Below are 57,671 nucleotides of genomic sequence, written 5' to 3' on the forward strand. Positions count from 1 at the left end.
TCGATCGGATCGCCCAGCACCGTGCCGGTCCCGTGCCCCTCGACCACCCCCACACGGCCGGGATCCACCCGCGCATCAGCCAGCGCCGCCCGGATCACCGCCTCCTGCGCCGCCCCGCTGGGCGCCGACAACCCGTTGCTCGCCCCGTCCGAACCCACCGCCGAACCCCGGACCACGCCCCACACCCGGTGCCCCCGCTCCAGGGCGTCGGAGAGCCGCTCCAGCACCACCACCCCGGCACCCTCGCCGAACCCGGTCCCATCGGCCTTCGCGCCGAAGGACCGGCACCGCCCGTCGCGCGAGAGACCGCCCTGGCGCGAGAACTCCACGAACACGCCGGGCGAGCCCAGCACCGTGACTCCGCCGGCCAGGGCCAGGCCGCACTCGCCGCGCCGCAGCGCCTGCACCGCCTGGTGCAGCGCCACCAGCGACGACGAACACGCCGTGTCCACGGTGACCGCCGGCCCGCGCAACCCCAGGGTGTAGGCGACCCGGCCCGAGACCACGCTGGACATGGACCCGGTCAGGGCGTAGCCGGCCGTCTCCTCGGCGGCCTGGTACATCCGCGGCCCGTACTCTTGGGCGATCGCGCCGATGAACGTGCCGGTGGCGCTGCCCCGCAGGGACTCCGCATCGATCCCCGCCCGCTCCAGCGCCTCCCACACCGTCTCCAGCAGCACCCGCTGCTGCGGATCCATCGCCAGCGCCTCCCGCGGCGAAATCCCGAAAAACCCCGCATCGAACCCCGCCGCATCCGCCAGAAACCCGCCCCGGCGCACATACGACGTCCCCGCACGCCGCAACGTGGGGTCATACAGCGCCTCCACATCCCACCCCCGGTCGGCCGGGAACTCCGACGTCGCGTCGCCGCCCGACTCCACCAGCTCGCAGTGCGGTGACGACGCGGTCGGACTCGGGCTGCTGCGAGCGCGAGCCGGTGCTGGACGCGGTCATGGCGGCCTTTCGTGTGCGGGGGGATCAGCGGGAGTCGGGGGATTCGTCGTCGGTCAGCGCCAGGTCGACCAGGGCGTCCAGGCTCATCCCGTCGATGGCCGGTCCGCCCTGCGGCGCGGCCGTGCCGGCGGGGAGCGGATCGTCGGCGAGGCCGCGCAGGGCCTCCAGCAGCCCGCTTTGGCGCAGCCGGGCGAGCGGGGCCTCGCGCACCGCGCGCAGCAGTTCCTCGCGCACGCCGTCCTGCCCGTCCTCTCGGCCTCCGGACGGCGCCCCGCCGGACTCGGGCTCCAGTCGGGCGGCCAGCATCGCCGCGAGCGCGTCGGGGGTGGGATGGTCGAACAGCACGGTCGCGGGCAGCCGCAGGCCCGTGGCGGCGTTGAGCCGGTTGCGCAGTTCGACGGCGGTGAGGGAGTCGATGCCGGCCTCGGTGAGCTGGCGGCCGGGCCGCAGAGCGGTGGGCGAGGAGAGGCCGAGGACGGCGGCGGCGTGCTCGCGGACGAGCTCCAGCAGGGCGGCGCGCCGGTCGTCGGGGTCGGCGGGCAGGCCGGCGGCCGCCGGCGCGGCTCCGGCCCGGGACGGAGCGGCGGCGCGGGCGGCCGGCGGAAGAGGGGCCGCGATGCGCGGGTCCTGGTCCGCCCCGCCGCGCCGCGCGCTCAGCCGGGCCGGGATCAGGTGCGGGCGGTCCAGGGCCAGTGCGGTGTCGAGCAGGCCGAGGGCCTGCCGGGTGCCCATCGGCTCCAGCCCCGCGCGGCGCATCCGGGCCAGGTCGGTCTCGCTCAGCCGGCCGGTCATGCCGCTGCGCTGCGCCCACAACCCCCACGACAGCGACGCGGCGGGCAGGCCGCGGGCCGTGCGGTACTGGGCGAGGCCGTCCAGGAAGGCGTTGGCGGCGGCGTAGTTGGCCTGCCCGGCTCCGCCGAGGACGCCCACCGCCGAGGAGAACAGCAGGAACGCCGACAGGTCGTGCCCGGCGGTCAGTTCGTGCAGGTGCCAGGCGCCGTCGACCTTGGCCGCCATGACGCGGTCCAGCTGCTCGGGCGTCAGCGCGACGAGGGTGGCGTCCTCCAGCACGCCCGCCGCGTGCACCACGGCCGTCAGCGGGCGGTCCGGGGGGATCGCCGCCAGCAGCGCGGCCACGGCGGCGCGGTCGGCGGCGTCGCACGCCCGCACCTCCACGTCGGCGCCCAGGGCGGTCAGCTCGGCCATCGCCTCGGCCGTGCCGGCCGCCATGGGCCCGCTGCGCCCGGTCAGCAGGAGCCGGCGCGCGCCGTGCTCGGCGACCAGGTGGCGGGCGACGGCGGCGCCCAGGGTTCCGGTTCCCCCGGTGATCAGGACGGTGCCGTCGGGATCCAGAGGGCGCGGCGGGACGAGGACCGTCTTGCCGACGGTGGCTCCCTGCTGCAGGTCGCGCAGTGCCGCCGGCGCGTCGCGCAGCGGGCGGCGGCGCACGGGAGGGGGCTCGCCCAGGGCGCCGCGCTCCAGCAGCGCCACGACGTCGCCGAGCATCCGCCCGATCCGCTCGGCGGGCACGTCGGGTAGGTTGAACGGCAGGTAGGAGACGCCGGGGTGCTCGGCGGCCACCCGCGCCGGGTCGCGCAGGTCGGTCTTGCCCATCTCCAGGAAGCGGCCGCCCGGGGCCAGCAGCTCCAGCGATGCGTCGACGAGGTCGCCGGCCAGCGCGTTGAGGACGACGTCCACCCCGCCCCGCTCGGCCGAGAGCCGGCCGAACGCGGCGGCGAACCCGGTGGTGCGCGAGGACGCCAGGCGGGAGCCGTCCACACCCATCGCGCGCAGCAGCGGCCACTTGCCGGGGGAGGCGGTGGCGTAGACCTCGGCGCCCAGGTGCCGGGCGAGTGCGACGGCGGCCGTGCCGACCCCGCCGGCGGCCGCGTGCACCAGCACCGACTCGCCGGGGCGCAGCCCGGCCAGGTCGACCAGGCCGTGGTAGGCCGTCAGGTAGGCCACGGGAACGGCGGCGGCGCGCTCGAAGGTCCAACCGCGCGGGACGGGGGCGATCCGGCGGTGGTCGGCGACGGCGACAGGGCCCAGCGCCGCGTCGAACAGGCCCATGACCCGGTCGCCCACCGCGACGCCGGTGACCTCGGGACCGACCTCGGTCACCACGCCCGCGCCCTCGATGCCCATCCCGCGCTCGCCGTCGAGCAGCCCGAGCGCCACGACCGCGTCGCGGAAGTTCAGCCCGGCGGCGCGCACGGCGATGCGCACGCGGCCCGGCTCCAGCGGTGCGGCGGCGTGCGGCGCCGGGTGCGGCACGACGTTGTCCAGGGAGCCGGGCGCGGAGACGCCGAGGTGCCAGCGCTCCCCGGGCGGGTCGGGGGTGTGCGGGGGCGGCGCCTGCGCGAGGCGCAGCGTGTGCACGCGCCCGCCGCGCAGGGCGGCCTGCGGTTCACCGGTGGCGGCCACGCGGCGCAGCAGCGGCGCGAGCGGTGCGGCGCCGTCGTCGTCGACCAGGACGAACCGGCCGGGATGCTCGGCCTGCGCGGAGCGCAGCAGGCCCCACGCCGGTGCCTGCGCGAGCCCGTCGAGCCGGTCCTGCGGCACGACCGCGGCGGCGTGCCGGGTGACCACGAACAGCCGGCTGTCAGCGAAGCGCTCATCGGCGATCCACCGCTGGAGGGCCGCCAGCACCCGCCGGGCGGTCGTCCGAGCCGCCTGACGGGGGTCCCCGCCGCCGTCCGGGCAGGCCCACACGACCGCGTCGGGCACGGCGGCACCGGAGTCGACGTCGCGCACCAGCGCGTCGAGGTCGGGGTAGCCGACGTCCTCCGCGCACGAGCCGGCACCGTCGTCCGCCTCGCGGCCGAGGGCGTCTTCGGACGCACGCGAAGCGCCGGCGTCCACTGCCCCGGCCCGGCCGGCGCGCTCGGCCGGCTCCGCTCCGCCCTGCGCCTGCGGACGGCCGGCAGCACCGCCGCCCCCGTCGCCGCCGGCGTCGGCGCGCTGGGCCGCCGCCGGCACGCGCCCTGCCGAGCTCGACCGACCGCCCCGCACGGAACGGCGCTCCTCCCCGGCCGAGGGCCCGCTCTCCCCCGTCCCGGCCGCGGCCGCCGCCTCGCTGCGCTCGGGCGGCACCAGTGTCGATCGCGCACCTCGGTCGGCTCCATCGGGTGCGGAACGGCCGGCGGCACCGCCGTCGTTCTCCGCCGGCCTCGGGAGGGCCGGGGAGCCGGCGGCTCCGATGAACGCCCACCGGCCGCGGCACGGCTCGGGGAGGTCGTCCGCCTCCGGCCAGTCGAGCGTGTGCAGGTCGGCGCGGGCGGAGGCGGGCGTGTCCGGTATCGGGCGCAGCACCAGCCGGTCGGCATCTGCCACCGGAGCGCCGGCGGGGTCGGTGAGGGTGAGCGACACGCCCCCGCTGCCGTCGGGGCGCAGGTGCACTCGCAGGTCGGCGGCGCCGGAGGCGTGCGTGCGAAGCCCGGCGAAGGTGTGCGGCAGCAGCGGGCCCTCGTCGGGGGCGGCGGCGAGCCAGGCGTGCAGGGCCGCGTCCAGCAGAACGGGGTGCAGCCCGAAGGAGTCGGCCGCCGCGCGCTGCCGCTCGGGCAGCGACACCTCGGCGAAGACATCGGTGCCGCGCCGCCACAGCGCGGTCAGGCCCTGGAACGCGGGCCCGTACTCGTAGCCGCGCTCGGCAAGGCGCGCGTAGGCACCGGCGGGATCGGCGGGGCGGGCACCGGGCGGCGGCCACTCCCCCGCTGCAACGGGTGCTGCGCCGGCGCGGGTGTCCTGAGCGGACGGTCCGGCGAGTATGCCGCTCGCGTGCCGCAGCCACGGCTGCCCGCTGCGGGCGGGCCGGGAGTAGACCGCGCAGCCGCGGTGGTCCTCGCCATCGGGTTCCTCCAGCACGACCTGGATGTCGACCGCCCCGCCCGCTGCGGCCTCCGGCAGCACGAGCGGCTCGGTCAGCACCAGCTCCTCCACCGCGCGGCACCCGGCGCGGCGGCCCGCGGCCAGGACCAGCTCGGCCAGCGCCGCCCCGGCCAGCAGGACCCGGCCGGCCACGGCGTGGTCGGCCAGCCAGGGCTGGTCGCCAAGCGAGAGGCGTCCGGTGCACACCGCCCGGCCGTCGGGCAGGTCCACCGCCGCACCCAGCAGCGGATGGCCGGCCTCCGCCTGCCCCAGCCGGGCCGGGTCGGCGCCGGCGCGCGGCGCCTCCAGCCAGTAGCGGCGCCGCTGGAAGGGATAGGTCGGCAGCGCGACCCGCCGGATGCGCTGCCGGGGCAGCAGTCTGCTCCAGTCGACGGGCGCGCCGCGCACGAACGCCTCGGCGATGGACGTCAGCAGCCGGTCGGCGCTCCCGTCGTCGCGGCGCAGCGTTCCCAGCGCGGCGCCGTCGGCACCGGCCTGGGCGAGCGTGTCCTCGATGGCGGCGGTGAGTACGGGATGCGGCCCGCCCTCGATGAACAGGCCGTGCCCGGACCGGGCCAGGGCCCGCACCGCGGGGCCGAACCGCACGGGTTCGCGCAGGTTGGCGTACCAGTAGTCGGCGCCGAGGGCGGTGCCGTCGAGTTCGCCGCCGGTGACCGCGGAGAAGAAGGGGACGTCGGCGCGGCGGGGGGTGATGCCGGCGAGCTCCTCGGCGATGCGCGCGCGGGCGGCCTCCACATGCGGCGTGTGCGAAGCGTAGTCGACGTCGATCGTGCGGGCGCGCACACCTTCGGAGGCGGCCTCGGCGACGACCTCGGCCACGGCGCCGGGGTCGCCGGCCACGACGGTGGCCTCGGGGCCGTTGAGGGCGGCGATGTGGGCGCGGCCGTCTCGCACGGCCGGACGGAGTGCCGCGCGCTCGGCGGACTCCCCCACAGAGGCCATCGCGCCGCCGCCCACCAGCTCGGCCACGGCGCGGCTGCGCAGGGCGACCACCGCGGCCGCGTCCTCCAGGCCGAGTGCGCCCGCGACACACGCCGCGGCGACCTCGCCCTGGGAGTGGCCCACGACGGCGGCGGGTTCCACGCCGACCGAGCGCCACACCGCGGCCAGTGACACCATCACGGCCCACAGCACCGGTTGGACGACGTCGACCCGCTCCAGGCCGGGGGCCGCCGCCTCACCGCGCAGCACGGCCTCGGGCGAGTAGTTGACGTGTCGCGCCAGCGCCTGTGCGCACTCGCCGAAGCGCCGGCGGAACACCGGCGAGGACTCCAGCAGCTCGGCGCCCATGCCCGGCCACTGCGAGCCCTGGCCGCCGAAGACCAGGACCGGCCCGCCCTGCAGGTCGGCGCTCCCGCGCACCAGGTGCGCATCGGCGGCGTGCGCCCGCCCGCGCGCCACGGCCGCCAGTCCCTCCAGCAGCCCGTCGTGCTCGCGGGCGAGCACGACGGCGCGGTACTCGAAGTGGGTGCGCTCGGCCGCCAGGGCGACGGCGACGTCCCGCGGGCGCCCGGGGCCGGAGGCGGACTGCAGCGCGGAACGCAACCGCGCCGCCTGGCCGCGCAGGGCCTCCTCCACGGCGCCGGAGACGATCCAGGGCACCGGACCGGTCCGCAGGGGCGGTCCCGCCGGATCGGCGGCCTCGTCCGCCCGGCCGCCCGCCTCCACCGCCGGCGACGGAGCCGTCCCGGCGGCGGAACCGCCGCACACGTCGGCCGTGCTCCCGGCTCCGGCCGGTCCCCTCTCCGGAAACGCTTCCAGCGCCGGCAGCGGCGACACCCGCCCGGGTCCCGCCGCCGAGGCGGCGCGACCCGGTTCGGACGGTGATTCGGGTGCGCCTTGCGGCAGTGCGGTGTCCGAAAAGCAGTCTGCCGCCGCAGCTGCCGCTTCCGCCGGGACATCGGGCGCTGCGTCCGCACCCGCTCGACCGCTCCGAGCAGCGCCGCCGGACGCGGGCTCCGGCCGAACCGGTGAATCGCCGTCCCGGTCCTTTCGGCCCACGGAACCGCCGGCCGGCCATTCGGGCACCTCACCGCCGCGTCCGCCCGGCACCGGCGAAGCTCCCGGCGCGGTCGCGTGTGTCTGGCCGATTCCGGTTGGGGTTTCGGCTCCCGTTCCGCCACCCGGCTCCGCCGGGGCACCCGCTCGCGCGCTGTGATCGGCGCCGCTGCCCGCCGGTGTTCCGGACGCTGCCGAATCGGCCCCGCCAGCGGTTCCGGACTGCGACCGCGCCGGAGAATCCCCGTCCCGATCAGCGCGCGCCGCACGATGACCGGCGAACGCCGCCGGACCGGCACCGCCGACCACGCCGCGCGGACGGCCGAGCGAAGCGCCGACCGCTGCCGGCCCTTCCGCTGCCGCGGTTCCCGTCGTGGCTCCCGGCTCGGCGCCGCCCCCGCCGCCCGGTGCGGGTTGCGGTCCCTTCGGCCGGGTTTCGGGCTGGATGCTTCCTCCGTTGGCACGGGCGGCGGAGGACTCGGGTCGGCGGGCGGCCGCCCGTGCGGATTCGGGCGGGGCGGTGAGGCCGCCGAGGAGGCGGCTCCGGGACGTCGCGGAGGGATTCGGAAGGGCGGTGAAGTCGTAGGCGTGCTCGCGGGGCGGCTCCTCGACGATGGCGTGGGCGTTGGTGCCGCTGATCCCGAACGAGGACACCCCGCCGATCCGGCGGCCGTCCACGCCCTTCCAGGAACACGGCCCGTCGGCGACCGCACCCAGGCCCAGCCCCTCCCAGTCGACCAGCTCGGAGAGCCCGCCGGCGGCGCCCAGCAGCGGCGGGACCACACCGCGGCCCAGGACCCCTACCAGCGCCACCAGCCCGGCCACCCCCGCGGCCGCCTGCACATGGGCGATGTTGGCCTTCACCGACCCCACGACCACCCCGCCGGCACCGCCCGCACGCCCGTAGACCGCGCCCAGCGCCCCCGCCTCGATCGGATCGCCCAGCACCGTGCCGGTCCCGTGCCCCTCGACCACCCCCACACGGCCGGCCGCGATCCCCGCATCGGCCAATGCCGCCCGGATCACCGCCTCCTGCGCCGCCCCGCTGGGCGCCGACAACCCGTTGCTCGCCCCGTCCGAACCCACCGCCGAACCGCGAACCACCCCCCACACGCAGCGCCCGCGCGCGACCGCGTCGGAGAGCCGCTCCAGCACCACCACCCCGGCCCCCTCGCCCCAGGCGGTGCCGTCGGCCGCGGCCGCGTAGGGCTTGCACCGGCCGTCGGGGGCGAGCCCCTGCTGCGCGCTGAACTCGGTGAACATGCCCGGTGTGGCCATCACCGCGACCCCGCCGGCCAGCGCGGCGTCGCACTCGCCGCGCCGCAGCGCCTGCACCGCCTGGTGCAGCGCCACCAGCGACGACGAACACGCCGTGTCAACGGTGACCGCCGGCCCGCGCAACCCCAGGGTGTAGGCGACCCGGCCCGAGACCACGCCGCCCGTCTGCCCCGTCAGCAGATGGCCCTCGGTGCCGGCGGCGGGCTCGTGCATGCGCGGCCCGTAGTCCTGCGCCGTGGCGCCCGCGAACACGCCGACCCGGGCGCCGCGCAGATCGGCGGGGCGCAGCCCGGCCCGCTCCAGCGCCTCCCACACCGTCTCCAGCAGCACCCGCTGCTGCGGATCCATCGCCAGCGCCTCGCGCGGCGAAATCCCGAAGAACCCCGCGTCGAACCCCGCCGCATCCGCCAGGAACCCGCCGCGGCGCACGTAGCTGCGCCCCGGCACGCCCGGCCGCGGGTCGAACAATTCCTCGAGGTCCCATCCCCGGTCGGCGGGGAACTCCGAGGTGGCGTCGCCGCCCGACTCCACCAGCYSCCACARCSCCTCCGGCGAGTCCACSCCRCCCGGCAGCCGGCACCCGATCCCCACGATCGCSAYCGGCTCGCGGGCGTCGGCGCCGGCGTCCGCGCGCGGGACCGCGGCGCCGGGCGCGGTCGCCCCAGCGGAGCCGCCGCGCTCCGCGTGCAGCCGCCGCACCAGCGACTCGGGCGTGGGGGCGTCGAACAGCAGGGTCGCGGGCAGCGGGAGGCCGGTGGCCTCGCTGAGCCGGTCGCGCAGCTCGACGGCCAGGATCGAGTCGAACCCCAGATCGCGGAAGGCGGCCGCGGTGTCGACGTCGGCAGGCGAGCCGTGGCCGAGCACGTCGGCGGTGTGGGAGAGCACCAGCTCGCGCAGCCTGCGGCGGTCGGCCGCGCCGCCCGCCACCGCCTCGGCGGCCCGGTCCCCGGCGCCGCGCGCCGCGCCGCCGCTCTCCTCGGTTGCGGCTCCAGCGGCGGCGCGCCCCCGGCCGGCGCCGCCATCGGCCTCCGCGCCCGCCGCCTCCTGCGGTTCCGGGGCGAAGGACCTGCGCTGGAACGCGTAGGTGGGCAGGTCCACCGGCGCGGTGCCGGGTCCGAAGACCGCGCCCCAGTCGATGCCGACCCCGTTGACGTGCAGCGCCGCCGGATACTCGGCCGCCGCGCGCTCCTCCTCGCCGCGGCGCAGGCCGGTGACGAAGGCCGCCGCGGCCGCGCCGTCGCCGCGCGCCTCGGCCGCCTCGCGCGCCAGCGCGGACAGCGTCCCGCCCGGTCCCAGTTCGCAGTAGACGCCGGTTCCGCGCGCGTGCAGCACGGCCAGGCAGTCGGCGAAGCGCACCGCCTGCCGGGCCTGGCACACCCAGTGCTCGGGGTCTGCCAGGTCCTCGGCCCCGACCGTATCCCCGGTCACCCCCGACACCAGCGCCGGCCCGTCGCCGGAGCGCACCCGCAGGCCGCGCGCCGCCTCCCGCAGCGCCGGCAGCGCCGGGTCGACCAGCGGCGAGTGGAAGGCGTGGCTGACCCGCAGCCGCCGGGTGCTGCGGCCGCGCTCGCCGAGCAGCGCGGCGATCCGGGAGGCGGCGGACTCCGCACCGGAGAGGACGACCGAATCCGGGCCGTTCACGGCCGCGACCGCCACCTCGTGGGCGGCCCCCTCCTCCTCGATCAGCGCGGCGGCCTCGGCGGCGCCGGCGCGGGCGGCGAACATGGCCCCGCCCCCCGGCAGCGCGTCCAGCCCGCGGGCGCGCGCGGCCACGAGCGCGCAGGCGTCGGCGAGCGTGAGCATGCCGCTGACGTGGGCGGCCGCCACCTCGCCGATGGAGTGCCCGGCCACCAGCGCCGGCCGCACTCCCCACGACTCGATGAGCCGGTACAGCGCCACGCCCACCGCGAACAGCGCGGGCTGGGTCCAGCCGGTGCGGTCCAGCAGCGCTGCCTCCTCGGTGCGCTCGCGGGCCCACATCACCGTGCGCAGCGGGCCCGGCAGCAGCGGGTCCAGTTCGGCGCAGACCTCCTCCAGCGCCGAGGCGAACACCGGCTCCCGCGCATACAGCCGCTGCCCCATGCCCGGGTACTGGCTGCCCTGCCCGGGGAAGAGCACGGCGAGCGCGCCGCCGCGCGGTGCGCCGCGCAGCAGGCCGGCGCGGCGCGCACCGGACTCTGCGGCCGCCAGCCCGGCGAGCAGGTCCGCGCGGTCGGCGGCGACCACCGCCGCACGCCTGCCCAGCGCCGCCCTGGTGGTGGCAAGCGACGCGCCGAGATCGGCCAGGTCGAGATCGGGGTCGGCGGCCACGCGCTCGCGCAGCCGGCCGGCCTGGGCGCGCAGCGCGCCGTCGCCGGCGGCCGAGAGCACGAAGGGCAGGTGCGCACCTGCTTTCCCGCGGGTGGGCGGGGCGCTTCGACGCGCCGTCTTCCCTCCTCGCTCGGTCGCTCGTTCCTCGCTCCCTCGCTCGTCAGTCCAGACGGCGCCGCACCCCGCCCACCCACTCGCCGTGTTCCCGCGGGCGTGCGGGGCGGCCCCGCGCCCCCTCCGCGCCGGCGCCTCCTCGCCACCGCGGCCCTGCGGCTCCGGGGGTCCGGCCACCAGCAGGTGGCAGTTGGTGCCGCCCATGCCGAAGGAGGAGACCCCCGCGATGCGCCGGCCGGCGTCCGCGGGCCAGTCGGCGGTGGTGCGCTGCACAGCCAGCCCGAGCCGGGCCAGCGGGATCCGGGGGTGTTCGCGCTCGAAGCCGAGGCTGGGCACCAGTTCGCCCGTGCTCACCGCCAGGACGGCCTTGATCAGGCCGGCGACGCCGGCGGCGGCGCCGAGGTGGCCGATGTTGGTTTTGGCCGATCCCACCGGCAGGGGGGCGCCCGGGGGCCGCCGTGCGCCGAGCACCTCGCCCAGGGCCGCGGCCTCCACGGGGTCGCCGGCGGGCGTTCCGGTGCCGTGCAGCTCCACGTACCCGACCTCGGCGGGGTCGACTCCGGCGTCGCGGCAGGCCTGCCGGAGCACGTCGGCCTGCCCCCCGGCTCCGGGGGCCGTCAGTCCCGCGGTGGCGCCGTCGTTGTTGACCGCACCGCCCAGCAGCACGGCGTGGACGCGGTCGCCGTCGGCCAGCGCGTCGGCCAGCCGCTTGAGCAGCACGACGCCGCCGCCCTCGCCGCGCGCGTATCCGTCGGCGCGGGCGTCGAAGGTGCGGCAGCGGCCGCCGGGCGAGAGGGCGCCGAAACCCTGCTCGCCGGCCGCGCCGACGGCGGAGACGTTGAGGTGCGCGCCGCCGGCGGCGGCCAGGTCGGACTCGCCGCGGCGCAGGCTCTCCACAGCCAGGTGGACCGCCGCCAGTGATGAGGACTGCCCGGTGTCCACCGCCATGCTGGGGCCGGTCAGGCCCAGCGCGTAGGAGACGCGGTTGGCGATGACCGCCCGGCTGGTGGCGGTCAGGGTGTGGTGGCCGGCGGGGGTGCCGGCGGCGCGGGTGCGGGCCGCGTGGTCGTCGCCCATGGCGCCGGCGAACACGCCGGTGCGGGTACCGCGCAGGCGCTCGGCGGGCAGGCGGGCGTCCTCGGCGGCCTCCCACACGAGTTCCAGCATGAGCCGCTGGCGGGGGTCCATGGCGGCGGCCTCGCGCGGGGAGATGCCGAAGGGCTCGGGGTCGAAGGCGTCGGCGTCGACGAATCCGCCGGGGAGCACGGCCCCGTTGAGGCGGGGCGCCGCGGCGGCACGCCCGGGCGGGGGCGGGGTGAGGGCGCTGCGCCCGTCGCGCAGCAGGCGCCGGTAGGCGCGGGGATCGTCGGCGCCGGGGAAACGGCAGGACATCCCGATCACGGCGATGCGGCGATCGGAGTGCGGTCGGCCCGCGGCGCGGTCGTCCTGGGTCACGTCGGCTCACCCCTGCTCGTTCACCGGTTGGATGTCCTGGCCGCATGCGCGCCGGGCGGACTGCCGCGGGACAGGCGCGTCGGCGGTGGCATGCGGCCGCCGGAGCAGCGGCGCACCGCGGATTCCGGTGATCATTTCCACGAAAACGATCATTGCGCGGATAATGATCTTTCCGGCGGCCCCGCTGTTCGGTCGGAGGCGCCCGCCGTCAGCGGCGGCGCGTTCCTGCCGTCCGCATTCCGGGCGCACCGCGGGTGCGCCCCCGTGGGCAGGCGGAATTCCCCCCGGGGCGGATTCGGCGAGCGGGGTGCGGACGGTCGGCGAATGACGTGCCCTGTGCCATGTCGAAAGCCCCGAAGTTCGGCGAGGGGGGATGGAAATCGGCAAACCGCCCACTGGAGACATCTACCCCAGAAAGCACATGATTCCACTTAGGCGGCAACACAGAGAGATCGTAACGTCAACCTATATGCGGGGCAACAGCACCTCAATTTCGGACATCAGCGACGACTGAGCACGATGTTAATGGTGAAATCCGTGGTGGGAATGGCGCGGATGTGGCACACGAACAGCCCGATCCGGGAGCCTCGCTGCTGAGGCTCCCGGATCGGGTATCTGTCTGGGGATTCGGGCGGCGCGCTAACCCTCGCCGTGGGCGGCCGCTACCTCCTGCAGGTAGGCGCGGGCCAACTCGGGGTCGTAGAGCCAGTTCTCGAAGTCCGGCGGATAGTCCCACCCCTGGATCCAGCGGTCGCCGATCTGCGGGTAGGCCGCCGAGGCGCCGAGCAGCTCCTGGAAGTGCGGGGGCAGCTCCTGGTCCCACAGCGTGGAGTTGAGCTCGGCGAAGCGCTGCACCGGCAGCCCGTACTCCCAGAAGCGCTCGAAGGCTCCGGCGAGGAACTCCGCGTCGAACGGGCGGTCGCCGTGCTCGATGATGCTCTGCAGGTAGCTGCGCGCGCACCGGGTGGAGTGGTTCCAGCCCTGGCCCACGAACGGGTCCATGGTGATCACCACGTCGGCGATGCCCAGCACCAGCCCGCCCGAGGGCAGCACGCCCACGGGGTTGCGCACCTGCGGGGTCAGGTATTCCACCAGCGTGCTGCTGCCGTCGATCAGCGCGGCGTCCTTCACCCGCTCGAAGTACTCCGGCGCGTACTTGCGCAGCAGCTCCTGCATCCGCCGCCACTGCTCGTCGGGACGGGGCCGGTCGGGCCAGGCGTCCATGGGACCGCCGCGCTTGTCGCCGAGGAACAGCGAGTGGCACGGGCCGTCGGCGGTCAGGAACGGCACGAAGATCATGTTGCCGGCGTCGGCCGTGGACGCCGCCCAGCCGATGTTCTCGCTCTCGCCGGGCGGGGGCGCCACGTCGTAGACGTGGGCCTGGGCCACCACCCGCGGCCGGGCGCCGCTGAAGCGGCTGGAGTCGGCGTCGAACAGGGCGCCCAGCTCACCGTGGCCCACGGCGACCACGATCAGGTCGAACATCCGCGAGAAGTAGTCGAGGTCGGTGAGCGTGACGCCGTGGATGACGACCTTGCCGCCGGAGTCCTCGAAGTACTCCAGCCAGTCGGCCATCTTGACCCGCCGGTCGATGGAGACGGTGTAGCGGTTGCCCTTTCCGGTCCTGCCCTTGAGCGTCGCCGGCTGCGACGGCGTCGGATAGAGGTGGATCTTGAACTCCTCTATCCGCGGCGCCTGGCCGCTCCAGAAGTCCAGGTGCAACTCGCGTTCGTACTCCAGGGCGGTCGGGAACGTCATCTGGGTGATGGCCGGGCGGCCGGTGCGGATCTCCAGCGAGCTCTGCCCGGTGATCACGGTGACGTCGTAGCCGTGGCTGAGCAGCCCGTGGGCCAGGTGGAGGCCCGAGTGCCCTGCGCCGACGATGAGGATCTTGCGCATCTGAGTTGTCCTTCTCGGGGAGTCTGCGGTGTGCGCATGCCGCGGCGGGCCGCGCGGCGGTCACCCGACCGGCGCGGCGACCGGGCTGTTCGACAGCGCGTACCTGAGCAGCGTCTTGAGCACGGTGCCGCCCGAGGAGCGGTCGCGCGCGTCGAAGTCGACAATGGGCACGCTGGCGCTCACCTCCAGCGCCTCGCGGATCTGGTCGGCCGTGTACTCCAGTCGGCCGTCGAACCTGTTCATCGCCACGATGTAGGGGATGCGCCGGTTGGTCTCGAAGTAGTCGACGGCCTCGAAGCTGTCGGCCAGCCGGCGGCAGTCCACGACCACCACCGCGCCCACGGCGCCGCGCACGAGGTCGTCCCACATGAACCAGAAGCGGGTCTGGCCCGGGGTGCCGAACATGTACAGGATCAGCTGCTGGTCCACGGTGATGCGGCCGAAGTCCATGGCCACGGTGGTGGTGACCTTCTGCGGCGTGGCCGAGGTGTCGTCGTGGCCGACGCTCGCCTCGGTCATGACCGCCTCGGTGGTCACCGCGGGGATCTCGGAGACCGAGCCGACCAGGGTCGTCTTCCCCGCTCCGAAACCGCCGGCGATGACGATCTTGGTCGACATCTTGGTGGGGATGTCACTGGAAAAGTCGTTCGAGACCACGAAGCGCCCTCTCGAGAACCTGGTTTTCGGACGGGCTGTTGCCCGTGATGGTGGGGTGGATGTAGACGAGTCCCAGCTCGGCGAGATCGCTCAGCAGCACCTGGGTGACACCCAGCGGGATCTTCAGCTCCGCCGAGACCTCGGCGACCGAACGCGTCTCCCGGCACAGCCGGTAGATCCGCTGCGACTCGGGCATGAGTTTCGCGGGAGCGTCGGTGCTGGGGTCGGCGGTGGAGACGAGCGTCTGCACCATGAGGGGATGGCGTGATCTGGTCCGCCCGCCCGTGAACGTGTAGGGGCGGATGCGTGAGCCCCTTCGCTTGCGGTAGCTCATGACTGTGGCAACCTCTTCATTCGCTCCCGGCCTGCCCGGCCGTGGGCCTGTCAGTTCCCGATCACGTCGCGCAGCTCTGAGCGCAGCTGCGGCGTGAGGGCGTGGCCGACGTTCTCCACCAGCCGGGTCATCTGGTAGGCGACGATCTTCATGTCCGCCGTGGGCGCGGTGAGCACCGCCAGGCAGGAGCCGTCGCTGATGGACATGACGAACAGGTGGCCGTGCTGCATGCGCACGATCAGCTGCTCGCACTCGCCTTTGGCGAAGAGCTTGGCCCCGCCGACCGCCAGGCTGTGCATGCCGCTGGCGATGGCGGCGAGCTGCTCGGCGTGCTCCTCGGGGAAGTCCCGGGAGGAGGTCAGGACGAGGCCGTCGGAGGAGACGACGACGGCATGGTCGACGCCGGGTACGTCGGAGACGAAGTTGGAGATCAGCCAGGTGAAGTTCTCTGCGGTGACGCTCAGCTGGTCGCTCATGGGTTGTTCTGCCTCTCGCTAGGCGTGCGGGGGGAGATTCGGTGCCTGGGCGCATGCGGCGCGGCGCGGCGGCGGCTCACGGGGCCTCCTCGCCGCCGCCCTCGCGGGTGGCGGCGCGCTCCCCCTCCATGAACCCGTCCAGCTCGTCGCGGATCCGCTCGGCCCGGTCGCCGGGGGTCTCGGCGGGTGCGGGAGCGGCGGCGGGCTGCTGGGCGGCCATCATGCGCAGCGGCGACCCGTGCGCGGCGCTGCGGCGGGGCAGGCCGGCGGCGGTGTAGGAGGAGGAGTCGGCGGCGCCGTCCTGATCCGCGGCGCCGCCGGTCGGGGCGCGATGGGCTCCGGCGTGGTGCGCGCCCGCCGACTGCCGGCCCGCGGCGGCAGCCGCCTCCGCCATCGCCGGCGCGGCCTGGGCCGGCACGGCCGCCGGCACACCCGACTGGGGAACCGGCCCGGTGGCGCTGAGCAGCGACGCGGGGACGACCGTGTAGGCGTTGACGCCGCGGAACGCCCGCGCCTCCAACTGCACCCGCAGGCCGTGGCGGTGGGCGATCCGGCTGGCGACGTAGAGCCCCATGTGCCGCATCACGCGCTTGTCCAGGACGGGCGTGCCCGCCAGGCGGGTGTTGATGTCGGCCAACTGGTCCTGGGGGATGCCGATCCCCTCGTCCTCGACCACCACCAGCAGCCCGCCCTCCGACATGAGCTGGCCGCTGATGACCACCTGGGCGTGATCGGGCGAGTGGTTGGTGGCGTTGTCGAGCAGTTCGGCCAGCAGGTGGCTGAGGTCGTCGGCGACCTCGCCGGCGATGAACCTGTCGGGCAGGCGGCCGATCTGCACGCGGCTGTAGTTCTTGATCTCGGAGGTGGCGGCGCGGGCCACGTCGAGCAGGGCCACCGGCTCCACGCCGGAGTCGTCGCTCTCCTGGTCGGCCAGCACGAGCAGGTTCTCGCCGTTGCGCCGCATGCGGGTGGCCAGGTTGTCGATCTCGAACAGCTTGGCCAGCAGGTCGGGGTCTTCGGTGGAGTCCTCCAGGCTGCCGACGATGTCCAGCAGCGACTCCACCATGGTCAGGTCGCGCACCGCCAGGCCGGCCAGCGCCTCGGTGAGCAGCCCGGGGTCCGGGGAGGGATCGGGCGGCGGGGCCGGCGGCCCCCACGCGGGCTGCTGCCACGACCGGGCTGGGTGGGCGCCGTTGCCGGCGAACGACGCGGCATAGGCGCCGGGTCGGGAGTGGCCGCCCGCGTCCGGCCACCGGGGGTCGGGCGCGCCGGAGGCGGCCGGGAAGTGCGGGGGCGCCGGAAGGGCCCGGGGGGCGGGGGGCGCCGCTCTGCGGCGCAGCCCAAGGCGGCGCAGCAGCCGCCGGAAGGGGCCTTCGCGGGCGGGGCCGCTGCCGTCTGCGGTCATGGCCGGCGGTCGGCCGTCGGAGCCTGGCGGTGAGGGCGGCTGCACCACAACACGCCTCCTCGAATCGTATTGGGGGGACGGAGTTGCCGACCAGCGGGAACGGACCGAAAGAAGCGGCGGACCGCGCTGTTCGCACCAAGGCGTGGTCGCCTGCCGCAGCACCTTTCGGTGCGCCCCGACCGGGGAATTCACCGTGGAACTCGCACCGGCGGCGGGGAAACCGCGGCGGCACTCGGACCCTGGACAGGGAATCCCTTGATCGGACGGAAAATTCGCGTGAATCAGGTTTTACGCAGGTCTCATTTTCGGAGATCAGCCAATGATCGACCGAATCAACGGCGAGCCTAGCAAAGGGCGTCTACGGAAACAGGGAATCCCGGAAAACGCCGTGAAGATACGCCCGGAGACCATTCTGCGTCGAATGGGCGCACGGATGCGCGATGACCGCTTCCTGTCGGCTTCGCCGGAATAAAGCGCTATCACCGAATGAAGAGGTTCGCTCTCGCGGGGGCACGGAGTCCCACTGGGGACCTTGGGCCGTGCGCGGTGAGTCGCCGCCGTACAGCGCGGGGCCCGGCACCGCTCTCGCCGCGCCCTCGCCGGTGCGGCCCGCTCGGGCTTCCGGGCAGGCCTCCGCCAGCGGGCTACGTCCTGTTCAAGAACCCGGTCACCACAGGAGGTTGCGGCAATGGGGCCGAGATGCGCGGAGCGCTGTGCGCCGGCTTGCCGCCGAGCGCACGACGCACCTTCACGCCGGAGGCCCGCCACCCGTGGTGCGGCTCCAGCTGGGAAGGACTGCGTGCGCTCGGCGGCCAGGAAACAGGTGACGCGCAGCGTCTCCGCTGGGGTGGCGGCGGGCTGACGGGCGGGCACGTGACGCGCAGCGTCTCCGTTGGGGTGGTGGCGGGCTGACGGGCGGGCGGATCGCGCTACGCGAGACGCACCCATTGCCGCAACCCCGATGGCGGCCGCCCCAGGTGGTATCCGGTGGGTTCCTGGAAGCGGCGCCCCCGCCGTTCTTAAACAGGACCTAGGGCCGGTAGGCGGCCGTGGAGCCGCGGACGACCAGCTCCGGGGCGAAGCGCAGCCGCTCGTGGTGGTGTTCCTGGTCGTTGAGCTCCGACAGCAGCAGCTCCATCGCCGCGCGGCCCAGCTCGTACTTGGGCTGGGCGACGGTGGTCAGGCCCGGATGCACCAGCGCGGCCAGGTTGACGTCGTCGTAGCCCACCACCGACAGGTCTCCCGGCGCGCTGAGGCCGCGTTCCCCCAGGCCCTTGAGGACGCCCACGGCCAGCTGGTCGTTGGTGCAGAACACCGCCTGCGGGCGGCGCCGGGGTCCTCCCGCCAGCACCTCCTCGACCGCCTTCTCCCCCGACTCGGCGTTGAGCTGGGCGGTGCGGATGACGCGCACCGCCCGGTCGGGGTCGCCCCCGGACTCGGCGACCGCGGCGCGCAGGCCCTCCAGCCGGGTGCGGCACTGCTCCAGCTCGGCCGGGCCGCTGAGGTAGGTGATCCGCTCGTGGCCGAGGTTGATCAGATGCCGGCCCGCCGCCATGCCGCCTGCGTGGTTGTCCACCGACACGCTGCACGCGGTTTCGGCCGAGACGTCGCCGCGGTCCAGCAGTACACCCGGAACCCCCTGCTTGCGCAGCCACAGCAGGTCGGTGGTGTCGCCGTCGACGGGCATGATGACGGCCCCGGCGGCGCGCTGCTCGGCCAGCAGCCGGATGGAGCGGCGCTGGCGCGCGGCCTGTTCGGCGGAGTTGAGCAGCACCACGGCCAGGCCCTCCTCGCCGGCGGTGTCCTCCACCCCGCGTGCGACCTCGGCGAAGAAGGGGTTGGTGACGTCGAGGACGAGCAGGCCCACCGAGTCGCTGCGCCCGGATCGCAGGCTCCGGCCCGAGGAGTTGCGTACGTAGTCGAGCTCCTGGACCGCGCGCTCGACGCGGCGCCGGGTGGACTCGGCGACGCGCTCGGGGCGGTTCAGGACGTTGGAGACGGTGCCGGGCGACACCCCGGCGCGGGCGGCCACGTCGTTGATGCCGACGGGGCGCCTGGGGCCTTCGGACGAGGACAACGCTGCTTCTCCGCGGTGCTCGGGCGGCTCGTAGGCCGCTCATGATCACAGACCGATTAAAACGTGTCAATGGCCATGTTGACATCTGACCACATCCGGCACGCGACCGCACTCGATTGCCCGATCGGGACGTTTCCGGGACACCCCCTTGACACGCCTCCTGTGACCCACCTAACGTCCGGCTTCATTGAAACGTTTTTTACGTGCGCCGCACCCCCGCGGCGCTCGATGAGTACGGAGGCCGCCGTGGACCATCACCCACCACCGGCTCCTCCGCTCCTGTCGCTGGTCGGCGTGTCGAAGTCCTTCGGGACGGTGCACGCCCTCCAGGACGTCTCCCTGGAGCTGCGTGGGGGCGAGATCCACGGGCTCTGCGGTGAGAACGGGGCGGGAAAGTCGACCCTGGTCAAGACCATCGCCGGGGTGCACCGCCCGGACGCCGGGCATGTCGAGGCCGAGGGCCGGGCGACCGCGTTCTCCGCCCCGGCCGACGCCCAGCGCGCCGGCGTCGCCGTCATCTACCAGGAGCCCACCCTGTTCCCCGATCTCTCGGTCGCGGAGAACATCTTCATGGGCCGCCAGCCGCTGGCACGCGGACGGCGCATCGACCGGCGGGCCATGCGCGAGGCCGCCGAGGGCCTCTTCGCCCGCCTGGGAGTGCGCATCGACCCCGACCGCCCCGCCCGCGGGCTGTCCATCGCCGATCAGCAGCTGGTCGAGATCGCCAAGGCGATGTCCTTCGACGCGCGCGTACTGGTGATGGACGAGCCGACCGCGGCGCTCTCCGGCGTCGAGGTCGAGCGGCTGTTCGCCGTGGCGCGCTCGCTGCGCGGCGACGGCGCGGCCGTGCTGTTCATCTCCCACCGCTTCGACGAGATCTTCGCGCTGTGCGACCGCATCACCGTGATGCGCGACGGCCGCCACATCTCCACCGACCCCGTGGCCGAACTGACGGCCGGCGACCTCGTGCGCCGCATGGTGGGCCGCGAGGTCGCCACCCTCTTCCCCAAGCAGGACGTCGCCCCCGGCGAGACCGTGCTGGAGGTCGAGGGGCTCCACCGCGCCGGGGTCTTCGCCGACGTGGGCCTCTCGGTGCGCGCCGGCGAGATCGTGGCGCTGGCCGGGCTGGTCGGGGCCGGGCGCAGCGAAGTGGTGCGCGCCGTCTTCGGCGTCGACCGCTACGACTCCGGAACCGTGCGGGTGTCGGGCCGGCGGCTGCCTCCCGGCCGCCCCTCGGCCGCCATGGCCGCCGGAGTCGCCCTGGTGCCCGAGGACCGCCGCCAGCAGGGCCTGGTCATGGAGATGTCCATCGAGCGCAACGCCACGCTGACGCGGCGCTGGTCGCTGAGCCGGCTGGGCCTGCTGCGCCGGCGCGACGAGGAGCGCGCGGCGGCCGAGTGGGCGCGGCGCCTGCAGCTGAAGGCCGGCCGGCTCTCCGACGCGGTGACCACCCTCTCCGGCGGCAACCAGCAGAAGGTCGTGCTGGCCAAGTGGCTGGCCACCGAACCGCGCCTGCTCATCGTGGACGAGCCCACCCGCGGCATCGACGTGGGCACCAAGGCGGAGGTGCACCGGCTGCTCTCGGAGCTGGCCGGGCAGGGCATCGCCGTGCTGATGGTGTCCAGCGAGCTGCCCGAGGTGCTCGGGATGGCCGACCGCGTGCTGGTCATGCACGAAGGGCGCATCAGCGCCGAGCTCTCCCGCGACGAGGCCACCGAGGAGTCGGTGATGTACGCGGCGACGGGCCAGGAGGGCAGGGCGGCGTGAGCGGAACCGACGACACCGGCGCCCCCGCGGCCCCGGCCCCCGCCCCCGCCCCCGCCCCCGCGGGCACCGCGCCGCGGACCCGCACGCGACCCCCGAACGGGGCGGGCCCTCCCCCGGAGCGGGTGGAGGAGCACGGCGGCGGCGACGTCCGCACCGGCCGGCGCATCCGCCAGGTGCGCGAGCTGGGCATCCTGCTCGCCCTGGTGCTGCTGGTGGCCGTGACGGCCCTGGCCAGCCCCGGCTTCCTCTCCGGGCAGAGCGTGCGCGACCTGCTGCTGGGCGCCACGCTGCTGACCATCCTGGCGGTGGGCCAGTCGATGGTGCTGATCACCCGCAACGTCGACCTGTCGGTGGGCTCGGTGATGGGCCTGTCGGCCTTCGCCGTCGGCCTCCTCTTCGTGTCCTTCCCCGGGCTGCCCACACCTGTGGTGATGCTGGCCGGCGTGCTCGTGGGCACCGCCTGCGGCGTGGTCAACGGCGTGCTGGTGGCCGCCGCGCGTGTGCCCGCGCTGGTGGTGACCCTGGGCACGCTCTACATGTTCCGCGGGATCGACTTCTGGTGGGCCTCCGGGCGCCAGGTCAACGCCGCCGACATGCCCGAGGGCTTCCTGGGCCTGGCCCGGATCAGCCTGCTCGGGATTCCGCTGCCCGCCGCGATCGCCGCAGCGGTCGTGCTGGCCGCCGGCTGGTACCTGCGCAACTACCGCAGCGGGCGCGAACTCTACGCCGTGGGCTCGGAGCCGGCGGCGGCGCGCCTGGTGGGCATCCCGGTGGACCGCCGCGTGTTCGCGCCGTTCGTGGTCAACGGGTCGCTGGCGGGCCTGGCCGGTGTCCTCTACGCCGCGCGCTTCGGGACCCTGGACGCCACCGTGGGCACCGGCCTGGAACTGGAGGTGGTGGCGGCCGCCGTGGTCGGCGGGGTGGCCATCTTCGGCGGCAGCGGCACGGTCTACGGCGCGGCACTGGGCGCACTGCTGCTGTCGGCCATCGACGCGGCGCTGCCGATGCTGCGCGTGGACTCCTTCTGGCAGCAGGCGGTCGTGGGCCTGCTGATCCTCATCTCGATCGGCCTGGACCGGCTGCTGGCGCTGCGCACCGCACGCCGGCTCAGAGGAGGTGGTTCCCGTGGGGCCTGAGGTCGACACCCCGGGCACGAGCGCCGCGCCGGCCCCGCCCGCGCGGCCCCGGACCGGCGCACGCACCGGCGCGGCGCTGCGGTCGCTGCTGCACACCCGTGAGGCGTCGATCATCGGCGCCCTGATCGCGTCGGTGCTGGCGGCCTCGCTGCTGGTCGAGGGGTTCGCCAGCGGCCGCAACGCCGGGTTCCTGGTTCTCGACGTCGCCGCCATCGCGCTGATCGCGCTGCCGATGACCCTGGTGATCATCACCGGCGAGATCGACCTGAGCGTGGCCAGCACGCTCGGGCTGACCAGCGCGGTCATGGGGCAGCTGTGGGTGCTGGGCGTGCCCTTGGAGACGATCGTGCCGCTGTGCGTCCTGCTGGGCGCGGTGCTGGGCGCCGTCAACGGGCTGCTGGTGACGGTGGCCGGGCTGCCCTCCCTGGCGGTGACGATCGGGACGATGGCGCTGTACCGGGGCCTGGCCTATGTGGTGCTGGGCGACCGGGCGGTGGCCGACTTCCCGTTCTCCTGGACGGGCGGGGCGACCGCGCGGCTGCCCGGCACCGACCTGCCCTGGGTCGCTCTGCTGATCGCGGTGCTGGCGGCGGTGTTCGCCCTGGTGCTGCACGCCACCCCGGTGGGGCGCTCGCTGTATGCGATCGGCAGCAACGCCGAGGCGACGCGGTTCTCCGGTGTCTCGGTGCGCTGGACCAAGCTGTGGCTGTTCGTGGCCTCGGGCACGGTCGCCGGCGGCGCCGGCGTCTTCTGGACGCTGCAGTACGGCAGCGCCCGCGCCGACAACGCCTTCGGGCTGGAGCTGTCGGTGGTGGCCGCGGTGCTGCTGGGCGGCGTGTCGATCTTCGGCGGCCGCGGCGCCCTGCCCGGGGTGCTGGCCGGCGTGCTGCTGCTGGGCACGATCCGCAACGCCCTGCGGCTGGCCGACGTCTCCTCCGACGTCCTGTCCATCGTCACCGGCCTGCTGCTGGTGGTCTCGGTGGTGCTGCCCACCACCCTGGCCCGCGTGCGCGCGCGCCGGCCCCGCCCGGCGCCGCCCTCATGAGGCCGTCCCGACCGGCCCCGTCCGACTCCCCCGCGCAAGCCAAGGAAAGTGAACCGATCATGAGAGAGCGCATCCGCTTCGGCGTCACCGCCGCGGCCCTGGCTGGCGTCATGCTGGCCGCCTCGGCCTGCGGCGGCACCACCCGCGGCGACGACGGCGGCTCCGGCGCCGGCTCGGGCGGCTCCACCGCCGAGGCCGACCCCGACGCCGAGATCCCCGAGGGCCTGGCGATCAGCTTCCTGCCCAAGCAGCTGAACAACCCCTACTTCACCGTGGCCGACGCCGGCGGCAAGGAGGCCGTCGAGGAGCTGGGCGGGGAGTTCAAGGAGGTCGGCCCCTCCGAGGCGACCGCTTCCTCCCAGGTCAGCTACATCAACACGCTCAGCCAGCAGGGCAGCGACGTGATCGTGCTCGCCGCCAACGACCCCAACGCTGTCTGCGGCGCGCTGAACCAGGCCCGCCAGGCCGGCAGCGTGGTGGTCACCTTCGACTCCGACACCGCCCCCGACTGCCGCGACCTGTTCGTCAACCAGGCCACGGCAAAGGACATCGCCCGCACCCAGGTCGAGATGATCGCCGAGCAGATCGGCGGCGAGGGCGAGATCGCCTTCCTCTCGGCCACGCCCAACGCCACCAACCAGAACGCCTGGCTGGAGCTGATGGAAAAGGAGCTGGCCAAGGAGGAGTACTCGGGGATCGAGGTCGTCGACACCGTCTACGGCAACGACGACGACCAGAAGTCCTTCAACGAGATGCAGGGCCTGCTGCAGACCCACCCCGACCTGGCGGGCGTCGTCTCGCCCACGACCGTGGGCCTGGCCGCGGCCGCACGCTACCTGAGCTCCTCGGACTACAAGGGCGAGGTGGCCCTGACCGGGCTGGGCACGCCCAACCAGATGCGGGAGTACGTCGAGAACGGCACGGTCGAGGAGTTCGCCCTGTGGGACCCCGCGAACCTGGGCTACCTGGCGGCCTACTCCGGCGCGTCGATGTCGGCGGGCCGCATCACCGGTGAGCAGGGCCAGACCTTCGAGGCCGGCCGCCTCGGGGAGTACACCGTCCGCGCCGACGGCGAGATCGTCCTGGGGCCGCCCACGGTCTTCAACAAGGGAAACATCGACGACTACGACTTCTGACCGGGCCCCGGCCGGGGGCGGGTGCGGGGCGGCGCCCCGCACCCGCCCCCGGCCCGGCCCGCGACCCGGGAAGGACGACGATGCAGCGGGTCTGCTTCCTGCTCAAGGTCAAACCCGACCGCCTGGAGGAGTACCGGCGGCGCCACGCCGAGGTGTGGCCGGAGATGAAGGCCGCGCTCAGCCGGGCGGGCTGGCGCAACTACTCCATCTTCTGCCGCGATGACGGCCTGCTGGTGGGCTACCTGGAGACCGAGGACTTCGCGGCCGCCCAGGCCGCGATGGCCGCCACCGACGTCAACGCCCGCTGGCAGGCGGAGATGGCGCCGTTCTTCGAAGGGCTGGACGGCCGCCCGGACGAGGGCATGGTGCCCCTGACGGAGGTGTTCCACCTGGACTGACGTCCCGCCCCCCACGCGATAGGCATCCCCTCCGCATCCCTTCGGGCCACGGGACGCTCCTGGGAACCGCCTGCCCTCTCCCCGGCAGCGGGCCGATCCGCTCGCCGGTGAATCGTTTGAACCCTAAGGAGCCCTCCGACATGACCGACCTCAGCTCCGCCAAGGCCGCGCTGCGCAGGCAGGCCATCGAGCTGCCGTCCTGGGCGTTCGGCAACAGCGGCACCCGTTTCAAGGTGTTCGGCCAGCCCGGCGTGCCGCGCACCCCCGAGGAGAAGATCGCCGACGCCGCGCAGGTGCACCGCTACACCGGAATCGCCCCCAGCGTCGCTCTGCACATCCCCTGGGACGCCGTCGACGACTACGCGGCCCTGGCCGAATACGCCCGCGAGCAGGGTGTGCGCATCGGCACCGTCAACGCCAACGTCTTCCAGGACGACGACTTCAAGCTGGGCAGCGTCACCAACCCCGACCCCGGGATCCGCGCCAAGGCCCTGGACCACCTGCTGGCCTGCGTCGACGTCATGGACGCCACCGGCTCGGCCGACCTGAAGCTGTGGTTCGCCGACGGCACCAACTACCCGGGCCAGGACGACATGCGCGCCCGGCAGGACCGGCTGGCCGAGGCGCTGGAGGCGGTGCGCGACCGGCTGGGCCCCGACCAGCGCATGCTGCTGGAGTACAAGCTCTTCGAGCCGGCGTTCTACACCACCGACGTGCCCGACTGGGGCACCGCCTACGCCCACTGCCTCAAGCTCGGCGACAAGGCCCGGGTGGTGGTGGACACCGGCCACCACGCGCCCGGTACCAACATCGAGTTCATCGTCGCCTTCCTGCTGCGCGAGCACAAGCTCGGCGGCTTCGACTTCAACTCCCGCTTCTACGCCGACGACGACCTGATGGTGGGCGCGGCCGACCCCTTCCAGCTCTTCCGCATCATGCACGAGGTGGTGCGCGGCGGCGGCCTGGAGCCGGCCGAGGGCATCGCGTTCATGCTCGATCAGTGCCACAACATCGAGCCGAAGATCCCCGGCCAGATCCGCTCGGTCCTCAACGCCCAGGAGGCCACCGCCAAGGCGCTGCTGGTCGACACCGCAGCCCTGTCGGCCGCCCAGCGCGACGGCGACGTGCTGGGCGCCAACGCGGTGCTGATGGACGCCTACAACACCGACGTCCGCCCGCTGCTGGCCGAGCTGCGCGAGGCGGACGGGCTGGACCCCGACCCCATGGCCGCTTTCGCCCGCTCCGGCTACCAGGAGGCCATCGCCGCCGAGCGCGTCGGCGGGCAGCAGGCCGGATGGGGGGCCTGAGCATGGCGACCGCCACCCGCTTCCGGCGCACCGCGCCCGCCCGCCTGCGCCTGGCCGCGGCCGGCCTGGCCGCGCTGGCCCCGCTCGCCCTGGCCTCCCCCGCTCCCGCCTCCGCCGGCACCGGCGCCGAGCTGCTGCGCGACCGGGTGCTGGACGAGCATGCGCTGTACTTCGTCTCCTACGACGGCATCGTCAACAACAACTCCTTCCAGCAGGAGGGCATCCTCACCCACGGGCGCTACCAGTACGCCGCCTGGTACACCGCCGACCGCACCGCGGTGGTCGCCCGCCGCCCGGCCGGCTCCGCCGCCGCCTGGCAGAAGATCCGGCTGCCGCACCGGCTGAGTGCGAACGACTCCCACAACGTCATCGTGCTGGGGGTCTCCGCCGACGACGGGCGGCTGCACGTCGCGATGGACACCCACAACTCCACCGTGTACTACCTGCGCTCGGCGCCGGGCCTGGCCGAGGGGCGCGGCCCGTGGGCGGCGGGCTCCTTCGGCGACGTGCAGCGCAGCCTGGAGGGGCTCGACCTCGGCGGCATCACCTACCCGCGCTTCATCCCCACCCCCGGCGGCGGGCTGCAGCTGACCTACCGCACCGGCGGCTCGGGCGACGGCGTGCTGAACCTGGCCGAGTACACCGGGCGGGGCTGGCGCCACGTGGGCGCCTGGTCCTCGGCCGAAGGCGACTACACCGCCAACGGCACCACCAGCACCACCCGCAACATGTACCTGCACGGAATCGGCTACGACGCCGACGGGCGGCTGCACGCCTCCTTCACCTGGCGCGAGACCGCCGCCGGCGGCGACATCCTGTGCGACCCGGGCGGGCTGGCCAACCACGACACCGGCTACGTCTACAGCGACGACCGCGGCCGCACCTGGCGCACCGACGACGGCCGCCTCGCCGCCGAGACCGGCACCGGGAACCGCGTCTCGATCGACACCCCCGGACACGTCGTCGACCCGCTCGGCGTCGACCACGCGCTGATGAACCAGGAGTCCCAGGCCGTGGACTCCGACGGCGACCCCCACATCATGGTCAGCTACGTGCCCGGGCGCTTCACCCGGTGCGTCACCGACTTCGTCGCCCAGCGCGAGCGGTGGGCCCGGCCCTTCCACGTCTTCCGCGACGACTCCGGCGAGTGGCACAAGACCGAGCTGCCCGAACCGGTGTCGGCCTTCGGACGCTCCCGGCTGGTGCTGGGGCCCGGCGACGACGCCTACGCCGTGCTGCCGGGCGGGCGCATCCTCGCCGCCACGGCCGGCTCCGGCTACACCGACTGGCGCACCGTCTACGACGGCTCGGGCGTCGACGCGTTCGGCGAGGTGCTGGTCGACGACTCGCGCCTGGGCGAGGGCCGGCTCTCGGTCTTCTACCAGGAGCCCGGCACCGGCACCCGGCCCTCGCCCATCCACGTGGCCGACTTCGCGATCGGCTGAGCCGCCACCAGCACACCGACATCAGGGGATGAGATGACCGAGCAGACCACCCACCCTCAGGTCGCGGCGCTGCTGGAGCGCTCGCACCGGCTGGGGGCCGATCCGCGCAACACCAACTACGCCGGAGGCAACGCCTCGGCCAAGGGCACCGCCACCGACCCGGTCACCGGGGCCGACACCGAGCTGATGTGGGTGAAGGGCTCCGGCGGCGACCTGGGCACCCTCACCGAGGCCGGGCTGTCGGTGCTGCGGCTGGACCGGCTGCGCGCCCTGCCGGAGGTCTATCCGGGGGTCGAGCGCGAGGACGAGATGGTCGCCGCGTTCGACTACTGCGCCCACGGCAAGGGCGGCGCAGCGCCGTCCATCGACACCGCGATGCACGGCCTGGTCGAGGCCGCCCACGTCGACCACCTGCACCCCGACTCCGGGATCGCGCTGGCGTGTGCGGCCGACGGCGAGAAGCTGACCGCCGAGTGCTTCGGCGAGAGGGTGGCGTGGGTGCCCTGGCGCCGCCCGGGCTTCCAGCTGGGGCTGGACATCGCCGCGATCAAGCGGGACAACCCGCAGGCCATCGGGGTGGTGCTGGGCGGCCACGGCACCACCGCCTGGGGTGAGACCTCGAAGGAGTGCGAGGCCAACTCGCTGGAGATCATCCGCACCGCCGAACGCTTCATCGCCGAGCGCGGCGCGGAGGGGCCCCACCCGTTCGGGCCGGTGGTGCCGGGCCGCGAGCCGCTGCCAAAGGCCGAGCGGCGCGAGCGCGCCGCGGCGCTGCTGCCGGCGGTGCGCGGGCTCGCCTCGACCGACCGTCCGCAGGTGGGCCACTACACCGACAGCGACGCGGTGCTGGACTTCCTCTCCCGCGCGGAGCTGGAGCGGCTGGCGGCGCTGGGCACCTCGTGCCCGGACCACTTCCTGCGCACCAAGGTGCGGCCGCTGGTGCTCGACGCCGCCCCCGACGCGCCGGTCGAGGAGGCGCTGGAGCGGCTGCGCGAGCTGCACGCCGCCTACCGCGAGGACTACCGGTCCTACTACGAGCGCCACGCCGGCCCCGACTCCCCCGCCATGCGCGGCGCCGACCCGGCGATCGTGCTGGTTCCGGGGGTGGGGATGTTCTCCTTCGGCGCCGACAAGCAGACGGCGCGGGTGGCCGGGGAGTTCTACGTCAACGCGATCAACGTGATGCGCGGCGCCGAGACCCTCTCCGGCTACGCGCCCATCCCCGAGTCGGAGAAGTTCCGCATCGAGTACTGGGAGTTGGAGGAGGCCAAGCTGCGCCGCAAGCCGGCGCCCAAACCCTTGGCGACCCGGATCGCGCTGGTGACCGGCGGGGGGTCGGGGATCGGGCGGGCCACCGCGCGCCGGCTGGCGGCCGAGGGCGCCTGCGTGGTGGTGGCCGACCGCGACGCCGACGCGGCGGCGGAGGTGGCCGGCGAGTTGGGCGGCGCCGACACCGCCGTGGCGGTGGCGGCGGATGTCACCGATTCCGAGCAGATCGCCGCGGCGCTGCGGGAGGGCGTGCTGGCGTTCGGCGGTGTGGACCTGGTGGTCAACAACGCGGGGCTGTCGATCTCCAAGCCGCTGCTGGAGACCACCGAGGAGGACTGGGACGTGCAGCACCGGGTGATGGCGCGCGGGTCCTTCCTGGTGGCGCGCGAGGCCGCCCGGGTGCTGACCCGGCAGGGCATGGGCGGTGACATCGTCTACGTCTGCAGCAAGAACGGGGTGTTCGCCGGCCCCAACAACATCGCCTACGGGGCCGCCAAGGCCGACCAGGCCCACCAGGTGCGGCTGCTGGCCGCGGAGCTGGGCGGCGAGGGGATCCGCGTCAACGGGATCAACCCCGACGGGGTGGTGCGCGGCTCGGGCATCTTCGCCGGCGGCTGGGGCGCCCAGCGCGCCGCGGTCTACGGGGTGCCCGAGGAGGAGCTGGGCGCGTTCTACGCTCAGCGCACCCTGCTCAAACGGGAGGTGCTGCCCGAGCACGTGGCCAACGCGGTCTACGCGCTGACCTGCGGAGAACTCAGCCACACCACCGGCCTGCACATCCCGGTCGACGCCGGGGTGGCCGCGGCGTTCCTGCGCTGAGCGTCGCGGGCGGAGCGGCGCCCCGCCCGCGGCCCGCGGCGGGCCGGGGGCGGGCCGACGGAGGGCCGGGACCCGCGTCGGGGTCCGGGACCGGGCGGGGCCCAGATTTCGCGCAGGCCGATGGGCCGCACCGCGGAATCGGCGGGGCGGTGCGGTGATCAGGGGGACCCCCTGATTCCAGTCAACCCCGCCTGCCCGCACCGCCGCCACACCGATTCCGCCGCTGTGGACAGCCCTCCCCCGCCCGCACCGGGCCCTGCCGCCGGCCGGAGGGAGGCGCCACCGCGCCCCCGGCACCCGCTCCCGCCCCGGATCCGACCGACCCGCGGCCCGCGCCGGCCGCTCCCCCACCGGAAAGGCCCAGCCGTGTCCCACTCAGACGTCTTCGCCGCCGTGGACCTCGGCGCCTCCAGCGGGCGCGTCGTCGTCGGCCGCCTCGGCCGCGACGAGCTCGCGCTGACCGAGGTGCACCGCTTCCCCAACCGGCCGCTGCGCCTGCCCAGCGGGCTGCACTGGGACATCGGCGGCCTCTACCACGGAGTCCTCGACGGACTGCGGGCGGCCGCCGCGCATGCGCCGCGCTCGGTGGGCATCGACTCCTGGGCGGTCGACTACGGCCTGCTCGACGCCTCCGGCGCCCTGCTGGGGCTGCCCTACCACTACCGCGACTCGCGGACCGACACCGCGGCTCCGGCGCTGGTCGAGCGCGTCGGGGCCGCCGAGCTGTACGCCCGCAACGGGTTGCAGTACCTCCCCTTCAACACGGTCTTTCAGCTCGCCGCCGCCTGCGGCACCCCGCAGCTGCGCGAGGCGCACTCGCTGCTGCTCATCCCCGACCTGCTGGGCTACTGGCTGACCGGCGAGCGCGGAGCCGAGGTCACCAACGCCTCCACCACCGGTCTGCTCGACGTCGCCACCCGGCGCTGGTCGCCCGAGCTGGCCGAGGCCGCCGGCATCGACCCCGCGCTGCTGGGCGAGCTGCGCGCACCCGGTGAGCGCATCGGCACCCTGCTGGCGGCGCCGGGTGAGCAGACCGGCCTGGACGCGGGCACCGAGGTCACCGCCGTCGCCTCCCACGACACCGCCTCGGCCGTGGCCGCGGTGCCCGCGCGCACCGAGCGCTTCGGCTACGTCTCGTGCGGCACCTGGTCGCTGGCCGGGTTGGAACTGGGCGCGCCGGTGACCACCGAGGCGGCGCGAGCCGCCAACTTCACCAACGAGCTCGGCGTCGAGGGCACCACCCGGTTCCTGCGCAACATCATGGGGCTGTGGCTGGTCCAGGAGTGCCTGCGCGACTGGCGCCTGGACGACTCCGCGCTTCCGGGGCTGCTGGAGGAGGCCGCCGCCGCGCCGGCGTTCGCCGGCCTCGTCGACGCCGGCGACCCGCGCTACCTGCCGCCGGGCGGCATGCCCGCGCGAATCGCCGACCATCTGCGCGAGACCGGGCAGCCGGTGCCGGCGGACCGCGGGAGCCTGCTGCGCTGCGTGCTGGAGAGCCTCGCGCTGGCGCACCGCGACACCCTGCGGCGGGCGTGCGCGCTGTCCGGACGCGACATCGAGGTCGTGCACCTGGTGGGCGGGGGCGCACGCAACGAACTGCTGTGCCAGTGGACCGCCGACGCCCTCGGCCTGCCGGTGGAGGCGGGGCCGGTGGAGGCGACGGCGATCGGCAACCTGGTGGTGCAGGGGCGCGCGGCGGTGCCCGGCGCCTCGCACGCCGACCTGCGGCGCCTGGTGCACGCCTCCCAGCGGCCCTCCCGCTACGAGCCCGCGGCCGGCGCCGCCGCGTGGGACGCCGCCGCGGCCCGCCTGGGGCTGGAGTAGGGCCCCTCAGTCTCCGCCGGCGTGCTGCGCGCCGGGCTCGTGCCCGAGCGCGGCGAACGTGCGGTCGAGCCCGTCGAGGAAGGCCGACAGGGCCAGTTCGAAGCTGTCGTTGTCGATCTCGGCGGCGTGCTCGGAGAGCCGGTGGGCCTGGGAGAGGTTGGGGTAGCGGTCGCGGTAGACCTGCACGTCGGCGTCGAAGCCGCGGGCGAAGGAGTTGATGGCGGCCCCCACCACCAGGTACTTGGTCGAGGCGCCGATCATGGTGGCGTGGCGGGCGGGCCAGCCGGCCGCGACCAGGCCGCCGTGGACGGCGTCGGCGCGGCGCAGCGCGGCCTCGCGCCGGCCCGGGCCGGCGGCGATGACCGGCACCAGGTTGGGGTGGGCGGCCAGGGCGGCGCGGTAGGAGCGCGCCCAGACGGTCAGCCCGTGCCGCCAGTCGCCGGATTCGAAGCCTGAGACGTCGACCTCGGCCATGATCTCGTTGGCGATGTCGGCGAGCAGGTCCTCCTTGGTGCGGTAGTGGCTGTAGAGGGAGGCCGCCTGCACGTCCAGTTCCTGGGCCAGCCTGCGCATCGACAGGTTCTCCAGGCCGTCGCGGTCGATGAGCCGCAGCGCGGCGGTGCGGATGCCGCGCACGCTCAGCATCGGCGTCCTGGGTCGGGCCACCTGTCCTCCCAACGTCGACGTGGCCGCGCGGTCGCGGCCGGAAGCTGCTGCGATCCTGCCACGTCCGGCGGCCCGGCGCAGGTGCGGCCGAACCCCGGCCGCGGGGGCGGCGCGAGAGCGGTTGCGTGCGGGCGGGGCAGCGCCTACGCTCAAAACCGAACAGCGTTAGGTAAGCGAGAGCGGGGACACATGGTCGACTTCGGACTGAGCGAGGAGCAGCGGGAGATCCGGGCGTGGGTGCGCACCTTCGTCGAGCGCGAGATCATGCCCCTGGAGAACGAGGTGCTGCGCCGCGAGCGGGAGGGCGCCGCCCCCGGGCTGAACGCCGAGGAGGTGCGCGGCCTGCGGGAGCTGGCCCGCAAGTCCGACTTCTGGGGCGTGCAGACCCCGGTCGAGTACGGCGGCATGGGCCTGGACGCCGTCACCGCCGCCATCATCGAGACCGAGCTGGGCCGCACGTTTGTGACCTTCAAGTTCGGCGGCGAGGCCGACAACATCCTCTTCCACGCCAACGAGGAGCAGAAGCAGCGCTACCTGCTGCCCACCATCGCCGGCGAGCGCCGCTCCTGCTTCGCCATCACCGAGCCCGGCGCCGGCTCCGACGCCAAGGCGATCCGCACCCGCGCCGCCAAGGACGGCTCTCAGTGGGTGATCAACGGCGAGAAGACCTTCATCACCGGCGGCTGCGAAGCCGACTTCGCGATGGTCTTCGCCGTGACCGACCCCGAGCTGGGCGCCGACGGCGGTGTCACCTGCTTCCTGGTCGACCGCGAGGCCGGCTGGACCTCCGAGCCCATCGACACCATGGGCGAGCGCCGCCCCGCCTCGCTGGTGTTCGACGACGTCCGGGTGCCCGAGGCCAACGTGCTGGGCGAGGTCGGCAAGGGCTTCCAACTGGCCATGCAGTGGATCGGCAAGGGCCGCTACCTGCTGCCGGCCCGCGCGCTGGGCGGCTGCGAGCGGATGCTGGAGATGAGCATCGACTACGCCAAGACCCGCCAGACCTTCGGCGCGCCCATCGCCGAGCGCCAGGCGATCCAGTGGATGATCGCCGACTCCCAGACCGAGATCGAGGCGCTGCGGCTGCTCGTGCTCAACGCCGCCTGGCAGGTCGACCAGGGCCGCGACTCCCGCCACGCCCAGTCGATCGCCAAGCTCTTCGGCGGCGTCAAGGCCAACGAGATCGTCGACCGGATGATGCAGATCCACGGCGGCATGGGCTACACCCGCGAACTGCCCATCGAGCGCTGGTACCGCGATCTGCGCCTGCTGCGCATCTTCGAGGGCACCGACGAGATCCAGCGCCGCACCATCGCCCGCGACCTGCTCAAGGGCCGCGTCAAGGTCGGCGAGACCCTGCGCTGACGCCGGCCCCCGTCCGCCCCCGCCGGCCGGCGGAGAGGCGCTCGCCGCCACCCGGGCGGGCGGGCGCGTCCCCGGGGCCGTTCTCGGCTCCGAGGCCGGCCCCGGGCCGAGTCCGGCGGAGCGAGACGGAAGGTGTCGGCGTCACGTCGGATCGACCTCGCGGGGGCCGCTCCGTTCGGGCAGCGGGAGGGGGTCCCCGCGCAGCTCCTCGGCCGCCTCAAGCCAGGCCTCGACGAAGTTCTGCTCAGCGCCGCCGCGACACGACCGGTCGGATCCGGTGCCCGCTTCGCCGCTCACCGCACGCCGACCAGGTCCACCACGAAGACCAGGGTTTCGCCCGGCTTGATGACGCCGCCGGCTCCCCGGTCGCCGTAGGCCAGGTGGGGCGGGATGACCAGCCGGCGGCGGCCGCCCACGCGCATACCCAGGACGCCCTGCTCCCAGCCCTCGATGACCTGGCGCCCGCCCAGCACGAAGCTCAGCGGCTCGCCGCGGTTCCAGGAGGCGTCGAACTCCTTGCCCGTGGAGTGGGAGACGCCGACGTAGTGCACGTCGACCGTGGCCCCGTGCCCGGCCTGCGCGCCCTCGCCGACGGCAAGGTCGGCGACCTCCAGATCGGCCGGGGGCGGACCGGGGGCGACGTCGACTCGGGGACGTTCGAGCGGCATGGGCACTCCTCGCCAGATCGGTAAGCCCCTCAGCGTATCCGGTGCCCGTCTGCGGGCGCACGGCGGCACGGCGCCCCGGCGCGGGCGGCGCGCGGCCGCCGTCAATCCCCGACCGTGGCCGCCACCAGGTACCCGTGGCCGGTCACGCTGACCCGTCCGCAGCAGGCCGGGACGAATACCGACTCGCCGCGGCGCAGCGCCAGCACCTCGCCGGACTCGGCGACGAGGTCGGCCTCCCCCTCCAGCGCGAGCACCACCGAGGGCGCGCCGCCCTCCAGCCGGGTGCCGATGGGCCCCGGGCCGGCGGTGGCCAGCGCGAAGTCGGGGACACCGGGGCGGAACTCGGTGCGCCCGCCCGCCTGCACGGGGCCGGTGAAGGGGATGGGCAGCACGGAGAAGTCGACCACCGCCAGCACCTCCGCGGTGTCCACGTGCTTGCCGGTCAGCCCGGCGCGCAGCACGTTGTCCGAGCCGGCCATCACCTCAACGGCCGTGCCCCGCAGGTAGGCGTGGACGTTTCCCGCGGGCAGGAACAGCGCGTCGCCCGGGCGCAGGCTGACGCGGTTGAGCAGCAGCGCCGCCACCGCCCCGGGATCGCCCGGGTAGCGCTCCGCCAGCTCCACGACGGTCTCGTGGTGGGCGCCCGAGCCCAGGCGCCGCCACTCCGCCACGAACGACCCCACCAGTTGCGCGCGCTCGTCCTCGGGCAGGGTGAGCAGCCGGGTCAGCGCGCCGCGCAGGGCGGTGTGCTCGGCGGGGGCGGCCAGGTCCGAGCGCAGCACCTCGGCCAGCGGGCAGGACAGCCCGTCCAGGTCGGCGCGCGCCGCCGCCGGGTCGCGGAAGCCGCACAGCGCCTCGAACGGCTCCAGCGCGAGCACCAGCTCGGGCTTGTGGAAGGGGTCGCGGTAGTTGCGGTGGGGGGCGGTGACGGGGATGCCGGCCGCCTCCTCGGCGGCGAAGCCGGCCTGGGCCCGGGCGGCGTCGGGGTGCACCTGCAGCGACAGCGGCTCCTCGGCGGCCAGGACCTTCAGCAGGAACGGCAGGCGCTCGCCGAAGCGCTCGACGGTGCGCACGCCCAGCGTCTCCTTGGGCGCGGCCGCGATGACGTCGTCGAAGGAGGCGGGGCCTTCGGGGGTGATGACGGTACTGGGTGCCCCCGGGTGCGCGCCCAGCCACAGCTCGGCCTGGGGGCGCCCGTCGGGCTCGGCCCCCAGCAGCCGCGGGATGGCGGTCCTCGCGCCCCACGGGTAGGGCCGTACCTGGTTGATGAGCCTGTGCATCCGCCCCGCTCTTCCCGTTCCGCTGTGCCGGTGGCGCCGTCGGTGCCAGTCTGATCGACGGGGCGCCGCCGCGTCAGCCCGGCCGCCCCCTCATCCGGCGGTGGTGCTGGCACCACCCCGCGCCCCCGCGAAACCCAAGGTATCGAAGCGCGCCCGCCGCCCTTGACTTCCCCGGCGGAGGCGGAGAGCGTACCGCCAAGGCCGCCGCCGAGTCAGCCGGAGCGCCCGATGCACGACGAATACGCCCAGCTCGACCGACGGCTCGCCCGCGTGCTGGGAGAGCGCCTGTGGCCCGCGGTGTATGCGGACGCGGTCCCGCTGGCGGTGGCGCGCTGGGACGCCCCCGCCGGGCCGGTTACGGCCGCCGAGGGCGTCGCCGCGCCCTACCGCCCCGCCGAGGTCGGCCAGGAGTGGGGGCCGCCGTGGGGCACCACCTGGTTCCGCTTCACCGGCCGGGTTCCCGCCCAGTGGGCGGGCCGCACCGTGGAGGCCGTGCTGGATCTGGGGTTCGACCCCGACCGTCCCGGATTCTGCGCCGAAGGACTGGTGCACCGCCCCGACGGCACACCGGTCAAGGGGCTCAACCCGCGCAACCGGTGGGTGCGGGTGGCCGCGTCGGCGCGGGGCGGCGAGGAGGTGGACCTGCGGGTGGAGGCGGCGGCCAACCCGGTGATCCTGGGCCCCGCCGGCTTCTCCCCCACCCCGCTGGGCGATCCGGCCACCGCCGGGGACGAGCCGCTGTACCGGCTGTGCCGGGCCGAGCTGGCGGTCTTCGACGCCGGTGTGTGGGACCTGAGCATGGACGCCGAGGTGCTGGGCCAGCTCATGCGGGAGCTGCCCGAGGGATCGCCGCGCCGGGCGCGCATCCGCACCGCGCTTTCGCGTGCCCTGGACGTGCTGGATCCGACCGACCCCGCGGCCACGGCGGCGGCCGCGCGCGAGCGGTTGGCGCCGGTGCTGGCCGACCCCGCCGAGGCCAGCGCGCACCGTATCTCGGCGGTGGGCCACGCCCACATCGACTCGGCCTGGCTGTGGCCGCTGCGGGAGACCGTGCGCAAGGTCGCGCGCACCGTCGCCAACGCGACGGCGCTGATGGAGGAGCACCCCGAGCTGGTCTATGCGATGTCGCAGGCCCAGCAGTTCGCCTGGCTCAAGGACGGCCGTCCCGAGCTGTTCGCGCGGGTGCGCGAGCACGCGGCCCGCGGGCGGTTCGTGCCCGTGGGCGGGATGTGGGTGGAGGCCGACACCAACATGCCCGGCGGCGAGGCGCTGGCCCGCCAGTTCGCCTACGGCCGGCGGTTCTTCCGCGACGAACTGGGGGTGGACACCCGCGAGGTGTGGCTGCCCGACTCCTTCGGCTACTCGGCGGCGCTGCCGCAGCTGGCGCGGCTGGCGGGGGCACGGTGGTTCCTCACCCAGAAGCTGTCGTGGAACGCGACCAACGCCTTCCCGCACCACACGTTCTGGTGGGAGGGCATCGACGGCTCCCGCGTATTCACCCACTTCCCGCCGGTGGACACCTACAACGCCGAGCTGACCGGCCACGAGCTGGCCCGTGCCGCGCGCGGTTTCCGCGAGGCCGGGCCGGCCTCGCGCTCGCTGGTGCCCTTCGGCCACGGCGACGGGGGCGGCGGCCCCACCCGCGAGATGCTGGCGCGGGCCGCCCGCCTGGCCGACCTGGAGGGGGCGCCGCGGGTGCGCCTGGAGAGCCCGGCGGAGTTCTTCGCCGCCGCCGAGCAGGAGTACGCCGGCGCCGCACCGGTGTGGCTGGGCGAGCTGTACCTGGAGCTGCACCGGGGCACCTACACCAGCCAGGCCCGCACCAAGCAGGGCAACCGGCGCAGCGAGCACCTGCTGCGCGAGGCGGAGCTGTGGGCGGCCACGGCGGCGGTGCGCACCGCCGAGGGCGGCGCGGCGGGGGACTACCGCTACCCCTACGAGCGGCTGGAGGCGCTGTGGAAGCGGGTGCTGCTGAACCAGTTCCACGACATCCTGCCGGGCTCGTCCATCGCCTGGGTGCACCGCGAGGCGGTGCGGGACTACGCCGAGATCACCGCGGAGCTGGAGCGCATCGCCGACGACGCCCGGCGGGTGCTGGCCGCGGGGACGGCGGGAGGCGGACACGGCGGCGGGGGCGGCGGGGGCGGTGCGCAGAGCGGCGCGGTCACCGTGTTCAACGCCTGCCCGCACGAGCGCGGCGGTGTGCCCGCGATGGGCGGTCGGGCGCGCCTGCCGCGGGATTTTGCAGCCGCGGCGGCCATGCAGGGCGCCGGCGCCGCCCAGGGGGCGCCCCCGGTCTCGCTCACCCGCGAGGGCGGCGGCCACGTCCTCGACAACGGCCTGGTGCGCGTCGCCGTGGACGAGCGCGGCCTGGTCTGCTCGGTCGTGGAGGCGGCCACCGGCCGCGAGGCGCTGGCCCCGGGCGCCGCGGGAAACCTGCTGCAGCTCCACCGCGACCTGCCCAACGCCTGGGACGCCTGGGACGTCGACTCCTTCTACCGCCGCACCGGCGCCGACGTCACCGCGGCCGAGGCGGTGGGGGTGCTGGAGGAGGGGCCCGAGCGCTGCGCGGTGGCCGCGACCCGGTCCTTCGGCGCATCCACCGCCCGCCAGATCGTGGCGCTGGCGCGCGGCTCGGCCCGGGTCGACTTCACCACCGAGGTCGACTGGCACGAGCGCGAGCGCTTCCTCAAGGCCGCGTTTCCGCTGGACGTGCGCGCGGCGGGCGTCTGCGCCGAGATCCAGTTCGGCCACGTGCACCGGCCCGCCCACACCAACACCTCCTGGGACGCGGCCCGGTTCGAGTCCTGCGGGCACCGGTGGGTGCACGCGGGCGAGCCCGGCTACGGCCACGCGCTGGCCACCGCCTCCACCTACGGCCATGACGTCGACCGCGCGGTGCGCGAGGACGGCGGCACCACGACCGTGCTGCGGCTGTCGCTGCTTCGGGCGCCGCGGTTTCCCGACCCCGAGGCCGACCAGGGGCGGCACGTCTTCCATTACGCGCTGGTGCCGGGGGCCGGTGTCGGCGACGCGGTGCGCGAGGGCTACCGCCTGAACCTTCCCGAGCGCACGGCGCCCGGCGGCGCCGACGTGGCGCCGCTGGTCGCGGTCGAGGGCGCGGGGGTGGTCGCCGAGTCGGTGAAGCTGGCCGAGGACCGCTCGGGCGATGTGGTGGTGCGGGTCTACGAGGCGTGCGGGGCGCGGGCGCGCGGGGCGCTGGAGGCGTCGTTCCCGCTGGCCCGCGCGACGGCGGTGGACCTGCTGGAGGAGCCGCTGGAGGCGGTCGGCGCCCTGGTGGCCGAGGGCTCGCGCGTGCGGTTCGCGCTGCGCCCCTTCCAGATCCTCACCCTGCGCCTGGCCCGGGCCTGAAACCTTCCTTCCACGCGCGTGGCGGCGCGGGAGGCGGGAAGCGGGAACGGCGGCGGGCGGCGGTCCCGCGCACCGGCCCGGAGGCGCGGATAACAATTCCGAACACCGAGGATCACACCGACTCACAAATGGTATTACCATTGCCGCCAGCATTCCTCCGGCGCACGTCACACCGAGCGCCGGCCCGTCCCCATTCCCGGAGGAACCCGTGGAACCCATAGACCCCGCATACGGCACCGTGCCGCTGCTGCTCATCGCGGCCGGCGCGATCGCCGTGCTGCTGCTCCTGGTGATCTGGGTGCGGCTGCACGCCTTCGTCTCGCTCGTCCTGGTCAGCCTGGGCGTCGCGCTGGCCACCCGCATCCCGCTGGACGACGTCGTGCCGACCATGCTCTACGGCTTCGGCGATACCCTCGCCAGCGTCGGACTCCTGGTCGGCCTGGGGGTGATGATCGGCCGGCTGCTGGAGGTCACCGGCGGAGCCGGCGTGCTCGCCGGAGCCCTGATCAACGCGTTCGGGGAGAAGCGGGCGCCCCTGGCGCTGGGTGTGGCCTCCCTGATCTTCGGCTTCCCGATCTTCTTCGACGCCGGGCTGATCGTCATGCTGCCGATCGTCTTCAGCGTCGCCCGCCGCCTCGGCGGCTCCGTGCTGCTCTACGCGCTGCCCACCGCGGGCGCCTTCGCCGTGATGCACGCCTTCGTGCCGCCCCACCCCGGCCCCGTCGCCGCCGCCGGCCAGATCGACGCCGACATGGGCGTCACCCTGATCGTCGGCCTGCTCCTGGCCGTGCCGACCTGGTACATCGCCAGCTACCTCTACTCCCTCTACGCCGGGCGGCGCATCCACCTGCCGGCTCCCGCCGAGTTCGGCGCCGCCGACCCCGAGGACCGCGACGCCTCCGGCGAGGTGCCGGAAGTCTCGGCGAGCCCGGGCGCGGGCACCGCCACCAAGGCGGCGCCGAAGGCCCCCGCGGGCGACGCCGTGCCCGCCGACGCGCCGCGGCTGACGGCGGTGCTGGGCATCCTGCTGCTGCCGATGCTGCTGATCTTCGCCAACACCGGCCTGAGCACCCTGGCCGCCACCGGGGCCGTTGCCGAGGACGCGCTGTGGGTCCAGGCGCTCGTGCTGATCGGCCAGACCCCCGTCGCCCTGCTGATCACCACGGTGGTGGCCATGCTCGCGCTCGCTCCCGGCCGCTTCTCGCGCCGTTACCTGGAGAAGCTGGCCAACGACTCGCTGGGTCCGGTCTGCTCGATCATCCTCATCACCGGCGCCGGCGGCATGTTCGGCGGGGTGCTGGAGATCAGCGGCATCGGGGAGGCCCTGGCCTCCAGCCTGGAGTCCACCGGGATGCCGGTGATCCTGGCCGCGTTCGTCATCGCGACGTGCCTGCGGGTGGCCCAGGGTTCGGCCACGGTCGCGCTGACCACCACGGCGGCGCTGGTCGCCCCGCTCATCGCGGCCTCTCCGGGCCTGAGCACGATCGACCTGTCGTTGATCGTGGTGGCGATCGCCTGCGGCTCCACCGTGCTCTCCCACGTCAACGACTCCGGGTTCTGGCTGGTCGGACGCTTCCTGGGCATGGACGTCAAGACCACGCTGCGCACCTGGACGGTGATGGAGACGCTGATCGGCACGGTCGGCTTCGTGCTGGCGGCGCTGCTGAGCCTCGTGCTGTAGCCGGCCGCCGCGCAGAGCGGGGCCGGGCGCCTATGCACCGCCGGCCTCGGCCTCGCTCTCCAGAGCCGAGACGACCTCGTCGACGATCGCGCGCATGGCGGCCTGGGCCACATCGGCCAGGCCGCCGCCGATCGCTTCGGCGACGTGGGTGTGCAGCCGCAGCGCCTCCGCGCGGGGCTGATGGGGCATAAGGTCGTATTCGGTGCGCCCGGTGAGGACTTCGGCCACCACACCCGCCAGCCCGGCGAACATCTCGTTGCCCGACAGCTGCAGGATCCGCCGGTGGAACTCGATGTCCAGACGCAGAAACCCCTCCAGGTCGCCGCTGCGGCCGGTGGCGGCCATGCGCTCGTTCAGCTCGGCCAGACTCCGGCGCTCCTCGGCATCGGCGCGCCGGGCGGCGAAGGCCGCCGCGGGCGGCTCCACGGCGGCGCGCAGCTCGGTCAGCGAGCGCAGCTGCTCGATGCGGCCGGGCCCGGCCAGGCGCCAGCGGATCAGCTGGGGGTCGTAGACGCTCCACTCCTGCGGCGGGCGCACCCGCACCCCCGTGCGCGGGCGGCTGACCACCAGCCGCATGGACTCCAGTACGCGCACGGCCTCGCGGGCCACCGTCCGGGAGACGCCGTAGCTCTGGGCCAGCCGGTCCAGGGTAAGAACGGCACCGGGCTCGTATTCGCCCGCGGCGATCGCGGGACCCACCTCCGCGAGGACGCGGTTGTGCAGGGTCCGGTGGTCGGGGGCGGCGCTCATCGGTCTCCTTCGGGCCCGGCGCTGCGGCGGGCGCGCGGGCCCGCCGCACAACGACGACGCATCATTGGTAACACTATTAAAGCGCGCGCAGGGCGCGTTCACAGACCGGCACGGTTGGAGCTGAGGAATGGCACACGGCACGCACTTCGTCGTCATGGGCGTCTCCGGCACGGGCAAGACCACGGTGGCCGAGCCCGTCGCCCGGCGCCTGGGACTGGCTTTCGCCGAGGCCGACGACTTCCATCCCGAGGCCAACGTGGCGAAGATGTCGGGCGGGACCGCGCTGACCGACGACGACCGCAAGCCGTGGCTGGAGGCGCTGGCCGCCTGGATCGCCGAGCACGACCGCCGCGGCGAGTCGACCGTCATGGCCTGCTCGGCGCTCAAGCGCGCCTACCGCGACGTGCTGCGCGCCGCGGCGCCCGACGTCAGGTTCCTCCACCTGGATGGGACCACCGAGGTCATCGCCGCGCGGCTGCGCGAGCGCAAGGGCCACTTCATGCCCGAAACCCTGCTGCGCTCCCAGCAGTCGACGCTGGAGCCGCTGGCCGACGACGAACCGGGCGCCACGCTCGACATCGCACCCCCTGCCGAGGAGGTCATCGAGCGCGCCGCCCGGATCGTGTCCGCCGCGCTGGGCTCGCCGGCCGAATCCGGGGAGTAGCCCGGCAGCGCGGAATCGGATCGGAAATCAGGTGTCGACGGTTTCCATGTGTCCCATGCGGATCGAGATCTCCATGGCGGCCTTGCAGACCGCCTCGCCGATAGCGGGGAGCTTGTCCTCCTCCATCCGGTAGGAGGGGCCCGACGCGCTGAGCGCGGCGATGACCTCGCCCGTCAGGCCGCGGATCGGCGCCGCGACCGCGTTGAGGCCCACCTCCAGCTCCTCCACGGCCGTGGCGAACCCCCGCTCGATGATCTCGTCGATCTCGGCCTGCAGGGTGTCGGGGTCGGTGATTGTCTGGGGTGTGAGCTGCTCCAGGCGCCCGCGCAGCACCCGACGCTGGTCGGAGACACGCATGTAGGCCAGCAGCACTTTTCCGGTGGAGGTCGTGTGCAGGGGGTTCTGCCGGCCGATCCAGTTCTGGCTGACGATCGCCGAGGCCCCGCGGACCTGGTCGATGTTGACGACCATGTCGCCGCTGGGTATTGCGATGTTCACCGTCTCTCCGAGATCGGAGGCGAGATCCTCGCAGACGCGGCGGCTCTGCTGGGTGAGGTCCAGCCCGGCCGCCATGGTCCCGGCGAGCCGGATGATGCCGAACCCGAGCTGGTACTTGCCGCGCAGCCCCGGCTGCTCGACGAGTCCGCGCCGCTCCAGGGCTCCCACGAGCCGGAACGCCGTGGACTTGTGCACGCCGAGCTCCGCCGCGATCTCGGTGACCCCGGCCTCGCCGTGCTGAGCGAGTATCTCCAGAACAGTGATCGCCCTGTCGACCGACTGCACGGGCGCTCCGTTGCTGCCCGAGCTGGTCTTGGCCGACTCCGCTTCACCGCCCGACCCCCGCTCGACCCGATGTGGATCAAGGGTGCTTTGACTCTTTCCTGCGCGGTGGTCGTTGGAAGCCATGCACACCACGATAGTGGGAGAACCTGGACACTCCCTGGACACATCCGATCGACCGGACGTTTACGCAGGTCAGAGGTTTCCACACGAGTAAACCCGGGCCCACCGCGCAGCGGTGGGCGCTTCGGTGGCCCGCACTTCGCACCGCCCGCAGGTGGACCGTTCACCGGCCCCGGACCCGGCGGCCGCGGCGCTCGGCGACCGCGCCGGCGGCCGCCGATCAGTTCGGGCTGGAGGCCCGCGGCTCCGGGACGAGTCCGGGGGCCGCGGCGTCCTCGTCGGATCGCGGCAGCACCGCGTCCAGGCGCCGCTGCAGCGGGACCGAGCGGGCGAAGGCCGCCAGCTCGGCGGCCAGCAGCGGCTCGGGGTGGCGCTCGGCGATCGCCAGGCCCACCCCCGTCGGCTCGGCGGGCTCGGACAGCGGGACGGTCCGCAGCTCGCCCGGAACACCGCCGGGGCCCAGCCACGCGTGGGTGAGCACGGCGCAGCCGCCGCCGCGCGCGAGGTGCTCGTACAGCGCCGGGAGGGAGTCGACCTCCGCCCGCACCGCCGGCTCCTCGCCGGTGGCCGCGGCCACGGCGTCGGCCACGCGCGGCCACAGCGGGTCGGGCAGCAGCCGGCACAGCGGGACGTGGGCGAGCTCGTCCCACGCCACGACCGCGCGGTCGGCGAACCGGCTGCTGTCGGCCGTCAGCAGGACGGGCCGCTCCCGGTAGAGCACGGCGCGGCCGCGCGAGCGCGCCGGGTCCAGCGGCGTGCGCACGGTGCCGCAGTCGAGCGCCCCCTCGGCCAGGCCCCGCTGGATCTCGGCGGGGCCCATGCTGCGCGCGCTGAGCATCACCCGCGGATGGCGGGCCCCGAAGAGCGCCGCCACCTGCCCGAAGGCGGCGGCCGCCTCGGGCAGCACGCCGATGCTGAGCGTGCCGATGCGGCCCTCGCGCACGGTGCCGACCTCGGCGGCCAGGTGGTCGCGCTCGGCCAGGATCCGGGTGGCCCAGTGCAGAACGCGTTCGCCTTCGGGGGTGAACCCCTCGAACCGGTGGCCCCGGCGCACGATGGGCACGCCCAGTTCGGTCTCCAGCTTGCGGATGCCGGCCGAAAGCGCCGGCTGGGAGACGTGGCAGGCGAGGGCCGCTCGCGCGAAGTGCCGCTCGCGCGCCAGGGCCACGAGGTACTCGAACTGCCGAATCAGCATCCCCGTTCCCCATCCGCATGCGATGTCGACCGGGGCCGGACCCAGGGGTTGTCCGGCCCCGGCGTCGGCGAGGCCACCGGGCCTCGAACGGCCCGGCGCCGTACGCGCCATCGCTACCCCTCCACGAGGAGAGGCCGAACCTACATTGTGGTGTCTTGGGCCACACCGCGCCAGAGATGGCGGGCAAAACGCCGCACTTTCCCCCTCACCCGGGCGCGGCGCGGCTGGGGAGGCATGTGCCTTCGCGCTGTTCGCGGACCGTTTCCGGTACCGCGGGTCGCGCAGGGGGCGAGGGCGGCGACGACCGGGGACGGCTCGACCCGTGCCCGTGCGATGACCCAGGGCCGACCGTCCGCTGTCCGCCGTCCGCACCGTCACCGCCGTGTGCGCGGCCGCCTGTCCCTCCGTCCGCGGGAACGGGTGATCGGTCCCGTGCGTACGGTCCCGCCGCCGTCTCCTATGCGGGCCCCCCGGCGGCCCGGTCCGCGGTGCCGACGGGCTCGCCGGTCTCCGCGGAGGCGTCGGCCGCGCCGTCCCCGCCGGCCTCGTCCCCGGCCGCATCGGCGCTCTCGGTGGACTTCTCGTGGTAAGCGAGGCGGGTGGCTTCGGTGTGCTCGCGCATCAGGGCGGCCGCGCGCTCCTGGTCGCCGGCCTCGATCGCGTCGATGATGGCCGCGTGCTCCTGCCAGGACTCGTGGCCGCGCCGCTGCACGACGAGGCCGTGGTACCACCGCACCCGGCGCGCCACCTGGCCGGCGAGGCCCTCCAGCACCTGGTTTCCCGCGGCCTCGACGATGAGGTGGTGCAGCGCGGCGTTGCTGTCGACCATCGCGTCGGTGTCGCCCCGCTCGACACCGTCCATGCCCGCGCGCCACAGCTCGCGCAGCCGCTCGATCGCCTCGGGGGTGGCGGCGCCGGCCGCGAGCCGGGCCGCCTCGGTCTCCAGCAGCGCGCGCACGGCCAGCAGCTGGTCGGCCTCGCTCTCACTGGGTTGGTGCACGAACGCGCCGTAGCCGGGCCGCAGGTCGACCCAGCCCTCGTTGCTGAGCCGCTGCAGCGCCTCGCGGACCGGCTGGCGCGAGACGCCCAGCTGCTCGGCGAGCTCGTTCTCGACGAGGTGCCGTCCGGGAGGCAGCCGCCGCCGCGTGATCAGTTCCAGCAGCGTCTCGTAGACGCTTTCGCGCAGCGGTGCGGGGCGCTGCACCGGGCTGGTGAGCACGCCTTTGTCGAGGTGGGACGAGGTCATTGGTCCGCGGCTTTCGTCGGCTACAAGTCAGAGCCCTTGCGAGTACGGGGTTTTCCGGTCCGAGTCTAGGCCAGGAGCGGGCGCCGCGACGCCTGCGGCGGCCGGGCCGGGGCCGGCCCGGCCGCGGGCGCTTGCAGGGTGCCGCGGGATCCGCGCGGCCGCGAATCCCGCTGCTCGCGCCGAGTACTGCACGCCGTTCCGCGAGGCCGCAGGGCCGCGGCGCGCGCCGCGGTCGCCACCCGCCTGCTGGGGCCGTGTCCGCTCAAGCTGTCCCCGGCGCACCACCGCTGCGCCGCGGAGCGATGGGCGCTGCCTGGGCCGGCACGGCGGCGGATCGCGTCAGGGCGGCAGCACGCGTCAGCGCGGCAGCCACAGCAGAGCGGCATGGGGGCCGCTCCAGCCGGGCGGGATGACGGCGTAGGCGTCGGCGAGCGCGGCACCGCGCAGGCTGCCGGGGCGGTCGTGGCCGACGGGCTCGGCCTGCCCGCCGGAGACCCGGACCGCCACCAGCCGCGTGTCGTGGGCGTGGGGGTGGACGGCGCCCTTGACCCGCATCGAGGGCGGCAGGGCCGGGTCGGTGTCGGGACCGCCCGCCATGGCCCGCAGCGCGGGGATGAGCAGCGTCGTGGCGGCGGCGAGGGCGGCGTTCGGGTTGCCCGGAAGGCCCACCACGACCGTCCCGGGGTCCTCGGCCGGCCCCAGGTGGGCGAGCAGTTGCGGATGGCCGGGCCTGCAGGCGACGCCGTCGACCGCGATCGTCGCCCCGACTTCGGCCAGGGCGGCCCGCAGGTGGTCGGCCGGCCCCTTGGAGGAGGCGCCGCAGACGGCGAGCACGTCGGGGGCCGGCTCCGGCGGCTCGCCGGCGCCGTCGCGGGCCGCCCGCAGCGCGGCCGCCAGCGGCTCCAACCCGTCCCGCAGAAAGCGGGGGGCGCCGACCGGCTCGGCGCCGGCCCACGCGGCGATTCCGGGCAGCATGGGGCCGATGGCGTCGCGGACGCGCCCGGCCCCGGGACGTCCCGAAGCCGTGACCTCGTCGCCGGTGACGAGCGCCGCCATCCGCGGTCGGCGCACGAGCAGCGAATCGTGGCCGAGGGAGGCCGCCAGGCCGATGAGCGCGGGCGTCACGGGCGTCCCGGCCGGAACCACGGTGTCCCCGGCGAACGTGTCCTCGCCGGCCCTGCGCACGTGCTTGCCGAGGACGACCTCCCCGCGCACCCGCTCCGCTCCGGCGGAGGAGGTGGCGGCGTGCTCGTAGGGCAGGACCGCGTCGGTGCCGTCGGGGACCTGGGCGCCGGTGGCGATCTCGACGGCCTGCCCGGGGCGCAGGCGGCCGACCGTGTCCGCCGATCCGGCCAGTACGCGGCCCGTCACCGCCCACTCGGGCCCGGGTCCGGCCACGGCGTAGCCGTCCATGGCGGCGGCGTCGTAGGGCGGCACGCCCACGAGCGCCGTCAGGTCGCGGGCGAGCACCGCCCCGAGCGCGTCACCGAGCGCGACGGCGCGCCCGCCGGAACGCCCGCCACGCGCCCCGAGCCGCCGCGCCTCCTCGCGCGCCTGCGCCCACGGCATCACAGCGTTCCCGCACCGGACCATCGCACTCCTCCGGCTAGCGCCGACTCACACCCCTGCGTGCCCCCTGTATATCTGCCTCCCTCGGCAGGCCTGCTGTCAACCCTGCTGTCAACCCGCCCGCCGATTTGCCGTCTGCCGACTTTCCGCTACAGTTCTAACTGCACGACGGCGCAGGTCGCCAAGACCGAGCCGGATCGTACGCGGACGTGGCTCAGCTGGTAGAGCATCACCTTGCCAAGGTGAGGGTCGCGGGTTCGAATCCCGTCGTCCGCTCGGAGACACCCCGGGGGCCACCCTTAGCCCCTCATGAGTCCGGTGGAGTGGCCGAGAGGCGAGGCAGCGGCCTGCAAAGCCGTCTACACGGGTTCAAATCCCGTCTCCACCTCTGGTCACCCCTTCGGGGCGGTTAGCTCAGTTGGTTAGAGCGCTACCTTGACACGGTAGAGGTCACAGGTTCGAATCCTGTATCGCCCACCAGCAACATCGCAGGTCAGAGACCGTTCATCGGTCTTGTTCAGTTATCGCGGGCTTCGGCGATGGAGCCGACCTGGAGACGATCTTGCTCCGGCACCATCACGAAGCCCGCTTCTCATCGGATGCACGGTAGTACTCACCGAGCCGCGGAACCGTCTCCACGATCCACCGGCGTTCGGATTCATTCAGCGTTCGCAGGCTGTGGCGCCAGCGGTCGTCCAGCACCTCGCGCACCTGCTCCTTCATCGCAGGGGTGGCGTGTTCGTAGACGTCGCCCATTCCCCGCATCCGGTGGCCCAGGCGCGCCGCCCGCGCGACTTCGGGCACCCCGTCCTCGGCCAGCCAGGTGCGGTGGGTGTGGCGTCCTTCGTTGAAGGTGAACCCCGGCAGGATCGGTGACCGCAGCCACGCCTGCTCGTGGTCGGGATCGCCGTCGAAGGCCGGACGCCAGAACCGGGCGCGGAAGTTGCCGCGCCGCAGCTGCCCGCCCCGGGCCCCGGTGAAGACCGTCCCGCCCGGCTCCGCTTCATCGAGCAGGTCGGTGTAGAGGACGTGGAGGAAGTGGGGCAGCTGGATCCAGCGCTTGCCGGCTGGCGTCTTGGCGCGTTTGGCCTTCTTCAACCGTCCACCCGCGTGCGCGGGGAGCACCCCGATCCCGCCTTCCTCGTACACGTAACCGAGGGACCATCCCCGCGTGCGCGGGGAGCACGTCATGTCGCTGGCCGACGACCTGTAGTCCACGGGACCATCCCCGCGTGCACGGGGAGCACCTGCGGCCGATGTTCGCCAAACGCCAGAACCCGGGACCATCCCCGCGTGCGCGGGGGGCACTACGGGCCGATCCGCAATCTCCAGCGCGAGCTGGACCATCCCCCGCGTGCGCGGGGAGCACGCGGTCATCGGGGGCCTCCTTCGGTGTTTGTCGGGACCATCCCCGCGTGCGCGGGGAGCACATGTCATCGGGGATGCGGCGGTTCACCACGACGGGACCATCCCCGCGTGCGCGGGGAGCACCCAACCGCGCCGTGCTCGTGAAGGGGGCCGACGGGACCATCCCCGCGTGCGCGGGGAGCACTCTTCGGCGTACTTGCGGGCGTTGAGCATCCAGGGACCATCCCCGCGTGCGCGGGGAGCACTCTGCCTGCGTGCGGAACATCCTGGAGCGCGTGGGACCATCCCCGCGTGCGCGGGGAGCACAAGCTGCGCGACTGGGCTGAGACTGAGGGCGTGGGACCATCCCCGCGTGCGCGGGGAGCACCCGTGCCTTGACGTTGGTCGGTGCGGGCCACGAGGACCATCCCCGCGTGCGCGGGGAGCACGCATCGCCTACACCCGGGTCGAGCCCACCGTGGGGACCATCCCCGCGTGCGCGGGGAGCACTCCAGCAGGGACAAGTCTTGGCCGGGTTCGGGGGGACCATCCCCGCGTGCGCGGGGAGCACCAGCCCTCGGTCCAGGCGGGGCGGCCGAACACGGGACCATCCCCGCGTGCGCGGGGAGCACCAGGCGTCGGCCCGGTCCTGGTGGTACATGCGGGGACCATCCCCGCGTGCGCGGGGAGCACTGAGGGTGCGGACGCGGGGAACGCCGTATCTGGGGACCATCCCCGCGTGCGCGGGGAGCACTCGATCCGTTCGATGCAGTTGATGATCTTGCGGGGACCATCCCCGCGTGCGCGGGGAGCACTGGAGCAGCGCACCGGCGGGGCGCTGCCCGTGGGGACCATCCCCGCGTGCGCGGGGAGCACGGCGCGACGAAGGTGTGCGCCCCCGTCACGATGGGACCATCCCCGCGTGCGCGGGGAGCACTGCCCGCATGCGCCGCACGTGTAGCACGCACGGCACGGGACCATCCCCGCGTGCGCGGGGAGCACAGTGAATGACCTGCACCTTTACAAATCATAGGGGTTGCTTTCATTCACTTCACCTGAAACCGACAAACACCCATATAGGCCGGGAATTCACCACACCCCGTGCCCTACTACGACCCTGCTGCGGCACCACCTCCTGGTCGAATCGCCCCTGCTGCCCTCACTGCTTGGCCAACCGCCTCCAACGATCCTTACGCCCGAAGGAGACCGCGGTCTCGCGACCGGTGGGCAGCAAACTCTTCTCGAGACGGTTGGCCAACGCCCACTACCGGGCCTCGATCTGGACCTGCGACACCGAGGTGATCCCAGCGAATTCGGTGCCAAGAACCGACAAAGCACGCAGAAGCGACAAGCGGGTAGGAGTGCCCGTTCCCCAGAAATAGACGTGGAGCCCCAGGTAGAAGGCGAGGTGACTTGTCTCCGCCGGGCTACCGTGAAAGGTTCCACGTGGTCACCTATCGTGCCCCCTCGACGTTCCCAGGGAAGTCGCACTGTACGTCTCCACTATCAGATGCCTCACCCACACAGCCAGGAAACGATCTTACGATCCTGTTGACATTCCCCCCTTTTCAGCTGAACGGTTCCCCGTGATCGGCATCGCCCCCTCAACACTCAGCTCCGGAAGATGCTTCAGGACCGTCTCACGGCCAGTGACCAGGGCACTTTCTTGATCAATTCATTTCCCGCCCGCTCACAGACACAAAGCGATCGATAGACACAGGATGCGCCATTCGCATAGGTTCTCTTTGATTGCCTACTCCTGCCCCTCATTCATGCCCCTCCCCTGATCACCGCGCACGCTGCCTCAGTCAGCTGTAAGCACCAGGAGCCTTCGTGCACATCCAGGTCAGTGCCGGTCTGCCAGAAGTCGCGCCCACCGACGGCATCGAGGTCATCGAACGCAAAGGACTCGGTCATCCCGACTCCCTCGCCGATCTGCTCGCCGAAGCCTTTTCCCAGACGTACTCTCTGTACGGCCTGGAGGTCTTCGGTCACGTCCCCAATCACTGGGTCGATAAGACCGCTCTCGTCGGCGCGCGTTCCGAGGTGGGTTTCGGCGGGTACTCGGTGGAAAGCGGGATCCAGGCCCGCCTCATCGGCAAGATCACACGAGCCGTCGGTGATCAACCGATTCCCGTCGACGAACTGTTCCGCGACACACTCCACGAGCTTCTCCCCGCAGCAACCGGCGCCCCCGCGATCGCATCCCACGTCGAGCCGGTCGTGGAGAACACCGCGGGAATCGCCGCCGATCACCCCGCCGCCTTCTACCGCCCATCCCAGGGCGAGGATCTCGCCGATACCGATGATCTGCGCGCCAACGACACCGTCGTCTGCTCGGCGTATGCTCCCGCCACAGCGCTGCAACGCCTGGCCATCGGACTGGAGAATTTCGCCGCCGGCCCACAACTCGGCGGCGACCTGCCGATCGGGCGCGATGTCAAGGTCATGCTCGTGCGCACCGGCGCCTGCGTGGATATCACCATGTGTCTGCCCGTCCACCCGGAGCGCGTCTCGTCTCACCACGAATACTCCGAGGTCGTTTCCGAGGCCCGACGGCGCATGGACGCTTACGCCGCAGCCCACGCGGCGAAACTGGACGCGGACTGGCGGCTGGACATCGCCGTCAACACTAAAGACCAGCAAGGCGGGGCCTACCTCGCTCCGTGGGGTACCTCGCTGGGCAAGGGCGACTGCGGCCTGGTCGGGCGCGGGAACCGGGCCAACGGGGTCATCGCGGCCGACCGCGGCAGCAGCGGAGAGGCGATCGCCGGCAAGAACCCGCTGCACCACGCCGGCAAGCTCTACACCCTTGCTGCCGAACGGATCTCCCACCGCATCGGTAGGCCCAACCACACCGTCCTGGTCGCCCGCAACGGCGACCGGCTCGACACCCCCTCCTTCGTCGGAGTGCGCCTCGGCGAGAGGGCCTCCTCGGCAGAACAGCGCCATATCGCCGACGTCGTCGAAGGCGAGATGGCCGCGCTCCCCCGCTTGTCGAAGTGGGTGCTGACCACCCCGGTCATCGACCGGTTCCGCGACCCGAATCTGCTCTTGGAGGCCTGAGAGTGGACCTGGAACTCGCCACCCGCGACGTGGTCCTGGTGACCCTGGACTCCTGCCGCTACGACACCGCCTGCGCCGCCCGTCTGCCCGCGCTTTCCTCCCTGGGACCGCTGCAGCGGGCCGAAAGCCCGGGGACCTACACCCTGCCCGCCCACGCCGCCATGTTCACCGGAGCCCTGCCCCGACCGGTCCAGGGCTACGTCGAGATCGAAGGCGCGCCGCTGAGCAGCGTGTGGCGCTCCGCCGCCGCCCGCCCCCGGCCACAGGACGGCGCGATCGCGGTCGTCGCGCCGAGTCTGATGGATCACTACGCCGACCGCGGCTATCGGGTTCTGGGCGCCGGCGGTGTCACCTTCTTCGACCCCGCCCACACCTGCAACAGCCTGCCCACCCGGTTTCCGCAGTTCCGCTACTTCGGCCGGCCGGCGGCCTCCCCGGCCGATGCCGCCTCCCGTGTCGTGGATCGCGACGCCTCGTTGACGCTGGCCCACGTGGACGAACTGGCCGAGGAGTGCCTGCAGGCCGAACGGTTCTTCTGCTTCATCAACTGCCCGTGCACCCACATCCCCTACACCAGCCCGGCCGCCGTACTGACCGAGGAGAGCGCCGCGCTCCTTGAGCGCCTGTATCGGCTCCACGACGCCTCGTCCCCGCGCCCCGGACACCGGCCGATCGACACCGCAGAGGCCGCCGTGTTGCGGCGCATGCAGCGCCGCTCCTTGGAGTGGGCCGACACCCAACTGGGCCGGTTGTTCGCTCAGCTCACCCACCGGCGTCCTCTGGTGGTGGTGTGCGGCGACCACGGCGAGGAGTTCGGGGAGTGGGGACGCTACGGGCACGGCCACCCCCACCCGAGTGTGACCACCGTCCCGCTGTGGTGCGGCGTGCTCGACCGGTGAAGGGCGGCGGCATCTGATGGGATCGCCATACCGACTCGACGAGCCAGCGCTCCTACCGCAGGGGGTCGGGCCCGTGCGCACGCGCCTGGGCGTCTCGCCCAACCACTCCTCGTTTCGCGTCGGCGTGCTGCGGACCCACCTGCTCACCGCGCTGTTCGCTCACGCCTTCGCCGAACACACCGGCGCCACCGCCCAGGTCCGGGTGCGGTGGGACGACACCGACGCTGCGCGCACGGGTCGGAAGCATGAGTCGCCTCTGCTCGACGAACTCCGCCACGTGGCCCAGATCCCCATCACCGGTGCCGGATCGCGTCAGAGCGAGGGAACCCCGCGCTATCGCCGTGCGCTGGCGCGGCTGCAGGAATCGGGCGTCGTCCGCGGCGAAGGCGGCGCCGTGACGTTGGACGTCGCCGCCACCGACCGCGTTCTGCGAAGCCGGGGCCAGGATCCGCAGACGGCCACGGCTCAGGCCGCACTCAACACCCGCGTCGGTCTCGCACCGGCCGAAGCCCAGGTCCGGCTCGTCCGCTCCGACGGGCGCGCCCTGTGGCACCTGGCCAGCGTCGTCGACGACCTCCACCAACGCACGACGTTGATCGTGCGCGGATCCGACAAGATCAACGCCACCGCCATCCAAGTGCGGCTTTTCCAACTGCTGGGGGCCGACGTGCCGCCGGCGTTCCTCTTCGTTCCCCGGCTCGAAGAAAACGACCGCCGGCGATCGCGTATCGCCGCCCTGCTGGAAGCCGGCATCCGCCCCGCCGCCCTGCGGTGGTACCTGGTTGAACCCTTTCTTGCTCCCGCCCGCGGGCCCGGACCGCACTCCTTCGCCGACCTCCTCGCTCGGCTACGCCATCGGGTGCCCCTGCGGCCCGACGCCCGCTTCGACCTCCCACGGCTGGCGGCGATGGACCGCAAACTCTCCGCAGCCCTGCACACCTCGGTGGCCCGAGAGGAGCTCGTTCGGGCAGGGGCGAGCGCGGATCCGCACGTGCTCGACTGGGTCGCCACGCACTACCGGCGCCCCCTGCCCCACCAGCTGCGACTGTGCAGCCTGCTCGGCGGTGAACCCGCATTCGGAGCGCCGCCGGAGGAGGCCGCCGAGGCCATCGTGTGGTTGGAGCAGGCTCTGGGCGGTGGCGCCGAGACTCGGGCCCCGGCGCCACCGGGTCTGGCCTGGGTCCTCACCGGCCGCGACGAGGTGCCCGGCCTCGGCCCGGAGGTGGCGCGGCTGCCGAGCAAGCTCGTCGCCGCCAGGCTTGCCGCGGCTCGTCAGGCGTTGAGCCGGGCCAGGGCCGCATCGATCCGGTGACGGGTACGGTCGCGTCCCAGCACCTCCAGCGACTCGAACAGGGGCAATCCCACCGTCCGGCCGGTGACCGCCACCCGCACCGGAGCCTGGGCCTTGCCCAGTTTCAGCCCACGGGCTTGACCGACCTCTTCCAGCGCGCTCTTCAGCTCCTCGGCCTCCCAGGCGAGTTCGGGATCGGCGAAGCGCTTGAGGGTGGCTGAAAGCATCTCCGCGCCGACGCCCGGCTTCATCGCTTTAGTCCATGACGCCTCGTCGAAGACGGGTTGGTCCAGGAAGAGGAAGTCGACGTTGAGCACGATCTCGCCAAGCACCGCCACCCGGCTCTGGGCCAGCGGCGCCACCGCGCGGAAGATGTCCTCGTCGTAGTTCTCCTCCGACCACGGCGCCACCTCCGGGTCCAGCCACGGCCGGCAGCGCCGAACGAACTCCTCCACGCTCAAGCCCCGGATGTACTCGCCGTTGAAGGCCCGCAGCTTCTTCTCGTCGAAGAACGCGCTGGAGCTGTTGACGTCGGAGACCCGAAACAGCGGCTCCATCTCCGCCCACGGCATGATCTCCCGGTCATCGCCCGGCGCCCAGCCCAGCAGCATCAGGTAGTTGACCATCGCCTCGGGCAGGTAGCCCTCCTGCTGGTAGGACTCCAGGGCCACCTTGTCGCGGCGCTTGGACAGCTTCTGCCGCTTCTCGTTGACGATCACCGGCAGGTGCGCCCACCCGGGCGGGGTGTGGCCCAGCGCCTCCCACAGCAGTTGCTGCTTGGGGGTGTTGGACAGGTGCTCCTCACCGCGCACCACGTGAGTGATCTGCATTTCGATGTCGTCGGCTACGTTGGCCAAAGCGAAGAGCGGGGAGCCGTCGGCGCGGGCGATGACGAAGTCCTCGATGGAGGCGTGGTCGAACTCCACCCGGCCGCGGATCGCATCGTCGACCACCGTGGGCCCGCCCTCGGGCACCCGGAACCGCAGCGCCCGCCCTGGCCCGGGCTCCAGCCCGCGGTCGCGGCAGAAGCCGTCATAGCCCAGGTTGGGGTTGTCGCGCCGGGCCTGGACCTGCTCGCGGGTGCAGTCGCAGTAGTAGGCGCGCCCCTGCTTGTAGAGCTGCTCGGCGCTCTCGCGGTGCTTGCCGGCGTAGTCCGACTGGAAGTAGGGCCCCTCGAAGTGCGGATCGGAGGCGCTGATACCCAGCCAGGCCAGCGCCTGGATGATCCCCTCGGTCCACTCCGGCTTGTTGCGCGCGGCATCGGTGTCCTCGATGCGCAGCACGAACCGCCCCTCGTCCTGCTGGCGGGCCAGCGCCCAGTTGAACAGCGCAGAACGGGCACTGCCGACATGGAACATGCCGGTGGGTGACGGCGCGAAACGGGTACGAATCGGCTCTTCAGTCAACATGGGTCCTTGGCAAGAGCTACGAGATGGTCAGCAAACGGCCCGTACTCCGATTTCCGCATGAGTCATCAGCCGACCTGCCAATCGAGCGAGGTAGAAACGAGAGCTAGCCCAATGTGGCGACCGGAAAACCGGACCATCCCCGCGTGCGCGGGGAGCACGGTGTCGCTCGGCGGGCCATCCCCGAGGACCGGGACCATCCCCGCGTGCGCGGGGAGCACACCCGGTCGCCGGATCGGGTGCCGGCGCCGTCGAAACCATCCCCGCATGCGCGGGGAGCACACTTCTGCCTGCAATTCGAATGCAATTTTGTCATGGGCCATCATCACGTGCACGCGGAGCGCACTTGACATCACCGACCTCATTGAAGACGCGGCTACCAACCGGATGGGACCATCCCCGCGTGCGCGGGGAGCACACCACGGCCACCTGGTCGGTGGGCATGTAGCGGGGACCACCCCCGCGTGCGCGGGGAGCACGAGAACCTCTGCGACGGCCCGCTGTCCGGGCTGGGACCATCCCCGCGTGCGCGGGGAGCACCCCTTTGTGGAGCCGCCGGGAATCGAACCCGGGGGACCATCCCCGTGCGCGGGGAGCACACGGGGTCCTCCTCGCGCATGCGCTGCGCCATGGGACCATCCCCGCGTGCGCGGGGAGCACGAGGCGGGTAACGCGGCGGATGCGGGCCTGCCAGGACCATCCCCGCGTGCGCGGAGAGCACATCGTCGGGTCCATCACCGGGTTCGCCCAGCAGGGACCATCCCCGCGTGCGCGGGGAGCACGTTGCCGGACTTCGACTTCCGGCACCTGCGCCGGGACCATCCCCGCGTGCGCGGGGAGCACGTAGTCCATGGCAGGGCTGTAGGCGTAGCGGTGGGACCATCCCCGCCTGCGCGGGGAGCACCTGGAGAACTGGGAGCCGGGCTGTGGCCTGACGGGACCATCCCCGCGTGCGCGGGGAGCACAGCTGCGGGACATGCCGCGGGCCACCGTTGCGGGGACCATCCCCGCGTGCGCGGGGAGCACGGGCGCTTCTCCGCGCGCAGCTCGGGCCCGCGGGGACCATCCCCGCGTGCGCGGGGAGCACCTGATGCGGACCGCCCGCCGACAGAACCGCAAGGGACCATCCCCGCGTGCGCGGGGAGCACCACGTCGGCCCCGCCGCTGGCGATCCCACCCGGGGACCATCCCCGCGTGCGCGGGGAGCACGCCGACGCCGACCTGCTGCGCGACCGCGTGTCGGGACCATCCCCGCGTGCGCGGGGAGCACCAACCCCGAATCCTGACCCCCGATAATCGGGCGGGACCATCCCCGCGTGCGCGGGGAGCACGGGTGATCCCAGTCTGGCGACGTGTTCGGCCTAGGACCATCCCCGCGTGCGCGGGGAGCACAAGTCCACCACCGCCGCGCTCATCGTGCTGTGGGGACCATCCCCGCGTGCGCGGGGAGCACTTCTTCTCCGGGGCGAAGTTCTCCTACGAGGCGGGACCATCCCCGCGTGCGCGGGGAGCACCTGGAACGCATCGCCGAGTACGAGAATGCCCGGGGACCATCCCCGCGTGCGCGGGGAGCACATCCGCGGCGACGTCGCGGTGGACGCCAACGGGGGACCATCCCCGCGTGCGGGGGGAGCACCTGCGGGGTGTTCTGCTGCCGCTGATCCGCCTGGGACCATCCCTGCGTGCGCGGGGAGCACTTCCTGAGCGGCCGTGATCGCGGCGCGGAGCTGGGACCATCCCCGCGTGCGCGGGGAGCACGAGCAGGAACTCGTCCACCGCGAACTGATCACGGGACCATCCCCGCGTGCGCGGGGAGCACGTGCGCTGGTGGTGGTCGACGAGCCGCAGCGCGGGACCATCCCCGCGTGCGCGGGGAGCACTACCGGCGATTCTGCGCCACCGTGCTCGGCCAGGGACCATCCCCGCGTGCGCGGGGAGCACTACTTGGTCTCCTGCTTGGTGCGCAGACCCAAGGGACCATCCCCGCGTGCGCGGGGAGCACGTCGTCGATGTCGCCTTCGCCGTCGGCGCCGAGGGACCATCCCCGCGTGCGCGGGGAGCACCGTTCACGGTGGATCTGCCCGCCACCGACCGGGGGACCATCCCCGCGTGCGCGGGGAGCACTGGGGGTCGTTCGTCGGGTCGGGTGCGGCGGCGGGACCATCCCCGCGTGCGCGGGGAGCACTGCGCCTTCTCGCGGCGCTGCCGCTTGCCGATGGGACCATCCCCGCGTGCGCGGGGAGCACTCGACGGGGGTGCTCATTGGCTGCTCATTGGGGGGACCATCCCCGCGTGCGCGGGGAGCACCTTGCGGCCGAACGGCCAGGTGCGGAGATGGTGGGACCATCCCCGCGTGCGCGGGGAGCACGCCGGTTTCCGGGCCGATCTGCCCGTCCACCGGGGACCATCCCCGCGTGCGCGGGGAGCACCGCCAGCTCCTCCCGGGACGCGGTTTTCTGCTGGGACCATCCCCGCGTGCGCGGGGAGCACGACCACATGACCACGTGGGTTCTCATCGTGCGGGGACCATCCCCGCGTGCGCGGGGAGCACTCCCTGGACTACGGCGACCACCTGACCACGTGAGGACCATCCCCGCGTGCGCGGGGAGCACGGCGGGTTCGCGGGCGGCAACGACGAACCGCCGGGACCATCCCCGCGTGCGCGGGGAGCACCCCGAGCGCCGGCGTGTCGTCGTCCGGGGCGGGGGACCATCCCCGCGTGCGCGGGGAGCACCGACGACGGTGACGGGCTCGGGTTTGGCGCCGGGGACCATCCCCGCGTGCGCGGGGAGCACCCACGCACGCCTCCGGCGGCTGGCAGGAGTTCAGGACCATCCCCGCGTGCGCGGGGAGCACTCGTTCTCGGCCTCGATCCCCAGCGAGTTGCTGGGACCATCCCCGCGTGCGCGGGGAGCACTCCTACGAACTGGACGAGGACAGCCTGATCCCGGGACCATCCCCGCGTGCGCGGGGAGCACCCCACCGCCGCGAAGGCGGTTTTCCCGCATGGGGGACCATCCCCGCGTGCGCGGGGAGCACGAGGACGCTCCCGTGCGCGAGGTCGCGTACTGGGGACCATCCCCGCGTGCGCGGGGAGCACAAAGGCCACCCCTATGACCACGACGACGACCGGGGACCATCCCCGCGTGCGCGGGGAGCACAAGTCCATGGTGGCGGCGCTGATCATCTGGTGGGGACCATCCCCGCGTGCGCGGGGAGCACAGTGAATGACCTGCGTCTTTATACGCGCCGCGCCGCGTATCCATTCACTTCGTCGTAATCCGACAAAACCCGCAAATCACGCATACGCCA

The 57,671-nt window shown here is 73.9% G+C and carries 35 protein-coding genes, 3 tRNA genes and 2 CRISPR repeat arrays (1 of these 40 cut by a window edge); of the genes, 19 read left to right on the top strand and 19 right to left on the bottom strand.

Annotation, left to right across the window (positions count from 1 at the left end; genetic code table 11):
- The 8 genes from FZ103_RS21045 to FZ103_RS21105 form a co-directional block, all read right to left on the bottom strand.
- A protein-coding gene (locus FZ103_RS21045) for a type I polyketide synthase (RefSeq protein WP_343233631.1) crosses the window boundary here: on the bottom strand, window positions 1–881 show its beginning. 4,000 nt of this gene lie to the left of the window's left edge; only the first 881 of its 4,881 coding nucleotides appear in the window; it begins with the start codon at window positions 879–881; the stop codon falls past the left edge of the window.
- Between the two features lie 97 nt (window positions 882–978).
- Complete coding sequence (locus FZ103_RS25910) at window positions 979–11,997, bottom strand: type I polyketide synthase (RefSeq protein ID WP_222936810.1); 11,019 nt, start codon at window positions 11,995–11,997, stop codon at window positions 979–981.
- Window positions 11,998–12,636: 639 nt separating this feature from the next.
- Window positions 12,637–13,896 carry a styrene monooxygenase/indole monooxygenase family protein gene (locus FZ103_RS21080; protein WP_156003573.1) on the bottom strand — a complete coding sequence of 420 codons (1,260 nt, stop codon included), beginning with the start codon at window positions 13,894–13,896 and terminating at the stop codon, window positions 12,637–12,639.
- A gap of 60 nt (window positions 13,897–13,956) precedes the next feature.
- Complete coding sequence (locus FZ103_RS21085; protein WP_156003831.1) at window positions 13,957–14,514, bottom strand: ATP/GTP-binding protein; 558 nt, start codon at window positions 14,512–14,514, stop codon at window positions 13,957–13,959.
- A gap of 13 nt (window positions 14,515–14,527) precedes the next feature.
- A complete protein-coding gene (locus tag FZ103_RS21090) occupies window positions 14,528–14,887 on the bottom strand; it encodes a DUF742 domain-containing protein (RefSeq protein WP_156003574.1) in 360 nt (119 codons plus the stop codon).
- 50 nt (window positions 14,888–14,937) lie between these two features.
- On the bottom strand, window positions 14,938–15,363 hold the full coding sequence (locus tag FZ103_RS21095; RefSeq protein ID WP_156003575.1) for a roadblock/LC7 domain-containing protein: 426 nt from the start codon (window positions 15,361–15,363) through the stop codon (window positions 14,938–14,940).
- Between the two features lie 76 nt (window positions 15,364–15,439).
- Window positions 15,440–16,768, bottom strand: coding sequence for a sensor histidine kinase KdpD (locus FZ103_RS21100; RefSeq protein ID WP_156003576.1), 1,329 nt, complete (start codon window positions 16,766–16,768; stop codon window positions 15,440–15,442).
- A gap of 1,030 nt (window positions 16,769–17,798) precedes the next feature.
- Window positions 17,799–18,845, bottom strand: coding sequence for a LacI family DNA-binding transcriptional regulator (locus FZ103_RS21105; protein WP_156003577.1), 1,047 nt, complete (start codon window positions 18,843–18,845; stop codon window positions 17,799–17,801).
- A 246-nt stretch (window positions 18,846–19,091) separates the two neighbouring features.
- Between FZ103_RS21105 and FZ103_RS21110 the strand changes: the two genes are divergently transcribed.
- The 9 genes from FZ103_RS21110 to FZ103_RS21150 all read left to right on the top strand — a co-directional run bounded on the left by FZ103_RS21110 (window position 19,092) and on the right by FZ103_RS21150 (window position 30,991).
- Window positions 19,092–20,612 carry a sugar ABC transporter ATP-binding protein gene (locus FZ103_RS21110; protein WP_394350127.1) on the top strand — a complete coding sequence of 507 codons (1,521 nt, stop codon included), beginning with the start codon at window positions 19,092–19,094 and terminating at the stop codon, window positions 20,610–20,612.
- Window positions 20,609–21,748: an ABC transporter permease gene (locus FZ103_RS21115; protein ID WP_186356627.1), complete on the top strand. Its 1,140-nt coding sequence runs from the start codon at window positions 20,609–20,611 to the stop codon at window positions 21,746–21,748. The genes FZ103_RS21110 and FZ103_RS21115 overlap by 4 nt, the downstream gene beginning before the upstream one ends.
- Window positions 21,738–22,793: an ABC transporter permease gene (locus FZ103_RS21120; protein WP_186356628.1), complete on the top strand. Its 1,056-nt coding sequence runs from the start codon at window positions 21,738–21,740 to the stop codon at window positions 22,791–22,793. The genes FZ103_RS21115 and FZ103_RS21120 overlap by 11 nt, the downstream gene beginning before the upstream one ends.
- Window positions 22,794–22,852: 59 nt before the next feature.
- Entirely contained in the window at window positions 22,853–23,929 is a 1,077-nt protein-coding gene (gene rhaS, locus FZ103_RS21125; RefSeq protein WP_222936811.1) for a rhamnose ABC transporter substrate-binding protein, read from the top strand.
- A gap of 80 nt (window positions 23,930–24,009) precedes the next feature.
- Window positions 24,010–24,327 carry an L-rhamnose mutarotase gene (locus tag FZ103_RS21130; protein WP_156003579.1) on the top strand — a complete coding sequence of 106 codons (318 nt, stop codon included), beginning with the start codon at window positions 24,010–24,012 and terminating at the stop codon, window positions 24,325–24,327.
- 140 nt (window positions 24,328–24,467) lie between these two features.
- A complete protein-coding gene (gene rhaI, locus FZ103_RS21135; RefSeq protein ID WP_156003580.1) occupies window positions 24,468–25,634 on the top strand; it encodes an L-rhamnose isomerase in 1,167 nt (388 codons plus the stop codon).
- A 2-nt stretch (window positions 25,635–25,636) separates the two neighbouring features.
- The gene (locus tag FZ103_RS21140; RefSeq protein ID WP_156003581.1) at window positions 25,637–27,079 is read left to right on the top strand and encodes a BNR repeat-containing protein; all 1,443 of its coding nucleotides are present in this window, start codon (window positions 25,637–25,639) and stop codon (window positions 27,077–27,079) included.
- A gap of 33 nt (window positions 27,080–27,112) precedes the next feature.
- Window positions 27,113–29,167 (top strand): bifunctional aldolase/short-chain dehydrogenase, encoded by a 2,055-nt coding sequence (locus FZ103_RS21145; protein WP_156003582.1) that lies wholly within the window; start codon window positions 27,113–27,115, stop codon window positions 29,165–29,167.
- A 366-nt stretch (window positions 29,168–29,533) separates the two neighbouring features.
- Window positions 29,534–30,991 carry a rhamnulokinase family protein gene (locus FZ103_RS21150; RefSeq protein ID WP_343233632.1) on the top strand — a complete coding sequence of 486 codons (1,458 nt, stop codon included), beginning with the start codon at window positions 29,534–29,536 and terminating at the stop codon, window positions 30,989–30,991.
- Window positions 30,992–30,997: 6 nt separating this feature from the next.
- On the opposite strand, the gene FZ103_RS21155 is transcribed toward FZ103_RS21150, so the two are convergent.
- Window positions 30,998–31,657 (bottom strand): TetR/AcrR family transcriptional regulator C-terminal domain-containing protein, encoded by a 660-nt coding sequence (locus FZ103_RS21155; protein ID WP_186356629.1) that lies wholly within the window; start codon window positions 31,655–31,657, stop codon window positions 30,998–31,000.
- Window positions 31,658–31,846: 189 nt separating this feature from the next.
- Between FZ103_RS21155 and FZ103_RS21160 the strand changes: the two genes are divergently transcribed.
- Window positions 31,847–33,022 (top strand): acyl-CoA dehydrogenase family protein, encoded by a 1,176-nt coding sequence (locus FZ103_RS21160; protein ID WP_156003584.1) that lies wholly within the window; start codon window positions 31,847–31,849, stop codon window positions 33,020–33,022.
- Between the two features lie 141 nt (window positions 33,023–33,163).
- Here FZ103_RS21160 and FZ103_RS21165 read toward each other — a convergent pair whose 3' ends face one another.
- From FZ103_RS21165 to manA, 3 genes are all read right to left on the bottom strand, one after another.
- Window positions 33,164–33,319 (bottom strand): hypothetical protein, encoded by a 156-nt coding sequence (locus tag FZ103_RS21165; RefSeq protein WP_156003585.1) that lies wholly within the window; start codon window positions 33,317–33,319, stop codon window positions 33,164–33,166.
- Complete coding sequence (locus tag FZ103_RS21170) at window positions 33,316–33,690, bottom strand: FKBP-type peptidyl-prolyl cis-trans isomerase (protein WP_156003586.1); 375 nt, start codon at window positions 33,688–33,690, stop codon at window positions 33,316–33,318. Before FZ103_RS21170 ends, FZ103_RS21165 begins: the two co-directional genes overlap by 4 nt.
- Before the next feature lie 101 nt (window positions 33,691–33,791).
- On the bottom strand, window positions 33,792–34,970 hold the full coding sequence (manA, locus tag FZ103_RS21175; protein WP_156003587.1) for a mannose-6-phosphate isomerase, class I: 1,179 nt from the start codon (window positions 34,968–34,970) through the stop codon (window positions 33,792–33,794).
- A gap of 228 nt (window positions 34,971–35,198) precedes the next feature.
- Between manA and FZ103_RS21180 the strand changes: the two genes are divergently transcribed.
- Together FZ103_RS21180 and FZ103_RS21185 are read left to right on the top strand one after the other, a co-directional pair.
- Entirely contained in the window at window positions 35,199–38,342 is a 3,144-nt protein-coding gene (locus FZ103_RS21180) for a glycoside hydrolase family 38 C-terminal domain-containing protein (protein ID WP_156003588.1), read from the top strand.
- 208 nt (window positions 38,343–38,550) lie between these two features.
- A complete protein-coding gene (locus FZ103_RS21185) occupies window positions 38,551–40,023 on the top strand; it encodes a GntP family permease (protein ID WP_186356630.1) in 1,473 nt (490 codons plus the stop codon).
- Between the two features lie 30 nt (window positions 40,024–40,053).
- On the opposite strand, the gene FZ103_RS21190 is transcribed toward FZ103_RS21185, so the two are convergent.
- On the bottom strand, window positions 40,054–40,773 hold the full coding sequence (locus tag FZ103_RS21190) for a FadR/GntR family transcriptional regulator (RefSeq protein ID WP_156003589.1): 720 nt from the start codon (window positions 40,771–40,773) through the stop codon (window positions 40,054–40,056).
- 127 nt (window positions 40,774–40,900) lie between these two features.
- Between FZ103_RS21190 and FZ103_RS21195 the strand changes: the two genes are divergently transcribed.
- Entirely contained in the window at window positions 40,901–41,437 is a 537-nt protein-coding gene (locus FZ103_RS21195; RefSeq protein ID WP_156003590.1) for a gluconokinase, read from the top strand.
- A gap of 27 nt (window positions 41,438–41,464) precedes the next feature.
- On the opposite strand, the gene FZ103_RS21200 is transcribed toward FZ103_RS21195, so the two are convergent.
- From FZ103_RS21200 to FZ103_RS21215, 4 genes are all read right to left on the bottom strand, one after another.
- Window positions 41,465–42,220, bottom strand: coding sequence for an IclR family transcriptional regulator (locus FZ103_RS21200; protein ID WP_186356692.1), 756 nt, complete (start codon window positions 42,218–42,220; stop codon window positions 41,465–41,467).
- 340 nt (window positions 42,221–42,560) lie between these two features.
- Entirely contained in the window at window positions 42,561–43,535 is a 975-nt protein-coding gene (locus FZ103_RS24975) for a LysR family transcriptional regulator (RefSeq protein WP_186356631.1), read from the bottom strand.
- A 457-nt stretch (window positions 43,536–43,992) separates the two neighbouring features.
- Window positions 43,993–44,781, bottom strand: a complete 789-nt coding sequence (locus FZ103_RS21210; protein WP_156003592.1) for a GntR family transcriptional regulator — start codon at window positions 44,779–44,781, stop codon at window positions 43,993–43,995.
- Between the two features lie 357 nt (window positions 44,782–45,138).
- Entirely contained in the window at window positions 45,139–46,350 is a 1,212-nt protein-coding gene (locus tag FZ103_RS21215) for a molybdopterin molybdotransferase MoeA (RefSeq protein ID WP_255430178.1), read from the bottom strand.
- 203 nt (window positions 46,351–46,553) lie between these two features.
- On the opposite strand from FZ103_RS21215, the gene FZ103_RS21220 reads away from it, so the two are divergent.
- The 3 genes from FZ103_RS21220 (at window position 46,554) to FZ103_RS21230 (ending at window position 46,830) form a co-directional block, all read left to right on the top strand.
- Window positions 46,554–46,626, top strand: a tRNA-Gly gene (locus FZ103_RS21220).
- 41 nt (window positions 46,627–46,667) lie between these two features.
- Window positions 46,668–46,738: transfer RNA gene (locus FZ103_RS21225), tRNA-Cys, on the top strand.
- Between the two features lie 15 nt (window positions 46,739–46,753).
- A tRNA-Val gene (locus FZ103_RS21230) sits at window positions 46,754–46,830 on the top strand.
- Between the two features lie 96 nt (window positions 46,831–46,926).
- On the opposite strand, the gene FZ103_RS25725 is transcribed toward FZ103_RS21230, so the two are convergent.
- Window positions 46,927–47,154, bottom strand: coding sequence for a hypothetical protein (locus FZ103_RS25725; RefSeq protein WP_343233633.1), 228 nt, complete (start codon window positions 47,152–47,154; stop codon window positions 46,927–46,929).
- A 292-nt stretch (window positions 47,155–47,446) separates the two neighbouring features.
- A CRISPR array of direct repeats spans window positions 47,447–48,699; the repeat unit is 29 nt; unit sequence GGGACCATCCCCGCGTGCGCGGGGAGCAC.
- Between the two features lie 831 nt (window positions 48,700–49,530).
- On the opposite strand from FZ103_RS25725, the gene FZ103_RS21240 reads away from it, so the two are divergent.
- The 3 genes from FZ103_RS21240 to FZ103_RS21250 all read left to right on the top strand — a co-directional run bounded on the left by FZ103_RS21240 (window position 49,531) and on the right by FZ103_RS21250 (window position 52,974).
- The gene (locus FZ103_RS21240) at window positions 49,531–50,763 is read left to right on the top strand and encodes a methionine adenosyltransferase (protein WP_343233634.1); all 1,233 of its coding nucleotides are present in this window, start codon (window positions 49,531–49,533) and stop codon (window positions 50,761–50,763) included.
- 2 nt (window positions 50,764–50,765) lie between these two features.
- Window positions 50,766–51,662, top strand: coding sequence for a sulfatase-like hydrolase/transferase (locus tag FZ103_RS21245; RefSeq protein ID WP_186356632.1), 897 nt, complete (start codon window positions 50,766–50,768; stop codon window positions 51,660–51,662).
- 73 nt (window positions 51,663–51,735) lie between these two features.
- Window positions 51,736–52,974, top strand: coding sequence for a hypothetical protein (locus FZ103_RS21250; protein ID WP_156003594.1), 1,239 nt, complete (start codon window positions 51,736–51,738; stop codon window positions 52,972–52,974).
- Here the strand turns inward: FZ103_RS21250 and gltX are convergent.
- Complete coding sequence (gene gltX / locus FZ103_RS21255; RefSeq protein WP_156003595.1) at window positions 52,935–54,362, bottom strand: glutamate--tRNA ligase; 1,428 nt, start codon at window positions 54,360–54,362, stop codon at window positions 52,935–52,937. The two genes, FZ103_RS21250 and gltX, sit on opposite strands and share 40 nt — an antisense overlap.
- Before the next feature lie 320 nt (window positions 54,363–54,682).
- A CRISPR array of direct repeats spans window positions 54,683–57,581; the repeat unit is 21 nt; unit sequence CCCCGCGTGCGCGGGGAGCAC.
- Window positions 57,582–57,671: the final 90 nt, after the last annotated feature.

This window comes from Streptomonospora sp. PA3 (assembly GCF_009728995.1).
GTDB lineage: Bacteria > Actinomycetota > Actinomycetes > Streptosporangiales > Streptosporangiaceae > Streptomonospora.

Coding starts and splice junctions, on each gene's coding strand:
- FZ103_RS21080 (WP_156003573.1), bottom strand. CDS start 13,896: ATGCGCAAGATCCTCATCGTCGGCGCAGGGCACTCGGGCCTCCACCTG.
- FZ103_RS21085 (WP_156003831.1), bottom strand. CDS start 14,514: ATGTCGACCAAGATCGTCATCGCCGGCGGTTTCGGAGCGGGGAAGACG.
- FZ103_RS21090 (WP_156003574.1), bottom strand. CDS start 14,887: ATGAGCTACCGCAAGCGAAGGGGCTCACGCATCCGCCCCTACACGTTC.
- FZ103_RS21095 (WP_156003575.1), bottom strand. CDS start 15,363: ATGAGCGACCAGCTGAGCGTCACCGCAGAGAACTTCACCTGGCTGATC.
- FZ103_RS21100 (WP_156003576.1), bottom strand. CDS start 16,768: ATGACCGCAGACGGCAGCGGCCCCGCCCGCGAAGGCCCCTTCCGGCGG.
- rhaS (WP_222936811.1), top strand. CDS start 22,853: ATGAGAGAGCGCATCCGCTTCGGCGTCACCGCCGCGGCCCTGGCTGGC.
- FZ103_RS21130 (WP_156003579.1), top strand. CDS start 24,010: ATGCAGCGGGTCTGCTTCCTGCTCAAGGTCAAACCCGACCGCCTGGAG.
- rhaI (WP_156003580.1), top strand. CDS start 24,468: ATGACCGACCTCAGCTCCGCCAAGGCCGCGCTGCGCAGGCAGGCCATC.
- FZ103_RS21140 (WP_156003581.1), top strand. CDS start 25,637: ATGGCGACCGCCACCCGCTTCCGGCGCACCGCGCCCGCCCGCCTGCGC.
- FZ103_RS21145 (WP_156003582.1), top strand. CDS start 27,113: ATGACCGAGCAGACCACCCACCCTCAGGTCGCGGCGCTGCTGGAGCGC.
- FZ103_RS21160 (WP_156003584.1), top strand. CDS start 31,847: ATGGTCGACTTCGGACTGAGCGAGGAGCAGCGGGAGATCCGGGCGTGG.
- FZ103_RS21170 (WP_156003586.1), bottom strand. CDS start 33,690: ATGCCGCTCGAACGTCCCCGAGTCGACGTCGCCCCCGGTCCGCCCCCG.
- manA (WP_156003587.1), bottom strand. CDS start 34,970: ATGCACAGGCTCATCAACCAGGTACGGCCCTACCCGTGGGGCGCGAGG.
- FZ103_RS21180 (WP_156003588.1), top strand. CDS start 35,199: ATGCACGACGAATACGCCCAGCTCGACCGACGGCTCGCCCGCGTGCTG.
- FZ103_RS21190 (WP_156003589.1), bottom strand. CDS start 40,773: ATGAGCGCCGCCCCCGACCACCGGACCCTGCACAACCGCGTCCTCGCG.
- FZ103_RS21195 (WP_156003590.1), top strand. CDS start 40,901: ATGGCACACGGCACGCACTTCGTCGTCATGGGCGTCTCCGGCACGGGC.
- FZ103_RS24975 (WP_186356631.1), bottom strand. CDS start 43,535: ATGCTGATTCGGCAGTTCGAGTACCTCGTGGCCCTGGCGCGCGAGCGG.
- FZ103_RS21210 (WP_156003592.1), bottom strand. CDS start 44,781: ATGACCTCGTCCCACCTCGACAAAGGCGTGCTCACCAGCCCGGTGCAG.
- FZ103_RS21215 (WP_255430178.1), bottom strand. CDS start 46,350: ATGCCGTGGGCGCAGGCGCGCGAGGAGGCGCGGCGGCTCGGGGCGCGT.
- gltX (WP_156003595.1), bottom strand. CDS start 54,362: ATGTTGACTGAAGAGCCGATTCGTACCCGTTTCGCGCCGTCACCCACC.